The sequence below is a fragment of the Agrobacterium burrii genome, from assembly GCF_017313405.1.
GTDB lineage: Bacteria > Pseudomonadota > Alphaproteobacteria > Rhizobiales > Rhizobiaceae > Agrobacterium > Agrobacterium burrii.
On sequence record NZ_JAFLNA010000010.1, the window covers coordinates 57,672 to 113,727 of the forward strand.

Annotated in this window: 56 protein-coding genes and 1 riboswitch (2 of these 57 only partly in view); of the genes, 44 read left to right on the forward strand and 12 right to left on the reverse strand. The window is 58.7% G+C overall.

Annotated elements, in window-relative coordinates:
- The 8 genes from hemE to JZX89_RS18380 form a co-directional block, all read left to right on the forward strand.
- Positions 1–369, forward strand: partial view of a uroporphyrinogen decarboxylase gene (gene hemE, locus JZX89_RS18345; RefSeq protein ID WP_207134956.1) — the final stretch only. The gene continues 666 nt to the left of window position 1, outside the view; 369 of the gene's 1,035 nt are visible here — the last part of the coding sequence; the start codon falls outside the window, past its left edge; it ends in the stop codon at positions 367–369.
- Positions 366–911: a protoporphyrinogen oxidase HemJ gene (gene hemJ / locus JZX89_RS18350; RefSeq protein ID WP_207134957.1), complete on the forward strand. Its 546-nt coding sequence runs from the start codon at positions 366–368 to the stop codon at positions 909–911. Before hemE ends, hemJ begins: the two co-directional genes overlap by 4 nt.
- A 186-nt stretch (positions 912–1,097) precedes the next feature.
- On the forward strand, positions 1,098–2,363 hold the full coding sequence (gene rho, locus JZX89_RS18355) for a transcription termination factor Rho (protein WP_149900356.1): 1,266 nt from the start codon (positions 1,098–1,100) through the stop codon (positions 2,361–2,363).
- A gap of 88 nt (positions 2,364–2,451) precedes the next feature.
- A complete protein-coding gene (gene mnmE / locus JZX89_RS18360; protein ID WP_207134958.1) occupies positions 2,452–3,777 on the forward strand; it encodes a tRNA uridine-5-carboxymethylaminomethyl(34) synthesis GTPase MnmE in 1,326 nt (441 codons plus the stop codon).
- Between the two features lie 62 nt (positions 3,778–3,839).
- The gene (mnmG, locus tag JZX89_RS18365; protein ID WP_207134959.1) at positions 3,840–5,723 is read left to right on the forward strand and encodes a tRNA uridine-5-carboxymethylaminomethyl(34) synthesis enzyme MnmG; all 1,884 of its coding nucleotides are present in this window, start codon (positions 3,840–3,842) and stop codon (positions 5,721–5,723) included.
- A gap of 11 nt (positions 5,724–5,734) precedes the next feature.
- A complete protein-coding gene (gene rsmG, locus JZX89_RS18370) occupies positions 5,735–6,352 on the forward strand; it encodes a 16S rRNA (guanine(527)-N(7))-methyltransferase RsmG (protein ID WP_153515413.1) in 618 nt (205 codons plus the stop codon).
- A gap of 19 nt (positions 6,353–6,371) precedes the next feature.
- Positions 6,372–7,163 carry a ParA family protein gene (locus tag JZX89_RS18375; RefSeq protein WP_153515414.1) on the forward strand — a complete coding sequence of 264 codons (792 nt, stop codon included), beginning with the start codon at positions 6,372–6,374 and terminating at the stop codon, positions 7,161–7,163.
- Between the two features lie 30 nt (positions 7,164–7,193).
- Positions 7,194–8,075 (forward strand): ParB/RepB/Spo0J family partition protein, encoded by an 882-nt coding sequence (locus tag JZX89_RS18380; protein ID WP_207134960.1) that lies wholly within the window; start codon positions 7,194–7,196, stop codon positions 8,073–8,075.
- 62 nt (positions 8,076–8,137) lie between these two features.
- On the opposite strand, the gene JZX89_RS18385 is transcribed toward JZX89_RS18380, so the two are convergent.
- Positions 8,138–8,338: a DUF1674 domain-containing protein gene (locus tag JZX89_RS18385; RefSeq protein ID WP_207134961.1), complete on the reverse strand. Its 201-nt coding sequence runs from the start codon at positions 8,336–8,338 to the stop codon at positions 8,138–8,140.
- Between the two features lie 118 nt (positions 8,339–8,456).
- Between JZX89_RS18385 and htpX the strand changes: the two genes are divergently transcribed.
- From htpX to purH, 4 genes are all read left to right on the forward strand, one after another.
- Entirely contained in the window at positions 8,457–9,416 is a 960-nt protein-coding gene (gene htpX / locus JZX89_RS18390; RefSeq protein ID WP_149900362.1) for a zinc metalloprotease HtpX, read from the forward strand.
- Positions 9,413–10,798, forward strand: a complete 1,386-nt coding sequence (locus tag JZX89_RS18395; protein WP_207134962.1) for an RsmB/NOP family class I SAM-dependent RNA methyltransferase — start codon at positions 9,413–9,415, stop codon at positions 10,796–10,798. The genes htpX and JZX89_RS18395 overlap by 4 nt, the downstream gene beginning before the upstream one ends.
- Positions 10,799–10,922: 124 nt before the next feature.
- Complete coding sequence (locus JZX89_RS18400; protein WP_207135045.1) at positions 10,923–12,590, forward strand: heparinase II/III family protein; 1,668 nt, start codon at positions 10,923–10,925, stop codon at positions 12,588–12,590.
- A 168-nt stretch (positions 12,591–12,758) separates the two neighbouring features.
- Positions 12,759–14,375 carry a bifunctional phosphoribosylaminoimidazolecarboxamide formyltransferase/IMP cyclohydrolase gene (gene purH, locus JZX89_RS18405; protein WP_207134963.1) on the forward strand — a complete coding sequence of 539 codons (1,617 nt, stop codon included), beginning with the start codon at positions 12,759–12,761 and terminating at the stop codon, positions 14,373–14,375.
- An 86-nt stretch (positions 14,376–14,461) separates the two neighbouring features.
- On the opposite strand, the gene JZX89_RS18410 is transcribed toward purH, so the two are convergent.
- Positions 14,462–15,994 (reverse strand): UxaA family hydrolase, encoded by a 1,533-nt coding sequence (locus JZX89_RS18410; RefSeq protein ID WP_149900365.1) that lies wholly within the window; start codon positions 15,992–15,994, stop codon positions 14,462–14,464.
- 42 nt (positions 15,995–16,036) lie between these two features.
- Positions 16,037–16,729: a FadR/GntR family transcriptional regulator gene (locus tag JZX89_RS18415; RefSeq protein ID WP_153515419.1), complete on the reverse strand. Its 693-nt coding sequence runs from the start codon at positions 16,727–16,729 to the stop codon at positions 16,037–16,039.
- Positions 16,730–16,986: 257 nt separating this feature from the next.
- Here JZX89_RS18415 and JZX89_RS18420 point away from each other — a divergent pair, with 257 nt between their 5' ends.
- From JZX89_RS18420 to JZX89_RS18460, 9 genes are all read left to right on the forward strand, one after another.
- A complete protein-coding gene (locus JZX89_RS18420) occupies positions 16,987–18,549 on the forward strand; it encodes a sugar ABC transporter ATP-binding protein (RefSeq protein WP_207134964.1) in 1,563 nt (520 codons plus the stop codon).
- Positions 18,550–18,557: 8 nt separating this feature from the next.
- Positions 18,558–19,580: an ABC transporter permease gene (locus JZX89_RS18425; RefSeq protein WP_149900368.1), complete on the forward strand. Its 1,023-nt coding sequence runs from the start codon at positions 18,558–18,560 to the stop codon at positions 19,578–19,580.
- A 76-nt stretch (positions 19,581–19,656) separates the two neighbouring features.
- A complete protein-coding gene (locus tag JZX89_RS18430) occupies positions 19,657–20,598 on the forward strand; it encodes an ABC transporter substrate-binding protein (protein WP_153515421.1) in 942 nt (313 codons plus the stop codon).
- 65 nt (positions 20,599–20,663) lie between these two features.
- Entirely contained in the window at positions 20,664–21,677 is a 1,014-nt protein-coding gene (locus JZX89_RS18435) for an aldo/keto reductase (RefSeq protein WP_153515422.1), read from the forward strand.
- A gap of 4 nt (positions 21,678–21,681) precedes the next feature.
- Positions 21,682–22,503 carry an amidohydrolase family protein gene (locus tag JZX89_RS18440; protein ID WP_207134965.1) on the forward strand — a complete coding sequence of 274 codons (822 nt, stop codon included), beginning with the start codon at positions 21,682–21,684 and terminating at the stop codon, positions 22,501–22,503.
- Between the two features lie 3 nt (positions 22,504–22,506).
- Positions 22,507–23,517 (forward strand): zinc-binding alcohol dehydrogenase family protein, encoded by a 1,011-nt coding sequence (locus JZX89_RS18445; RefSeq protein ID WP_207134966.1) that lies wholly within the window; start codon positions 22,507–22,509, stop codon positions 23,515–23,517.
- A complete protein-coding gene (locus tag JZX89_RS18450) occupies positions 23,514–24,647 on the forward strand; it encodes a mannitol dehydrogenase family protein (protein WP_207134967.1) in 1,134 nt (377 codons plus the stop codon). Before JZX89_RS18445 ends, JZX89_RS18450 begins: the two co-directional genes overlap by 4 nt.
- An 11-nt stretch (positions 24,648–24,658) precedes the next feature.
- Positions 24,659–24,988: an L-rhamnose mutarotase gene (locus JZX89_RS18455; RefSeq protein WP_149900374.1), complete on the forward strand. Its 330-nt coding sequence runs from the start codon at positions 24,659–24,661 to the stop codon at positions 24,986–24,988.
- A 36-nt stretch (positions 24,989–25,024) separates the two neighbouring features.
- On the forward strand, positions 25,025–26,302 hold the full coding sequence (locus tag JZX89_RS18460) for an L-fuconate dehydratase (RefSeq protein ID WP_207134968.1): 1,278 nt from the start codon (positions 25,025–25,027) through the stop codon (positions 26,300–26,302).
- On the opposite strand, the gene cobD is transcribed toward JZX89_RS18460, so the two are convergent.
- Complete coding sequence (gene cobD, locus JZX89_RS18465) at positions 26,284–27,330, reverse strand: threonine-phosphate decarboxylase CobD (RefSeq protein WP_207134969.1); 1,047 nt, start codon at positions 27,328–27,330, stop codon at positions 26,284–26,286. The genes JZX89_RS18460 and cobD overlap by 19 nt on opposite strands.
- Here cobD and cbiB point away from each other — a divergent pair.
- Positions 27,329–28,294 (forward strand): adenosylcobinamide-phosphate synthase CbiB, encoded by a 966-nt coding sequence (gene cbiB / locus JZX89_RS18470; RefSeq protein WP_207134970.1) that lies wholly within the window; start codon positions 27,329–27,331, stop codon positions 28,292–28,294. The genes cobD and cbiB overlap by 2 nt on opposite strands.
- Here the strand turns inward: cbiB and JZX89_RS18475 are convergent.
- The gene (locus JZX89_RS18475) at positions 28,281–29,738 is read right to left on the reverse strand and encodes a cobyric acid synthase (RefSeq protein WP_207134971.1); all 1,458 of its coding nucleotides are present in this window, start codon (positions 29,736–29,738) and stop codon (positions 28,281–28,283) included. The two genes, cbiB and JZX89_RS18475, sit on opposite strands and share 14 nt — an antisense overlap.
- Before the next feature lies 1 nt (position 29,739).
- Positions 29,740–30,357, reverse strand: a complete 618-nt coding sequence (gene cobO / locus JZX89_RS18480) for a cob(I)yrinic acid a,c-diamide adenosyltransferase (protein WP_207134972.1) — start codon at positions 30,355–30,357, stop codon at positions 29,740–29,742.
- Between the two features lie 131 nt (positions 30,358–30,488).
- A riboswitch (cobalamin riboswitch) is annotated at positions 30,489–30,706 on the forward strand.
- 120 nt (positions 30,707–30,826) lie between these two features.
- On the opposite strand from cobO, the gene JZX89_RS18485 reads away from it, so the two are divergent.
- Genes JZX89_RS18485 through JZX89_RS18515 form a run of 7 tightly spaced genes read left to right on the forward strand, consistent with a single transcriptional unit; the run spans position 30,827 to position 39,181 of the window.
- Entirely contained in the window at positions 30,827–31,252 is a 426-nt protein-coding gene (locus JZX89_RS18485; RefSeq protein ID WP_149900380.1) for a DUF1636 family protein, read from the forward strand.
- Complete coding sequence (gene cobW / locus JZX89_RS18490; protein ID WP_149900381.1) at positions 31,249–32,286, forward strand: cobalamin biosynthesis protein CobW; 1,038 nt, start codon at positions 31,249–31,251, stop codon at positions 32,284–32,286. Before JZX89_RS18485 ends, cobW begins: the two co-directional genes overlap by 4 nt.
- A 32-nt stretch (positions 32,287–32,318) precedes the next feature.
- Positions 32,319–35,669, forward strand: a complete 3,351-nt coding sequence (cobN, locus tag JZX89_RS18495) for a cobaltochelatase subunit CobN (RefSeq protein WP_207134973.1) — start codon at positions 32,319–32,321, stop codon at positions 35,667–35,669.
- Positions 35,669–37,027: a precorrin-3B synthase gene (gene cobG / locus JZX89_RS18500; protein ID WP_207135046.1), complete on the forward strand. Its 1,359-nt coding sequence runs from the start codon at positions 35,669–35,671 to the stop codon at positions 37,025–37,027. Before cobN ends, cobG begins: the two co-directional genes overlap by 1 nt.
- Complete coding sequence (locus tag JZX89_RS18505) at positions 37,024–37,656, forward strand: precorrin-8X methylmutase (protein WP_149900383.1); 633 nt, start codon at positions 37,024–37,026, stop codon at positions 37,654–37,656. The genes cobG and JZX89_RS18505 overlap by 4 nt, the downstream gene beginning before the upstream one ends.
- A complete protein-coding gene (locus JZX89_RS18510; protein WP_207134974.1) occupies positions 37,653–38,423 on the forward strand; it encodes a precorrin-2 C(20)-methyltransferase in 771 nt (256 codons plus the stop codon). The genes JZX89_RS18505 and JZX89_RS18510 overlap by 4 nt, the downstream gene beginning before the upstream one ends.
- Positions 38,420–39,181: a precorrin-3B C(17)-methyltransferase gene (locus JZX89_RS18515; RefSeq protein ID WP_207134975.1), complete on the forward strand. Its 762-nt coding sequence runs from the start codon at positions 38,420–38,422 to the stop codon at positions 39,179–39,181. The genes JZX89_RS18510 and JZX89_RS18515 overlap by 4 nt, the downstream gene beginning before the upstream one ends.
- On the opposite strand, the gene JZX89_RS18520 is transcribed toward JZX89_RS18515, so the two are convergent.
- Positions 39,148–39,930: a cobalt-precorrin-6A reductase gene (locus tag JZX89_RS18520; RefSeq protein ID WP_207134976.1), complete on the reverse strand. Its 783-nt coding sequence runs from the start codon at positions 39,928–39,930 to the stop codon at positions 39,148–39,150. The genes JZX89_RS18515 and JZX89_RS18520 overlap by 34 nt on opposite strands.
- Here JZX89_RS18520 and cbiE point away from each other — a divergent pair.
- From cbiE to cobM, 3 genes are read left to right on the forward strand one after another with little or no spacing between them, the layout of a single operon-like run.
- Positions 39,929–41,206, forward strand: coding sequence for a precorrin-6y C5,15-methyltransferase (decarboxylating) subunit CbiE (cbiE, locus tag JZX89_RS18525; protein ID WP_207134977.1), 1,278 nt, complete (start codon positions 39,929–39,931; stop codon positions 41,204–41,206). The two genes, JZX89_RS18520 and cbiE, sit on opposite strands and share 2 nt — an antisense overlap.
- Positions 41,200–41,619 carry a cobalamin biosynthesis protein gene (locus JZX89_RS18530; protein ID WP_207135047.1) on the forward strand — a complete coding sequence of 140 codons (420 nt, stop codon included), beginning with the start codon at positions 41,200–41,202 and terminating at the stop codon, positions 41,617–41,619. The genes cbiE and JZX89_RS18530 overlap by 7 nt, the downstream gene beginning before the upstream one ends.
- Complete coding sequence (gene cobM / locus JZX89_RS18535) at positions 41,616–42,389, forward strand: precorrin-4 C(11)-methyltransferase (RefSeq protein ID WP_207134978.1); 774 nt, start codon at positions 41,616–41,618, stop codon at positions 42,387–42,389. The genes JZX89_RS18530 and cobM overlap by 4 nt, the downstream gene beginning before the upstream one ends.
- Here cobM and JZX89_RS18540 read toward each other — a convergent pair.
- Entirely contained in the window at positions 42,344–43,474 is a 1,131-nt protein-coding gene (locus tag JZX89_RS18540) for a cobalt-precorrin-5B (C(1))-methyltransferase (RefSeq protein WP_207134979.1), read from the reverse strand. The two genes, cobM and JZX89_RS18540, sit on opposite strands and share 46 nt — an antisense overlap.
- Positions 43,475–43,530: 56 nt before the next feature.
- Between JZX89_RS18540 and cobA the strand changes: the two genes are divergently transcribed.
- The 3 genes from cobA (at position 43,531) to JZX89_RS18555 (ending at position 47,099) form a co-directional block, all read left to right on the forward strand.
- Positions 43,531–44,319 carry a uroporphyrinogen-III C-methyltransferase gene (gene cobA / locus JZX89_RS18545; protein ID WP_207134980.1) on the forward strand — a complete coding sequence of 263 codons (789 nt, stop codon included), beginning with the start codon at positions 43,531–43,533 and terminating at the stop codon, positions 44,317–44,319.
- Complete coding sequence (locus JZX89_RS18550; protein ID WP_207134981.1) at positions 44,316–45,632, forward strand: cobyrinic acid a,c-diamide synthase CobB; 1,317 nt, start codon at positions 44,316–44,318, stop codon at positions 45,630–45,632. Before cobA ends, JZX89_RS18550 begins: the two co-directional genes overlap by 4 nt.
- A gap of 216 nt (positions 45,633–45,848) precedes the next feature.
- A complete protein-coding gene (locus JZX89_RS18555; protein WP_207134982.1) occupies positions 45,849–47,099 on the forward strand; it encodes a cytochrome-c peroxidase in 1,251 nt (416 codons plus the stop codon).
- Here the strand turns inward: JZX89_RS18555 and leuB are convergent.
- From leuB to JZX89_RS18570, 3 genes are all read right to left on the reverse strand, one after another.
- Complete coding sequence (leuB, locus tag JZX89_RS18560) at positions 47,080–48,192, reverse strand: 3-isopropylmalate dehydrogenase (RefSeq protein ID WP_207134983.1); 1,113 nt, start codon at positions 48,190–48,192, stop codon at positions 47,080–47,082. The genes JZX89_RS18555 and leuB overlap by 20 nt on opposite strands.
- Positions 48,193–48,410: 218 nt before the next feature.
- Positions 48,411–49,016, reverse strand: coding sequence for a 3-isopropylmalate dehydratase small subunit (gene leuD, locus JZX89_RS18565; RefSeq protein WP_207134984.1), 606 nt, complete (start codon positions 49,014–49,016; stop codon positions 48,411–48,413).
- A gap of 163 nt (positions 49,017–49,179) precedes the next feature.
- Complete coding sequence (locus JZX89_RS18570; protein ID WP_065114389.1) at positions 49,180–49,410, reverse strand: hypothetical protein; 231 nt, start codon at positions 49,408–49,410, stop codon at positions 49,180–49,182.
- Positions 49,411–49,519: 109 nt separating this feature from the next.
- Between JZX89_RS18570 and JZX89_RS18575 the strand changes: the two genes are divergently transcribed.
- The gene (locus JZX89_RS18575; RefSeq protein WP_153515445.1) at positions 49,520–50,431 is read left to right on the forward strand and encodes an HpcH/HpaI aldolase/citrate lyase family protein; all 912 of its coding nucleotides are present in this window, start codon (positions 49,520–49,522) and stop codon (positions 50,429–50,431) included.
- Positions 50,428–50,634, forward strand: a complete 207-nt coding sequence (locus JZX89_RS18580; RefSeq protein WP_149900395.1) for a DUF1737 domain-containing protein — start codon at positions 50,428–50,430, stop codon at positions 50,632–50,634. Before JZX89_RS18575 ends, JZX89_RS18580 begins: the two co-directional genes overlap by 4 nt.
- A 30-nt stretch (positions 50,635–50,664) precedes the next feature.
- Here the strand turns inward: JZX89_RS18580 and JZX89_RS18585 are convergent, their stop codons facing one another.
- On the reverse strand, positions 50,665–51,105 hold the full coding sequence (locus JZX89_RS18585) for a metallopeptidase family protein (protein WP_046799659.1): 441 nt from the start codon (positions 51,103–51,105) through the stop codon (positions 50,665–50,667).
- A 331-nt stretch (positions 51,106–51,436) separates the two neighbouring features.
- On the opposite strand from JZX89_RS18585, the gene rplU reads away from it, so the two are divergent.
- The 7 genes from rplU to JZX89_RS18620 form a co-directional block, all read left to right on the forward strand.
- Positions 51,437–51,751: a 50S ribosomal protein L21 gene (gene rplU, locus JZX89_RS18590; protein ID WP_149900396.1), complete on the forward strand. Its 315-nt coding sequence runs from the start codon at positions 51,437–51,439 to the stop codon at positions 51,749–51,751.
- Between the two features lie 40 nt (positions 51,752–51,791).
- On the forward strand, positions 51,792–52,061 hold the full coding sequence (gene rpmA, locus JZX89_RS18595) for a 50S ribosomal protein L27 (RefSeq protein WP_149900397.1): 270 nt from the start codon (positions 51,792–51,794) through the stop codon (positions 52,059–52,061).
- 131 nt (positions 52,062–52,192) lie between these two features.
- Positions 52,193–52,825, forward strand: a complete 633-nt coding sequence (locus JZX89_RS18600) for a GNAT family N-acetyltransferase (RefSeq protein WP_149900398.1) — start codon at positions 52,193–52,195, stop codon at positions 52,823–52,825.
- Positions 52,822–53,412, forward strand: coding sequence for a GNAT family N-acetyltransferase (locus tag JZX89_RS18605; RefSeq protein ID WP_149900399.1), 591 nt, complete (start codon positions 52,822–52,824; stop codon positions 53,410–53,412). The genes JZX89_RS18600 and JZX89_RS18605 overlap by 4 nt, the downstream gene beginning before the upstream one ends.
- 201 nt (positions 53,413–53,613) lie before the next feature.
- Entirely contained in the window at positions 53,614–54,684 is a 1,071-nt protein-coding gene (gene obgE / locus JZX89_RS18610; protein WP_149900400.1) for a GTPase ObgE, read from the forward strand.
- On the forward strand, positions 54,681–55,850 hold the full coding sequence (gene proB / locus JZX89_RS18615; protein WP_207134985.1) for a glutamate 5-kinase: 1,170 nt from the start codon (positions 54,681–54,683) through the stop codon (positions 55,848–55,850). Before obgE ends, proB begins: the two co-directional genes overlap by 4 nt.
- Positions 55,843–56,056 carry the beginning of a glutamate-5-semialdehyde dehydrogenase gene (locus JZX89_RS18620; RefSeq protein WP_207134986.1) on the forward strand. Its footprint extends 1,073 nt past the window's final position, so 214 of the gene's 1,287 nt are visible here — the first part of the coding sequence; its start codon is at positions 55,843–55,845; its stop codon lies beyond the right edge, outside the window. Before proB ends, JZX89_RS18620 begins: the two co-directional genes overlap by 8 nt.

Below are 56,056 nucleotides of genomic sequence, written 5' to 3' on the forward strand. Positions count from 1 at the left end.
ACCCGCATTATCGCATCGGTGCGTGCTCGTCGCCCCTCAGCAAAGATCATCGCTTTCGCCAAGGGTGCCGGTTATCTTCTCAAGGATTATCGCCGTAAAACGGGTGCAGACGCCATCGGACTCGACTGGTCGGTGCCGTTGACCTTCGCACGGGACTTGCAGAAGGAAGGCCCTGTGCAGGGCAATCTGGACCCGATGCTGATGGTGGCGGGCGGCAGGGCTTTGCAGGATGGTATCGATGCGGTGCTGCAGGCGCTTGGACAGGGTCCGCTTATCTTCAATCTAGGCCATGGCATTACCCCTCAGGCCGATCCGGAAAACGTTACCAGACTGGTGCAGCGGGTGCGTGCTGGCGGAGCCGGGGCATGAGCGAGGAGAAACAGACCTCTGCCCGTTCCGGAAACAGGGCAGCCTTGCGGGCCGGTATCGCACTCGGTGTCTTTGCGGTTTTCGTTGCCCTGTTGTTTTACGCCGACCCGGCCGATCTCTATCTCTGGATCAAGGCGCTGCATATCATCGCGGTGATCTCATGGATGGCGGCGATTTTTTATCTGCCGCGGCTCTTCATCTATCATACCGATGCGACTGCCGGTTCGCAGCAATCCGAAACCTTCAAGGTGATGGAGCAGCGATTGATCAAGGTGATCATGAACCCGGCAATGATGATAAGCTGGATATTGGGGCTTTATCTGGCATGGTCGGTTTACGGTTTTTCCGGTGGCTGGCTGCATGCGAAGATCGCGCTGGTCGTGCTTCTAACAGCCACCCATGTTTATTTCACCCGCAGCGCCAAGCGTTTCGCTAGGGATGAAAATACCAGGCCTGCCCGTCACTGGCGGTTGATGAACGAGGTTCCAACGGTTCTGATGATCCTCATTGTCATACTTGTGGTTGTGAAACCCTTTGGTTAAGGGGCTTTGACGATAAATTTCGCGGAATTCGTGCTTTCCTCTTGCAGCGGCCGTATTCAGTCGCTATTTTCAGGCCACTCATCTTCGTGGCATGTGAATTATTCAGTCATCTGCGGCATTTCCCACAGCATCTGATTCGCGAACACGCCCTCCCCCGACATTACATTATTAGACGGTCTTCCCTTCATGGCTGAAATGAAGCTTCAGGAACTTAAGAGCAAATCGCCTACCGACTTGCTGACTTTTGCCGAATCCCTGGAAGTTGAAAATGCGAGCACCATGCGCAAGCAGGAGCTTATGTTCGCAATCCTCAAGGTTCTCGCGAGCCAGGATATCGAAATTCTCGGCGAAGGCGTCGTGGAAGTCCTCCAGGACGGTTTCGGTTTTCTGCGGTCTGCAAACGCAAACTATCTGCCGGGTCCGGACGATATTTATATTTCGCCCTCGCAGATCCGCCGCTTCTCGTTAAAGACAGGCGATACCGTCGAAGGCCCGATCCGTGGTCCCAAGGAAGGCGAACGTTATTTCGCGCTTCTGAAGGTCAACACGATCAACTTCGACGACCCAGAAAAAATCCGTCACAAGGTTCACTTCGACAATTTGACGCCGCTTTATCCGAACGAGCGGTTCAAGATGGAGCTGGAAATTCCGACGTCGAAGGATTTGTCGTCGCGGGTGATTGATCTTGTCGCACCGCTCGGCAAGGGCCAGCGTGGATTGATCGTTGCGCCGCCGCGCACCGGTAAAACGGTTCTGCTGCAGAATATTGCCCATTCTATCACGGCGAACCATCCGGAATGTTATCTGATCGTTCTTCTGATTGACGAACGGCCGGAAGAAGTCACCGACATGCAGCGTTCGGTCAAGGGTGAGGTTGTTTCCTCCACCTTCGACGAACCGGCTGTTCGCCACGTCCAGGTCGCCGAAATCGTCATCGAAAAGGCGAAGCGCCTTGTCGAACACGGTCGTGACGTCGTCATCCTGCTGGATTCCATCACCCGCCTCGGCCGCGCCTACAACACAGTCGTTCCCTCTTCCGGTAAGGTTCTGACCGGTGGTGTGGACGCCAACGCGCTGCAGCGGCCGAAACGTTTCTTCGGTGCCGCACGTAACATCGAAGAGGGTGGCTCGCTGACGATCATCGCAACGGCGTTGATCGATACGGGCAGCCGTATGGACGAAGTGATCTTCGAAGAATTCAAGGGTACGGGCAATTCGGAAATCGTGCTCGACCGCAAGGTCGCCGACAAGCGCATCTTCCCGTCGCTCGACATTCTGAAGTCCGGCACGCGCAAGGAAGACCTGCTGGTGCCGCGTCAGGATCTGCAGAAGATCTTCGTACTTCGTCGAATTCTGGCCCCGATGGGAACGATGGATGCCATCGAATTCCTGATCGACAAGCTGAAGCAGACCAAGTCCAATTCGGACTTCTTCGAATCCATGAATACCTGATCCGGACCTTAGCCGGATTCATCTGAAAACCTTGAAGCCGCGTCCGTTTATTCGGATGCGGCTTGACTGTTTTAAACCGAGGTGAGTGATGCCTGCTTCCGCCGATACGATCTATGCGCTTTCAAGCGGTGCCTTGCCGGCAGGTGTCGCCGTAATCAGGATCAGTGGAGCAAAGGCTTTTATGGCCCTAACGATGCTGACAGGTCAGGAACCCCCTCCACCAAGACGGGCTGTGCTGCGTTCGATTCGGAATCGAAACAATGAGATTATCGATCAAGCGCTGATCCTCGTTTTTCCGACGCCAAATTCGTTTACGGGTGAGAACTGTGTCGAGATGCACAGCCATGGCAGCCGGGCAGTTCTGGCCTCGATTTTCGCCGAGCTGGAAAATCTGGAGGGGTTCCGCCCTGCCGATGCTGGTGAATTTTCCCGTCGTGCTTTTGAAAATGGCAAGATGGACCTTCTCGAAGTTGAAGGGCTGGCCGACCTGCTGCAGGCGGAAACGGAAATGCAGCGCCGCCTGGCGGTCGAACAGAGCACAGGTAAGCTGTCCGCACTCTATGATGGCTGGGCAGCTAGATTAACGCGGGCCCGCGCATTGATCGAGGCGGAGCTGGACTTCGCCGATGAAGAAGACGTACCGGACTCGGTTGCAACACAGGTCTGGGAGGCAATGTCGCAGTTGCGCCAGGAGATATCTGATCATCTTCGCCAGGGCGACGGTGAAATCATCCGTGATGGGTTTAAGGTCGCTCTGGTTGGCGAGCCTAACGCCGGCAAATCTACTCTTCTTAATGCTCTGAGTGGCCGGGATGTTGCGATCGTCACCAATATAGCTGGCACGACGCGGGACGTTCTGAGCGTTGATATCAATCTGGATGGCTATCTTGTTCGGATATTCGATACCGCAGGCATTCGGGATACTGAGGACGCGGTCGAACAGGAGGGTGTTCGACGGGCCAAGTTGACAGCCGAAAATGCCGATCTCATTCTGTTGCTTCAGGACAATGATTCGTTTCCGAAACAATCCCCGATTTCGTTCGCTAACACACGGCGTCTTCATCTACGTACGAAGTCAGCTCTTTCTTCAGATTCTCCCGAAGCCGTATTTGATCTCTCCATCTCTGCCAAGGAGGGACACGGCCTGGACGAATTGCGATCGATGATCATTCAGGAGATCAATAACCGGGTTGGAGCCGGCCAGACGTTGGTTCCCGCCCGTGCCCGTCACAAAAAACGGCTTGAAGAGACGCTGAACTATGTTAGTGATGCGCTGGAATCCGAAGCCATGGACCTCGCGATCAGGTCAGAATATTTACGGCTCGCGGCGACATCGCTTGGACGCATCACCGGTCGCGTCGATGTGGAAGATTTGCTCGGCGTAATCTTCTCGGAATTCTGCATAGGAAAATGATTCACGTGAAACATTGGCTACTGCGGTGGCTATGTGGGTGATTTAGGATAAGGCGCAGGGATATGCACCAGTCATTTGATGTCATTATTATCGGAGGCGGGCACGCCGGCAGCGAAGCCGCCGCTGCCGCCGCGCGACATGGTGCAAAAACCGCCCTCATCACTCATAAGCGCGAAACGATCGGGGTGATGTCCTGCAACCCCGCAATCGGCGGACTTGGCAAAGGGCATCTGGTTCGTGAGATTGATGCGCTGGACGGGTTGATGGGCAGGGTCGCTGATGCTGCTGGTATTCAGTTCCGTATGCTCAATCGCAAAAAGGGTCCCGCCGTTCGCGGACCTCGGACGCAGGCGGACAGGCGGCTTTATCGCGAAGCGATGCAGCGCGAAATCGACGCGATTGAAAATTTGACGATTATTGAGGGTGACGCCTTTGATATCGAAATGGTTGGTGATCGTGTTGCAGCTGTCATTATGGCGGATGGTAGCCGGATTCCGTGTGGGGCCGTTGTTCTGACAAGCGGGACTTTCTTGCGGGGCCTTATTCATATCGGTTCCGAAAAGATTCCTGCCGGCCGTGTCGGCGAAAAGCCGTCATTGGGTCTTTCCGAGACACTTTCTCGTCTTGGCCTAGTTATGGGGCGGTTGAAAACGGGCACGCCTGCGCGGCTCGACGGTCGTACCGTTGACTGGGGTGCCGTAGATCGGCAGGGAGCGGATGAAGAACCGGTACCCTTCTCCTTTATGACAGATCACATTCTCAACCCGCAGATCGAATGCGGCGTAACCCGCACGACGCCGGCCGGGCATAAGATTATCCAGGACAATATTCATCTGTCGGCGATGTATTCCGGTCAAATTGAAGGTGTTGGCCCACGTTATTGTCCTTCGATCGAGGATAAGATCACCCGTTTTGGGGAGCGGGACGGCCACCAGATATTTCTGGAACCAGAAGGTCTCGACGACCACACCATCTATCCGAATGGTATCTCGACCTCCCTTCCCGCCTTCGTGCAGGAGCAATTTATCCGTACCATACCTGGGCTCGAACAGGTCACTATTCTTCAACCCGGTTATGCCATCGAATATGATTATGTCGATCCACGAGAGCTCAAGCCTTCGCTGGAATGCCGTAAAATTCCAGGCCTGTTCCTGGCCGGACAGATCAATGGCACTACGGGTTATGAAGAAGCGGGTGCGCAGGGTCTCGTCGCAGGATTGAACGCTTCGCTATATGCGAGCAATACCGATCCACTCTATTTCAGCCGAACGGAATCCTATATCGGCGTCATGATCGATGATCTGACGTCTAAGGGCGTGAGCGAACCCTATCGCATGTTTACGTCGCGGGCCGAATATCGGCTTTCCCTAAGGGTAGATAATGCCGATTTGCGGCTTACGCCAACTGGCCAAAGGGCTGGCATTATCGGTTCTGAGCGCGAAAAGCGCTTTGAAGCATTTATTGCTGACCTGGAATCGGCTCGTGAACTGATGAAGGCACTTTCCATAAGCCCTTCGCAGGCGGCTAAGCAGGGATTAAAACTCAATCAGGATGGGCAGCGCCGTTCCGTTTATGAACTACTCGCCTATCCCGATATAACACTGGATGTTTTGACGCCGCATTGGCCGGAACTGGAATCGCTTCGGGGCAAGGTTGCAGAAGTTCTGGAAATCGAAGCGAGCTATGCGGTTTATATGCAGCGGCAGAGCGCGGACATTGTTGATATCAAGCGCGATGAAGATAGAAAGATTCCGGATGATTTCGATTTCCAAAGTCTCTCAGGCCTTTCCAATGAACTGAAACAAAAGTTGGAAAAGGCCCGTCCCGAGAACATTGCGCAGGCTGCGCGTGTTGACGGTATGACACCGGCTGCGATATCGCTGCTGCTTGCGCTTCTGCGGAAAAATTCTGCGGGGCAAGGCGAAAAATTGCGCATGCACCAATAGCGAGTCGGATTATGAAGATAAACGGCCAGAGTGTTTCACGTGAAACACATGAGAGGCTCGAGCACTTTGTCGAGCTTTTTAAGAAGTGGAATAGAACCACAAATCTGGTCGCGCCCTCCACTCTCACGGAGCTCTGGAGTAGGCATGTGGCCGACAGCGCCCAGATATTCCAGATGTCTCCCACCCCACAGAAATGGGTCGATTTAGGCAGCGGCGGCGGCTTTCCCGGCGTTATTACGGCTATTTTTCTGGCCGAACTCGGTGACGGTTGGGTTGATCTGGTTGAAAGCAACAATAAAAAAGCCGCGTTTTTGCGGATTGCGCTGAAGGAAACCGGAGCAAGAGGCGCAGTTCATCCGGTGAGGATCGAAAGAGCGCCTGAAATCATAAACACTTGCGATGCGGTTTCTGCGCGGGCGCTTGCCGAGCTTGATCTGCTTTTCGATTATATACATCCCTGGGCGCAGAATAATCCAAATCTCAAGGCCTATTTTAATAAAGGCCGGGATTATGATTCCGAAGTGCAGAAAGCGCATGGTCGCTGGCAGTTTGATCTGGTAAAACATCAGAGTGCCATTGAGGCAGATTCTGTTGTTCTTGAAATCAGCAGCCTCGCTTTGAGGCGCTGACAAGCTGGCCAGGTGCGGTATGACTGAAAAAAACCGGATTATCGCAGTTGCAAACCAGAAGGGCGGCGTTGGAAAAACAACGACTGCCATTAATCTCGCAACGGCACTGGCGGCTATTGGTGAGCGCGTATTGATCATTGATCTGGATCCGCAGGGCAATGCCAGCACAGGACTTGGGATTGACCGCAAGGAGCGCAAGCTTTCCTCCTACGATCTTCTGGTGGGCGATCATACCATCGGTGAAGTTGCTGTTCCGACGGCAGTTCCAAATCTTGACATCGTGCCGTCGACCATGGATTTGCTCGGTTTCGAGATGCAGGTTGCCAATGTTTCCAACCGGGTGTTTCTGTTGCGCGCGGCCATGGAAACGCAAGAGGCAAGAGATTATTCCTATATTCTCGTCGATTGCCCGCCCTCGTTCAATCTTCTGACCATGAATGCCATGACGGCCGCCCACTCGGTGCTGGTGCCACTGCAGTGCGAGTTCTTTGCTCTCGAAGGTCTTAGCCAGCTGCTGGATACCGTCAGTCAAATCCGCGGTTCGGTTAATCCGCAGCTTGATATACAGGGTATCGTTCTGACGATGTTCGACGCGCGGAACAATCTTGCGCAGCAGGTTGTCACTGACGTGCGTACCCATTTGGGAGAAAAGGTTTACCACACGCTCATTCCGCGTAATGTTCGTGTCTCCGAAGCGCCGTCTTATGGTAAACCGGCAATTCTTTATGATCTGAAATGCGCCGGCAGCCAGGCCTATCTGCAGCTGGCGTCGGAAGTGATTCAGAGAGAGCGGCTGCGCAAAGCCGCCTGACGTCTGCCGGAATGTATGGAGTAATATCTTATGAGTGATGATCTTTCCAAGCGTCGACTCGGGCGTGGTCTTGCTGCATTGATCGGCGAAATGGATCAGCCGATGCCAGTGGGCGAGCCGCAGCGCGCCGTCAATGCCGACCGTACCATTCCGATTGAATTCATCGCTCGCAGTCAAAGAAACCCAAGACGCCATTTCGATGAGAACGAGCTGCAGGATCTGGCCGCATCCATTCGCCAGCATGGAATTGTTCAGCCTGTGGTCGTGCGGACGGTTGGTGTCAACCGTTACGAGATTATCGCCGGTGAACGACGTTGGCGCGCGGCGCAGCTGGCTGGCTTTACCGATGTGCCTGCTATCGTCCGCGATGTGGATGACCGCACTGCACTTGAGCTGGCCATCGTCGAAAACGTGCAGCGTTCAGACCTGAACCCGCTTGAAGAGGCGATGGGTTATGAACAGCTAATCGCCGAGCACGGCTATACCCAGAATGATCTCGGTGAGATTATTGGCAAGAGCCGCAGCCATGTTGCAAACAGCCTCCGGCTTTTAAAGCTTCCCGATCCGGTGCGTGATATGCTCGCGGATGGCTCGCTCTCCGCAGGTCATGCGCGGGCGCTTGTTTCTACATCCGATCCGGCAAATCTGGCGCGGACGATCGTTTCCAAGGGATTGTCGGTGCGTGACGCCGAGCGTCTGGCGCAAAACGATATTAAATCACAGGGTGACGTTGCGGAGAAGCGACCAGCGGCTGAGAAGGATTCTGATACTGTCGCGTTGGAACGCAGCCTGTCTGATGCTCTGGGGCTGGATGTAAAGATCAACCACAAGGGCGGTTCGGGGCAAATCCGTATCGGATACCGCACACTCGAACAGCTGGAAGCGGTCTGCCGACTTCTGGAGCAGAAATAGTCAAGTATTTGTTTTTGTTGATAAATACCCGCTTTCGGCGGGTATTTTCATTTTGGGACGGTTCAAAAGTCGATAGCCCGGCCCTTTATTTCATAATCACCGAAACGAACAGGTTCGGCACCACCGCGGCCGCCCGTTTCCGGCGGCAATTGAAGGTCCGCCTGTTGCCCGCGTCGCTTTTCCGCCTCTTTCAAGGCACGTTCCGCTGCCGGCGATAGCCGCCTCGGCGTTTCCGCGCCGTTGTCATTATCCGCATCTTGCATCAGAAATCCTCCCTATAACGGGATATTGAAATATGTTTGGCGTTTACCAGATTATATAATCGAGCGGGGTTTATAAACCCTGCAATAGTCCTGATGAGCGACAAGGAGAATATAACGGATGAACATGATGCGCACGGCAATGCTTCTGGCCTTCATGACGGCATTGTTCATGGGTGTCGGTTTTCTGATCGGCGGCAAGGGCGGCATGATGATTGCCCTTCTCATTGCCGCGGGTATGAACCTCTTCTCCTATTGGAATTCGGATAAAATGGTCCTCTCCGCCTATCGCGCGCGGGAGATCGATCAGGCGAATGCGCCCGAATTTTTCCACATGATCCGCGATCTTTCGCACAATGCCGGCCTGCCGATGCCGAAGGTCTATATTTACGACAGTCCGCAGCCTAACGCTTTTGCGACGGGAAGAAACCCGCAGAATGCCGCCGTGGCAGCCTCTACTGGCCTGCTGGAGCGTCTTACCCCGGAAGAAGTGGCCGGTGTCATGGCGCATGAGCTGGCGCATGTGCAAAACCGCGATACATTGACCATGACGATCACCGCCACGATCGCGGGTGCCATTTCCATGCTTGGTAATTTCGCCTTCTTCTTCGGCGGGAACCGGGAGAACAATAATAATCCGCTCGGTTTTATCGGCGTGCTGGTTGCGATGATCGTTGCGCCGCTTGCCGCGATGCTGGTGCAGATGGCGATCAGCCGAACGCGGGAATATTCTGCGGACCGGCGCGGCGCGGAAATCTGCGGCAATCCGCTGTGGCTTGCCTCGGCGTTGCAGAAAATCTCCGGCATGGCGCAGCAGATTCACAATGACGATGCCGAGCGAAACCCGGCAACGGCGCATATGTTCATCATCAATCCCCTCTCTGGCGAACGTATGGACAATCTCTTTTCCACACATCCGAATACGGAAAACCGCGTAGCAGCGCTGCATGCAATGGCGCAGGAGTTTTCCCCGCGAGCATCGACGCCGCCGCCATCGGGTGATAGACCTCTGCGCAAATCAGGCTCCGTTCCCAATACGGGACGAAGCAACGAAAACGAGCGCAAGGGACCGTGGTCTTGACATCCGATATTCAGAATAAGCCGGCACGGTCTAAAAAACCGAGGTCCGCACAAGGCGGGGGCCGTGAAGACGGCCCTTCTTCTTTCGAGGATAAGCCCGGTCTTGCCACGCGCATCGCCGCGACCCGTATTCTCGCTGCCGTTCTGGAAAAGAAGACTTCGCTTGATGGCATGCTGGATAGTGAAAACGGCAATCCTGTCTATCGGGCGCTTTCCATTGCGGACCGGGCGCTGGTGAGAGCCATCGTCAATAGTGCGCTTCGCCACCTTCCCCGCATTGAAGCGGCATTGTCGATGCTGCTTGACGGGCCGTTGCCGCAGGGTGCGCGATCTCTGCACCATGTGCTTGTCGTCGGCGCGGCGCAAATGCTTTATCTCGATGTCCCCGATCATTCCGCCGTCGATCTAGCTGTTGAACAGGCACATCGTGACCCACGTAACAAGCGTTTCGTGAAACTGGTCAATGCCGTTCTCAGACGACTTGGCCGGGAGAAAGCAGAAATCGAACAGGCTATCGCTGCTGTGCCGGTGTTGCCGGACTGGTTCTATGCCCGTCTCGTGTCGGCTTACGGCGATGAAGTTGCAAAGCGGATTTCCGAAGCGCAGCTGACACCGGCCTCCATCGATCTCACAGTCAAGGCCGATCCGGCCCTGTGGGCGGAGAAGCTGGGAGGTACGGTTTTGCCGAATGGCAGCGTGCGTCTTGGAGACTTCGAAGGTCAGATACCCTCGCTTGAAGGCTTTACCGAGGGCGCCTGGTGGGTGCAGGATCTTGCCGCCAGCATGCCGGTGCGACTGCTGGGAGACATCTCCGGCAAACGTGTCGCCGATCTCTGCGCGGCTCCGGGCGGAAAGACGGCGCAGCTTGCGCTGGCGGGTGCAAAAGTGACAGCGCTGGACCAGTCCGGCAATCGTCTGCGACGTCTCAGGGAAAATCTCGACCGGCTTGGCCTCCATGCCGAAACGGTGGAGGTGAACATGTTGAAGTACCAGCCGGAGCAGCTCTTTGACGCTGTTCTCCTGGATGCGCCCTGTTCGTCAACCGGTACGCTGCGCAAACATCCCGATGTCTGCTGGACCAAGGATGAAACGGACATTGCCAAACTTGCGGCTCTTCAGGGCCAGATGTTGCGGCATGCGCTGACATTGGTGGGTTCTGGCGGTGTGGTGGTGTTCTCCAACTGCTCGCTCGATCCTTCGGAAGGCGAAGAGATGATTGCGCAGGTTCTGGCGGAAAATCCATGTGTGGAGCGTATTGCCGTTCGCAAGGAAGATTGGCCGGGAATGGAAACGGCAGTCAGTCCCGAGGGTGATCTGCGCACGACGCCGGATATGTTCGGCGGTGTCGACGGGTTTTTTAGCAGTGTCTTGCGTAAGAAGTAGAAAAAAGCGAAGCTTTCGCGAATCATTGATATTTATCGATAATGTTCCGGTCATCACGGTTCACTGATAAAAACAAAACATGTGAAGCGGGAAACACAGCTTGTCAGGGTCCTTTGCAGGCAGCATGAATGCGGCCGGTCTTCTTTCACGGATGGCGTATCGTCATCTGTGTGTCGGCCTTACACCTTTGCGCCTGCATGTCTCGCGGTTTGCCAATCGTGTTCCCGATGGTCTGGTAGCGGCGCCGACGGATCTGAGGGCAATCGATCCCTATTTTGCCGAGGAATTGCTGCGTGGGCGCATCGCGCTTGCCGGTCGTGTCGTGGAAACCGGCGGCCTGTCGCCTTTTCAGGTGGATTATCCCTCGCTGGTTTTTGAGGAGCGGCTGCACGCCTTCGGCTGGTTGCGGCATATCCGTTCCGACAGGTCGAGCGAAGCCTGCAAGCGGGCGCGTCGCATTGTTGCCGAATGGATTGCCCTGAACGGCAGACGCGTTACCGGGATAGGCTGGTCTCCGGAGATCGCGGCGCAGCGGCTGATTGCCTGGCTGTCCCATTCCCCCGTCGTTTTATTCGAGGCCGATGCTGGTTTTTATCGCCGGTTCCTCAAAAGCCTCGCCTTTCATGTGCGTTATCTCGACAGGATTGTTAAACACGCACCGGATGGCGAGACGCGGCTGCGGATCAGGATCGCGCTTGCCATGGCCTCCATCGCCATGCCGACACGCCTTTCGCGTATCACTCGGCATGGAATAAAGCTGGCTCAGGAAATGGAACGCCAGATTCTGCCCGATGGCGGGCATGTGTCCCGCAACCCGCGGGTCATGCTTGATCTGCTGCTCGATCTTCTGCCGCTTCGGCAAAGTTATATCAATCTTGGCCACGATCTGCCCTCCGGGCTGGTGCCGGCGATAGATCGGATGTTTCCGGCAATCCGCTTTTTCAGGCATCAGGGTGGCGACCTCGCACTGTTCAACGGCGCGACGGCGACGCTTGCCAACGAGCTTGTCTCCGTGCTGCGTTATGATGAAACCGCTGGTCGGCCTTCGAAAATGCTGCCGGATGTGAATTACCATCGGCTTGCGACAGATGAGACCGTCATCATTGTGGATACGGGGTATCCCGGTTCGGCGGAGCTTTCGCGTAGTGCCCATTCGGGTTGCCTGTCCTTTGAGATGTCCTGCGGCAAGAACCGGTTCATCATCAATTCTGGCTTTCCGAAAAATGCAGCACCGGAATATCAGCGGGCCAGCCGGTCAACGGCCGCCCATTCCACCGTCACGCTTGCCGATACCTCCTCGTGCAGATTGTCACGCTCCAGGCTGCTTGGCCCGATCATGATCTCCGGCGTCAGCCAGGTGGATAGTGAGCGTGGAACGGACGGAAATGGCAGCGATGTTCTCTGGGCATCACATGATGGATATTTGCAGAACTTCGGCTGCTATCACGAGCGAGAAATCGAACTGAATGCGGCCGGCACGAAGATAAAAGGGCGTGACCTGTTACGAGCTGACGAGAATGTGGCGAAGACGCCATTGCAATCGATCTCGGCGGTTTCACGCTTCCACATCCATCCCCATATTCAGCTGCATCGGCGGGATGAGGAATCGGTTTATCTGGAAGCGACGGATGGGACCACCTGGCTGTTTTCAGCGCCGGGGCTGGAGGTTTTCGTGACCGAAGATGTGTTCATGGCTGATGCCTCCGGCATGCGGCCTTCGCAACAAATCGAGTTGCCTTTCAATCTCGCCAATACGCGGGAAATCCGCTGGATCATCGAACGCAAGGCCTGAGCCGCATCTCGCCCCCGCAATCCGGGCGATTTCGGGCGAAAACTGCCCATAGTTTTCACCCTCCGTCATCCGTGCTGTTTATTAATCCGGTAAGCTGTGTTAACGCGGCGGCAATTGCTGGATCAATTCCATTTCAGCCTGTCCTCCCCGTTAAACGGAGTATGCCCGATGGCCGTCGTGTCCAAAAAAATTCCCGCCCCCGATAAAGTCAAAATCCGCACGGCGCTTCTTTCCGTGTCCGACAAGACTGACATCATCGAGCTGGCGACGGTCCTCTCCAAGCTTGGTGTCCGGCTGCTTTCCACCGGTGGAACGGCGAAGGCCATTGCCGATGCGGGGCTGCCGGTGACGGATGTTTCCGAAGTGACCAATTTTCCCGAGATCATGGACGGTCGGGTCAAGACCCTGCATCCGAATGTGCATGGTGGGCTTCTGGCGATCCGGGATGATGCAGACCATGTAGAGGCGATGAAGGCACATGGCATTGAGGCGATCGATCTCTCGGTGATCAATCTTTATCCTTTTGAGGAAGTTCGCGCCAAGGGCGGCGATTATCCTACGACGGTCGAAAACATCGATATTGGCGGGCCGGCGATGATCCGCGCTTCCGCCAAGAACCATGCCTATGTCACCGTCGTTACCGATCCCTCCGACTATCCTTCCCTGGTCGAAGCCCTGCAGGCGGATGACGGGCAGACTTCCTATGGGCTGCGCCAGCGCTTTGCCGCCAAGGCCTATGCCCGCACGGCCGCCTATGACGCCGTGATTTCCAACTGGTTCGCTGAAGCGCTTTCGATAGAGACGCCGGATTACCGCGCCATCGGCGGAATGCTGAAGGAAAAGATGCGTTATGGCGAGAACCCGCATCAGAGCGCCGGTTTTTACCTGACCGGCGAAAAGCGTCCCGGCGTCGCAACCGCAACGTTGCTTCAGGGCAAGCAGCTTTCCTACAATAATATCAATGATACGGATGCGGCTTACGAGCTGGTGGCGGAATTCCTGCCGGAAAATGCACCAGCAGTCGCCATTATCAAGCATGCCAACCCCTGTGGCGTTGCGACCGGCCCGACACTTGCCGAAGCTTACCGGCGGGCGTTGGCCTGCGATTCCGTTTCGGCTTTTGGCGGCGTCATTGCCTTGAACCAAACGCTTGATGCGGAGACGGCGGAAGAGATCGTCAAGCTCTTCACCGAAGTCATCATTGCGCCTGACGTCACCGAAGAAGCCAAGTCCATCATTGCCCGCAAGCCGAACCTGCGTCTGCTGACCGCTGGCGGTCTACCGGACCCGCGCGCAGCCGGCATTACCGCGAAGACTGTTTCCGGCGGTCTGCTGGTGCAGAGCCGTGACAATGGCATGGTTGAGGATCTGGACCTCAAGGTTGTCACCAAGCGTGCGCCGACGGCGCAGGAGCTTGAGGACATGAAGTTCGCCTTCAAGATCGCCAAGCATGTGAAATCAAATGCCGTGATCTATGCCAAGGATGGACAGACGGTTGGTATCGGTGCCGGCCAGATGAGCCGGGTGGATTCCGCCCGCATCGCCGCCCAGAAGGCGGAAGATGCGGCCGAGGCGCTCGGCCTTACTGAGCCGCTGACGCGCGGCTCTGCCGTTGCTTCTGAAGCCTTTTACCCCTTCGCCGATGGTTTGCTTGCTGCGATTGCTGCGGGCGCTACCGCTGTCATCCAGCCGGGCGGCTCCATGCGTGATCAGGAAGTGATCGACGCTGCAAACGAGCATAATGTGACGATGGTGTTCACGGGCATGCGTCACTTCCGCCATTAAGGCGCGGACCTATAATCATGAATAGTTAAGGCCCGGAAAGTGATTTCCGGGCCTTTTGTTTCACGTGGGACAATTTTGGCCTTTGTTCAGGTCACCGCCCCGACCTGCCACGGCACGAATTCGTTGTCGCCGTAGTCGTAAATTTCGCTCACCGTCTTGTCGCCGGAAGCCACGGCCAGAATATGTTCGAAAATTCGTTTGCCGGATTCTTCGATAGTTTCTGTACCGGTAACAATCTCACCGCAGTTGATATCCATGTCTTCCTTCATGTGTTCATACATTTCGGAATTGGTGGCGATCTTGATGCAGGGTGACGGCTTGAAACCGGAAACCGAGCCGCGGCCGGTGGTGAAACAGATGACGTTGCAGCCGCCGGCGACCTGGCCAGTGACGGCAACGGGATCGTAGCCGGGCGTATCCATGAAAACGAAACCTTGCTCTGTGACGGTCTCGGCGAATTCGTAAACGGCCTTCAGCGGCATGGAGCCGCCCTTGGCGACTGCACCCAGTGATTTCTCCAGAATAGTGGTCAGCCCACCGAGCTTGTTGCCATGGGAGGGGTTGTTGTTGAGTTCATCGCCATTGCGGGCGGTGTAATCCCGCCACCAGTCGATGCGCTGCAACAGCTTTTCGGCGACCGCCGGGGTAACGGCACGCTTCGTCAGCAGGTGCTCCGCGCCGTAAATCTCCGGTGTTTCGGAAAGAACCGTCGTGCCGCCATTGCGGACGATGAGGTCGGATGCATAACCCAAGGCTGGGTTCGCGGAGATGCCGGAGTAGCCATCCGAACCGCCGCATTCCAGCGCCACCTTCAGCTTCGAAAGCGGTTGCTCGGTGCGGCGGGCGGCATTGACCATTGGTAGCATAGCCTTGATTTCGGCAATCGCCGCATCGATTGTCTTGCGCGTGCCGCCGTGCTGCTGGATCGTCATGGTGCGCAGCCGCTCGCCCTCTTCCATCTTGTAATGTTCGAGGATAGGGGCGATCTGGTTGGTTTCGCAGCCGAGGCCGATCAGCAGAATACCGCCGAAATTGGGATGGCGGGCATAACCCTGAATGGTGCGGATCAGAAGGCGATAGCCTTCAGATTTGGTATTCAGAGCGCAGCCCCCGCCGTGCGTCAGCGCTACGACACCATCGACATTGTCGAAACCGTCAAGTCCGCCCTGCTTGTTGAAGTAGTCGGCGATATAACGCGACACCGTGGCGGAACAGTTCACCGATGCGATGACGCCGATATAGTTGCGTGTTCCCACGCCGCCGAGACCACGATCATAACCCATGAAGGTGCGGCGCTCGGTTTCCGGCACCATGCCCTTTTCTTCGATATCGACACTGAACTGATGTGTATGTTCGGAGGGCACCATTGCGAGATTGTGCAGATGCACGTGTCGACCCGGTTCGATATCCTGAGTGGCGATACCGATCACCTGGCCGTATTTCAGTACCTCGTCTCCGGATTTGATGTATTTCAGGGCCACTTTGTGCCCGCGCCCGATCAGCTCACGAGCCGTCAGATCGCCCCTGCCCGTCGCACCACCGGCCGGAATGGACCGGCGCGCCACCGCAACATTGTCGTTGGCGTTCAGCAAAATGGTTGCCTCGGAATTCTCACTCACGGGTTTTCCTCCTCCCGGTATATTGCCTGCTATGTTTTTAACTCAGCTTTCGACCCAGCGCCGCTTGGAGCCTTCCAGATGGATATGAATGGCCGCCTGCGCCAATAGCGGATCCTTGAGTTCGAGAGCTGCCAGAATGGCTTCGTGCTCCTGAAGCGCATGGGTCCAGGTATCCCGATCCTCGAATTTGACCCGCAACTGGGCTGAAATGGGGCTGTGTCGTTCGTCGAAAAGATTTGCCACCAGCCGTGTGAGGACGCTGTTGCCGGATTGTTCGGCAATGGTGACGTGAAACAGCCGATCCTGATCCAGCGGTTTGCGTCCGGCCTCGATTTCCTTCTGCATGGTATTCAGGATTTGGCGAAGGCTTGAGATCGTTTCATCTGTCATGCGGCTTGCCGCCAGCACGATGGTTGCGCCTTCCAGGGCGGCGCGCGCCTGCATCAGTTCAGAGGGGCTGTCGCCCAGCGATTTGGTGTGATGGGTAGTCTGGAGAGCCTCTGTCGATACATAGACACCGGAACCCATACGAATTTCGACAGTGTTGTCGATTTCAAGCGCAATCAGCGCCTCTCGCAACGAGGGTCTCGATACACCGAGCTTCTGCGCCAGCTCCCTTTCGGCCGGAAGCCGTGTTCCGGGCAGAAATTCACCGAGATCAATGAGTTCACGTATCTGGTCCGCTATCTGCTGATAGAGCCGGCGTGGTTCCGCTATTTTGGCCTGACCATTCATGTGTTTTTCGATAAGCCCTGTCTGCAATCTCTATTTGGCCTTACCGTAACGCCAAGCGTATCAATACGCAAGAAATTACTTAAATATAAGAATTTACAGCATTATATCTGTTTTCTATAGGTTGTCATTGCGTTCCTCTCAAAACCGTATTTCAAATTTTGGCCTAATTGGCTTGACCATTCAAAAAAACCGGCCTAACCATTTGGCCTGTTGAAGGCACCCCGGTGGAGCGGGGAACACGGGTGGGAGGTTTCCAGATGCCGCAGGGCGCATCGACAATTCGGGGCGATTTTTCGCCTGAGGAGACGGGCGCGGAGCGTTCGGCCCTCCTGCGTCTTGAAAACATCAGCAAGGAATTTCCGGGCGTCAAGGCGCTGTCGAATGTGCATTTCGATCTGCGCAGCGGTGAAGTGCATGCTGTCTGCGGCGAGAATGGCGCAGGAAAATCGACACTGATGAAAATCATCAGCGGCGTCTACCAGCCGAGTGATGGCACGATCCTGCACAAGGGCGTGAAGGTGCAATATGCATCGCCGCTGGAGTCCGAAGCTGCAGGCATCGCTATTATCCATCAGGAACTCAACCTCGTTCCTCATCTCTCCGTTGCCGAAAACATCTATCTTGCCCGCGAGCCGCGCCGTGGCTTTCTCGTAGACCGCAAAAAGCTGCGCCTCGATGCCAAACGCTGTCTTGATCGGCTGGGAGTCGATATCGACCCCGATCAGATTGTGCGTGGCCTCTCGGTCGCCCAATGTCAGATGGTGGAGATCGCCAAGGCGCTCTCTCTTGACGCTGAAGTGCTCATCATGGACGAGCCAACCTCCTCGCTGACCGAGCAGGAAACGCGGCTGCTGTTTAAGGTCATTCGCGATCTCAAGGCATCCGGTGTCGGCATTGTCTATATTTCTCATCGTCTTGATGAAATGGCCGAGATCGTCGATCGCGTGACGGTTCTGCGCGACGGGCGTTATATTTCTACCGACGATTTCGCTTCGATCACCGTTGACGATATCGTCACGCGCATGGTCGGGCGCTCACTGGAAGACAAGTTCCCGGAGCGCACATCGAATCCCTCCGAAGATATCATCTTCTCTGCCGAGGGATTGACGCGCGCGGGCGTGTTTCAGGATGTCTCCTTCTCACTGCGGCGCGGCGAAATTCTCGGTTTTGCCGGGCTGATGGGGGCTGGGCGCACCGAGGTGGCGCGTGCGATCTTCGGAGCCGATGCCCTCGATAGCGGAAAAATCATCTTTGAGAGCCGCGAGCTTTCCATTCGCTCACCGCAGGACGCCATCAGGGAAGGCATTGCCTATCTGTCGGAAGATAGAAAGAGCGATGGTCTGGCCATCAAGATGTCCGTTGCTGCAAACACAACTCTTGCCAATATCGGCGAGGTTTCCAATCGTTTCGGGCTGATCGATTTCAAGAAGCACGACGATGTCGCCAGACGTTACGTCGACCTTCTGAATATTCGCACACCTTCCATCCAGCAGACGGTGCGGCTGCTCTCGGGTGGTAATCAGCAGAAAATCATCATCGGCAAATGGTTGTTCCGGCAGTCGCGTGTGCTGTTCTTCGATGAGCCGACGCGCGGCATCGATGTCGGTGCGAAATTCGCGATCTACAAGATCATGGACGAACTGGCTGCGAAGGGCATCGGCGTTGTTCTCATCAGTTCAGAGCTGCCGGAAATTCTCGGGCTGACGGATCGCATCGCCGTTTTCCACCAGGGCCGGATCACGGGCGTGCTTGAGACCGCCAAGACCAATCAGGAAGAAATCATGCGGTATGCGTCCGGTTACGGCCGGGCCGCGCAGTGAGGAACGACATGGCCAATATTGCAGAACCAAAGAAGAGCTTCGCTTTCAGCGACCGCCAAAAGGACATCATCCAGAAATTTGCGGCGCTTGGCAGCCTCGTTGCGCTTGTAGCGGTCTTCTCCGCAACCAGCAGCGCTTTCTTCACCGTTAATAATGGCATGACGATCGCATTGCAGGTCACGTCCATCGCGCTGCTGGGTATCGGCGCAACCTGCGTCATCATCACCGGCGGTATCGATCTTTCCGTTGGCTCAGTGCTTGCGCTCGCCGGCGTCGTTGCAGCCCTTGCGGTGAAAGAACTTGGCATGCCGGTGCCGATCGGCATGTTTCTCGGCATTCTGACGGGGTCGCTTTGCGGCTTCATCAACGGCCTGCTTGTCACACGCTTTAAGCTGCCGCCCTTTATCGCCACACTTGGCATGATGCTGATCGCCCGCGGCGTGGCCCTGCAGATCACCGGTGCGCGTGCTGTTTCTGGCCTCGGCGAATCCTTCGGCGAACTCGGCAATGGCGCTCTCTTCCGCATCGTCAATATCGGTGACGACGGCTTCCCGAACGTGGTGTTTCCGGGCATCCCCTACCCTGTCATCCTGATGGTGGTGATTGCGCTTGCGGTTTCCTTCATGCTCAACCGCTCGATCCTCGGCCGTCATATCTATGCCGTCGGTTCCAATGCGGATGCGGCGCGCCTGTCTGGCGTGAACGTCGCCCGCGTTACCAATTTCACCTACATTCTGTCCGGCACGCTCGCTGGACTGACGGGCTGCGTGCTGATGTCGCGCCTCGTCACCGCCCAGCCGAATGAAGGCGTGATGTATGAGCTGGATGCGATTGCCAGTGCCGTCATTGGCGGCACATCGCTGATCGGGGGCGTTGGTACCATTTCCGGCACAGCCATCGGCGCCTTCGTCATCGGTATCCTGCGCAACGGTCTCAATATGAACGGCGTCTCCGCCTTCACGCAACAGATCATCATCGGCCTCGTCATTCTGGTCACCGTCTGGATCGACCAGTTGCGCAACCGCCGCTGATCAAGGGCCTGCGGACCCTTTCCGCAAAAAAGATCGGCAAGGGGAGGCCCGGTATGCCGACATCACGGAGGAAGAAATGAACAAACTTGCGACCGCCCTTCTGACATCCGCAATCGCGCTGTGGAGCGTTTCCACCGTGCAGGCCGGCGAAATCGCCGTCATTGTCAAGACCGTCAACTCCACTTTCTGGCAGAACGTCCAGAAGGGCGCCGATGCGGCGATGAAGAACTCTTCCGGCAACACCATGACTTTCCAGGGTCCGGCTGCCGAATCCGCGATCGCCGACCAGGTCAACATGGTTGAAAACGCCATCAACCGTAAGGTCGCAGGCATTGTTCTTGCCCCTTCCGATCCGGATGCACTGGTTCCGGCCGTCAAGAAGGCCTGGGAAGCCCGTATTCCCGTGGTTCTGATCGACTCGCAGCTGGCCAGCGGCTCGGAGCAATATTACCAGTCGTTCCTCGCGACCGATAACAAGAAAGCCGGCGAACTGGCAGCGCAGGCGCTGATCGACAAGGTGGGCAAGGAAGGCAAGATTGCCGTCATGTCATACGTCGCCGGCGCCGGTTCGGAAATCGGCCGCGTTGGCGGTTTCACCGATTACATCCAGATGAATTCCAACCTTAAGATTGTCGGTCCTTTCTATTCGCAGTCGCAGATGGCGACCGCGCTGAACCAGACCACCGACGTTCTGGCCGCGAATTCCGATCTGAAGGGCATCTTCGGCGCCAATGAGCCGACGGCAATCGGCGTTGGCCGTGCGCTCGCCCAGACCGGTAAGGCCGGCAAGGTCATCGGCATCGGCTTCGACGGCAATCAGGACCTTCAGGGCTTCGTCAAGGACGGCACGCTGGCCGGCATCGTCGTTCAGGGTTCCTACCAGATGGGTGAAAAGGGTGTGGAAACCATCACCAAGCTCATCAACAAGGAAAAGGTTGAGAAGTTCGTCGACACTGGCGTCGTTGTCGTCACTAAGGACAACGTTGAAAAGCCGGAAGCCAAGAACGTTCTGTACTAATGCATGACGGCGCGCCGCTTTACGGCGGCGCGCCTTTTCAAAGAAAAACCCGGAAAGTCCCTGCGATGAAAGTCTCCGATACACGCAAATTGCCGCGCCGCGCCGTTGACGTCACGGTCATGGGCCTCGGCTGCGCCCAGATGGGCAATCTCTACCGCGTTACGCCCTATGAAGAGTCCAAAGGTGCGTTCGATACGGCATGGGAAAGCGGCATGCGTTATTTCGATACCGCGCCCTTTTACGGTTACACGCGATCGGAGCGTCGTCTCGGCACCATGGTAACGGAGCATGAGCGGAGCGATTATACACTCAGCACCAAGGTCGGTCGTGTGATGGTTCCGGATGAAACCGTCGGCCCGGAAGAGGACGCCTATATCGCGCCGTTGCCGTTCCGCCCGACTTATGATTATTCCTATGACGGTATCCTGCGTTCCTTCGAGGCTAGCCAGCAGCGGCTGGGTGTTCTGAAGCCGGATATTCTTTATGTGCATGATATCGGCTCCTTCACCCATGGCGAAAAGCACCAGCATTACTGGGAGCAGCTGACCACTGGCGGCGGCTTCCGGGCGCTTGGCAAACTGCGTGAAGAAGGGTCGACCGGAGCTGTTGGCCTTGGCGTCAACGAATGGCAGATCGTCAGCGACGCCATGGATGTCTTCGATATCGACGTCGCCATGCTTGCCGGTCGTTATACGCTCCTGGAACAGCAGAGCCTTGCCTTCATGAACCGCTGTGCTGAAAGCGGCGTGGGCATCGTCGTCGCCGGTGCGTTCAATTCGGGCATTCTGGCCGGCAACCGCAAGTTCAACTACGCCGATGCGCCTGCCGATATCCTCACGCGCGTCGATGCGCTGCAGGGCGTGTGCGAGGAACTGGGCGTGTCGTTGCAGGCGGCCGCGCTGCAATTTCCGCTCTCCCATCCGGCTTCGGTCACGGTCGTGTCAGGCGCGCGCAATGCGCAACAGCTTGCCTCCAATATCGAATGGTTCGAACAGCCTATCCCGGATGAATTCTGGTCTGAGCTGCACAGGCGCGGCCTGATTGCCGAAGGTTCGCCCGTACCCGGCGGAAAGGCCTGAGGCCATGTTCATCGACGCCCACCAGCATTTCTGGTTGATGAAGGACCGCGCCGGGCAATGGCCGCCGCCGTCGCTCGCCGCCATCTACCGGGATTTTCTTCCGGCCGATCTGTCGCCGTTATTGGCCGAAGCCGGTGTCTCCGGCACGGTGCTGGTGCAGACGATGGAGACTGCGGCCGACACGGATTTCATGCTGGAGCTGGCGGAAAAGACCGACTTCATCAAGGGCGTGGTCGGCTGGGTGGACATGAAGTCTCCCGATGCGGTGACGGAAATTGCCCGCCGGGCAAAACATCCGGCCTTCAAGGGCGTTCGCCCCATGCTGCAGGGCATGGAAGATATTGCCTGGATCGACGATCAGGCGCTGGATGCCGCCGTGGAAGCGTTGGTGAAACACGGGCTGGTCTTTGATGCGCTGGTGTTGCCGCCCAATCTGCCGCATCTCCTTTCCTTTGCCCGCCGTTATCCGCAATTGCCTGTTGTCATCGATCATGGTGCGAAGCCATTGATCGCCACCGGTCATTATAGCGACTGGCGGAGCGACATTGTGGCTCTGGCCGCTCTTGCCAATGTTCATTGCAAGCTTTCCGGTCTGCTGACCGAGCGCGGCGAGCAGCGGCCGGAAGCGGTGCGGCCTTACGCCGAAACCATTCTGGAGCTGTTCGGTGCCGAACGCGTGATATTCGGCAGCGACTGGCCGGTGTTGCGGCTGGCGGGAGATTATCAGGCCTGGCTGGATTTCTGCCGCGATATCGTGCCGGCAGAGGACCATGCGGCAGTTTTTGGCGGCAACGCCATCCGTTTTTATTCCCTTTCTGACAGGTGATGCATGCTGGCGATTTTCTGTGACACTCCCGGTCAACTTACCGCCAAGGATCTGCCGAAGCCTCGCCGTGGTGAAGGTGAAGTGCTGGTGCGCATTCGCCGCATCGGCGTCTGCGGTACGGATCTGCATATTTTCACCGGCAACCAGCCTTATCTTTCCTACCCGCGCATCATGGGCCACGAGCTTTCCGGCACGGTGGAAGAAGCGCCTGATGGCAGCCCTCTTTCCGCTGGCGACGTGGTCACCGTCATCCCCTATATCTCCTGCGGAAAATGCAGTGCCTGCCTGAAGGGCAAGAGCAATTGCTGCCGCAATATCGGCGTGCTCGGCGTTCATCGCGATGGCGGCATGGTTGAATATCTGAGCGTGCCGCAGCAATTCGTGCTGAAGGCGGAGGGGCTGAGTCTCGATCAGGCGGCCATGACTGAATTTCTGGCGATTGGCGCGCATGCCGTGCGCCGTGGCGCGGTCGAGAAAGGGCAGAAGGTCCTGATCGTCGGCGCCGGCCCTATCGGCATGGCGGTTGCGGTTTTTGCGGTTCTCGATGGCGGCGAGGTGACCATGATCGACGGGCGCACCGACCGGCTGGATTTCTGCAAGCAACATCTCGGTGTCGCCCATACGGTGGCGCTTGGTGAAGGCGACAGGGAGCACCTTTCCGAAATCACCAGTGACGATTTCTTCGATGCGGTTTTTGATGCGACGGGCAATCCGAAAGCCATGGAGCGCGGGTTTTCCTTCGTCGGGCATGGCGGTTCTTATGTGCTGGTATCGATTGTCGCCAGCGATATCAGCTTCAACGATCCGGAGTTTCACAAGCGCGAGACGACGCTGCTCGGCAGCCGCAATGCGACGCCTGACGATTTCGAGCGGGTGTTGCAGGCGCTGCGGGACGGCAAGGTACCGGAAGCTCTGATTACCCATCGTATGACGCTTGCCGATGTACCTTCTAAATTCGCCGGTCTGACCGATCCGAAAGCCGGAGTGATCAAAGGCATGGTGGAGGTCGCATGACGTCTGATACCCCCATTCTGCAATTTGGCACCAGCCGCTTTCTTCTGGCGCATGCGGATCTGTTCGTTTCACAGGCGCTGGATAAAGGCGAGGCTCTTGGACATATCGCTATTGTCCAGACGACCGGCAATGCGGAAAGCCTGAAGCGTGTTGCGGCACTGAACAGCGGAGCGCCCTACCCTGTGCGCATTCGCGGTATCGGCGATGGGCAGGAAGTGGACGAGGAAATTCCGGGTAAGGCTGTCGCACGCGCGCTGACCGCCGCGACCGACTGGGCCGAAGTGCGGCGTCTTGCCAGCGTGGCCGAGGTTATCCTGTCCAATACGGGCGATCGCGGTTATGAGCTGGATTCCGCTGACGGGCCTGGCCTTGCGGCCGATTTCACGGTGGTGCCGAAAAGCTTTCCGGCGAAGCTCTGCACGTTGCTGCTGGAGCGTTTTCAGAGCAATCCGGAAGCGCCTTTGTCGATCTTCCCCTGCGAACTTGTGCCGCGCAATGGCGAAAGGCTGCAGCAAGTCATTCGCCAGCTTGCCGACGAATGGCAATTGCCGGCGGGGTTTGCTTTTTATCTCAATGAGAAATGCCGTTTCGCCAATAGTCTGGTCGACCGCATCGTCTCCGAGCCTATCGATCCAGTTGGTGCGGTGGCGGAGCCCTATGCGCTCTGGGCAATCGAGAGGCAGGAAGGGCTCGTTTTGCCATGCGCTCACCCTGCGATCGTGTTGACGGATGATCTCGACCACTACGAAAAACTGAAGCTCTTTCTGCTCAATCTCGGCCATTCCTATCTGGCCGAGCGCTGGATGCAGGATGCCCGGGCCAAGGACGAGACGGTGCGGCAGGCAATGGCCGACGACGCTCTCGTTACGAATCTGGAAACGCTGTGGCGCGACGAAGTTCTGCCGGTCTTTGCCGCCGAAGGCATGGGAGATGAGGCTGAGGCCTATATCGGTGTGTTGCGCGAACGTTTGCGCAATCCTTTTCTCGCGCATCGGCTGGCCGATATCGCCGGTAACCACGATGAAAAGAAGCGTCGTCGATTCATCCCGATCATCGCTGCTGCAGAACGGCTGGGATTGAACCTGCCGCAACACGGGCTGCGCGCGGCGCTTGCCACCATCAAGCAATAACGGAGTTTTTCATGCAGCGTATGGGCATGGTCATAGGCGTCAAACCGGACATGATCGCGGAGTATAAAAGGCTGCACGCTGCCGTCTGGCCGGAAGTTCTGGCGCTCATCAGCGACAGCAACATCCGTAACTATACGATCTTCCTGCGTGAACCGGAAAATCTGCTGTTCGGTTATTGGGAATATCACGGCACGGATTTCAGCGCTGACATGGCGAAGATAGCCGCAAGCCCCAAGAACCAGGAATGGTGGTCTTTCACCATTCCCTGCCAGCAACCGCTCGAAAGCCGCAAGCAAGACGAGTGGTGGGCGATGATGGAAGAAACCTTCCACCACGATTGAACGATTTCCTTTGACACTGACCGCGAGTAACCGGCCATGACCAAAATTACAGATCTGCGTGTTTTCGACCTGCGTTTCCCGACCTCCCAGAGCCTCGACGGTTCGGATGCGATGAACCCCGACCCGGATTATTCGGCGGCTTATGTCATTCTCGACACCGACGAGCCGGGCTTGAAGGGCCATGGCCTGACCTTCACCATCGGCCGTGGCAATGACATTTGCTGCATGGCGATCGAAGCGATGCGGCATCTGGTGGTCGGCACCGATCTTGCCGTGGTTACCGAGAACCCCGGCAAATATTGGCGGCATCTGACGAGCGACAGCCAGCTGCGCTGGATCGGCCCGGACAAGGGTGCGATGCATCTCGCCACCGGTGCCGTCGTCAATGCTGTCTGGGATCTGCTGGCGAAGAAGGCGGGCAAGCCGGTGTGGCAGCTTGTTGCCGATATGAGCGCGGAAGAAATCGCCGATATCGTCGATTACCGTTATCTGACCGATGTGCTGACCCGTGACGATGCGCTTGCGATCCTCAAAACGGCCGAAAGCGGCAAGAAGGAACGTATCGAAACGCTGAAGAACGAGGGTTATGCCTGCTACACGACGTCAGCCGGCTGGCTCGGTTATGACGACGCCAAGCTGCGCCGTCTTTGCCAGGAAGCCATCGATGCCGGATTCAACCATGTGAAGATGAAGGTCGGTCGCGATCTGGAAGACGATATTCGCCGTCTCACCATTGCCCGCGAGGTGATCGGCCCCGACCGTTACCTGATGATCGATGCCAATCAGGTGTGGGAAGTGGATCAGGCGATCGAGTGGGTGAATAAGCTCGCCTTTTCCAAGCCTTTCTTCATTGAAGAGCCGACCAGCCCGGATGATGTCGCCGGCCATCGCAAGATTCGCGCAGCCATCGGCTCCGTGAAGGTAGCAACTGGTGAAATGTGCCAGAACCGCATCATGTTCAAGCAGTTCATCGCCGAAGGCGCCATCGACGTGGTGCAGATCGACAGCTGCCGTATGGGTGGGCTGAACGAAGTGCTGGCGGTGCTGCTGATTGCCGCCAAATACAATCTACCGGTCTGGCCGCATGCCGGCGGCGTCGGCCTTTGCGAATATGTGCAGCACCTGTCGATGATCGACTATCTGGTGGTTTCAGGCACCAAGGAAGGTCGCGTCATCGAATATGTGGATCACTTGCACGAGCACTTCATCGAGCCTTGCGATATCCGCAACGCCGCTTACATGCCGCCGAAACTGCCGGGCTTCTCCATCGAAATGAAGCCGGATTCGATTGAGACCTACACCTTCGAGGGATGATCAAAGGACAGTAGCGCTGCCTCGAGGCGCTGCCACTCCGCTTCGCTGCCGGGAAGGCCGAAACGCATGTCGCTCGGCCTTTCATCGAAAATGCGGACCAGAATGCCGCGCCGGCCGAGATGGCCGAACAGTGCTGTGGCGCGCTTGTCCCGGACCAGCGTGAACAGGGACGTGCCGCCGGCGATTTCCAGTCGCGCTTTTTTCAGCAGGTCATTCATGCGCCGGGCTTCTTTCGCGAGCTGAAGGCGCATGGATGATCGCCAATCCTCGTCTGCCAAAGCTTCGGTCGCAATATGTAGTGCCGGGCCGGAAACTGCCCAGGGTCCGAGCCTTGCCTCGAGTGTAGCGGCGATATCAGGATGCGCAATTGCGAAACCGAGCCGCACGCCTGCCATGCCATAAAATTTACCGAAGGATCGCAGTACCACCAGCGCATCGTGATCTGCGACATCTGCAAGGCTTTCCGCACCTCCCGTTTCGATAAAAGCTTCATCCACGACGAGCAGGCCGCCATTAGGGCGCATCGAATCGGCTAGAGACAGCAGAGCCTGTCTATCAGTGGCGCGGCCATCGGGATTGTTGGGATTGACCACCACCGCATAGCCGGATGCTGACAGGTCGCCAAGGTTTTCCACTTCGGTAACGGTCAGTCCGGCCATGCGCGCGGTGCGGGAATGTTCCGCATAGGCGGGCGAAAGGACGCTGCCATTTTTTGCCCCACGGGAAAGAGCGATTTGAGCCAGTAAAGGCATCAGCATCTGCGTGCCGGGAGAAAGTGTGACATGCCGGGCAGAAGGTGCGCCAAAATGGGCTGCTGCCAGCTGTTTCAACTCTTCGGCAGCATCCGGTTCCGGCAGGCGGGCGAAGGCGCTGGCGGGAATGGGCGAATGCGGATAGGAGTGCGGATTGATCCCGGTCGAAAGGTCGATCCAAGGTTCAGGCGCTTCAGGGAACATCAGCCGCGCCTTGCCGAGATTGCCGCCGTGACGGATCGCTCCTTGAGCCTTTTCTGGTACTGTCTCGCCCATGTTCTTTGCTCTCGCTTTCCTGTCGCTCGTGATCGAACGCCTGACCGGTTATCCGGAATGGCTGTTCAATCGCATCGGCCACCCCGTCACCTGGATCGGTTCGCTTATCGCGCTGCTGGACAAAAAATGGAACCGGGAGAGTGCGTCATTTTCGCAGCGTAAGGCGGCGGGCGTGGCGGCTCTGGTGGTTTTTGCCGGTCTCACCGTCATTCTTGCATGGTCTGCGCAATCGCTTCTGCTTCTCCTGCCCTTCGGCCTGTTGGCTGTGGCGATCCTCGGTGCTTCGCTTCCGGCGCAGAAAAGTCTGGAACAGCATGTGGAAGCTGTCGCCATTGCTTTGGAGCGCGAAGGGGTGGAGGGTGGCCGTATGGCGGTTTCGATGATTGTCGGTCGTGATCCGCAAAAGCTGGATGAGGCGGCGATCTGCCGCGCGGCGATTGAAAGTCTGGCCGAGAATTTTTCCGACGGTATCGTTGCCCCTGCTCTTTGGCTCGGCCTGTTGGGCCTGCCGGGCGGCGCGGCCTATAAGGCGATCAATACGGCCGACAGCATGATCGGCCATCGTTCACCACGCCATGAAGCCTTTGGTTGGGCCTCGGCCCGGCTGGACGATCTGGTCAATTTGCCGGCGTCGAGGTTGAGCGGCGTTCTTTTCGTAGCGGCAGCTTTTTTTGTGAAGGGCGCGTCGCCCAAGGGTGCCATCGCTGCGATCCGTCGTGATGCGCACCACCATCGTTCCCCCAATGCCGGCTGGCCGGAGGCGGCGCTGGCTGGTGCTCTTGGCTTTGCACTTGCCGGCCCACGCTCCTATGGCGGGCAGATGATTGATGCGGGTTTCATGGGTGAGGGCGGAAGAGCGACGCTGGTTGCCGGCGATATTCGCACCGCGCTACGGCTGGCGCGGATCGCAGATGTCTTGCTGATCGGCTTGTTTGGGCTGCTGGCGATCCTTATCGCGCTATAGACAGCAGTCTGTCGAGATCGAGGTGCTCTTCCATATGCGCCGCCAGACGGTCAAGAACCGCGTCCACTTGCGCATCGTAATTCAGATGGGTGCCCTCACCGCCAAGTCGCTCCAGCCATGCGCTGCGCTGGCCGTTATCCGCAAAAAGCCCGTGAATATAGGTGCCGAAGATGCGGCCGTCGGGCGAGATGGCGCCATCGGCATGTCCGTCGATCATCGAGAACGGCTGGTTATCCGCAGCACCCTTCGTTTCGCCGACATGCATTTCATAGCCGGATAAATCAATTCCGTCGAAACTCCTGCCCCGCACGGAAACCAGCCGTTTGTCGCCGGTCAAAACCGTATCGACATCCAGCAAGCCAAGCCCGTCAATCTTCGCCAGCGGCCCTTCTATGCCGGCAGGATCAGCGACGGTTTTCCCCAGCATCTGGTATCCGCCGCAGAGGCCAAGAACATAGCCACCACGCCGGGCGTGGGCCTTGATATCGATATCGAGACCCGCATTTTTCAACATGGCCAAATCGGCGATGGTGGATTTCGAACCGCAAAGCAGCACCAGCCGGCAATCGGCAGGAATGGTTTCGCCCGGCCGCACGCGGATCAGTTCCACATCCGGTTCCATGTCCAGCGGATCCAGATCGTCGAAATTGGAAATATGCGGCAGGATTGGCACCGCGATGCGGATATTCGCACCCGGTTTCTGCTGGGCAGGGCCGGAAAGACCGAGAGCATCTTCCGCCGGCAGTTTCGTGGCATCGGAAAAATGTGGCAGAAGGCCGATGGAGGCCCAATCGGTCTTTTCCGCAATCATCCGCATGCCATCTGAAAACAGCGCCGGATCGCCGCGAAAGCGGTTGACGATGAAACCTTCGATCATTGCCGCATCGCCCGGCTCAAGCACTGCCTTGGTGCCGACGAGGCTGGCGATGACGCCGCCCCGATCGATATCGCCGATCAGGATTACGGGCGCATTTGCCGCACGGGCAAAACCCATATTGGCGATGTCATTGGCGCGTAGGTTGATTTCAGACGCGCTGCCCGCCCCTTCCACCAGCACCAGATCGGCCTGTAGTTTCAGGTGCTCAAAGCTTTCCAGCACAAGCGGCATCAGCCCGGCCTTCATGTGCTGATAATCGGCCGCTCTGGCATTACCGACGATCTTGCCCTGCACCACCACCTGTGCGCCGGTCTCGCTCTGTGGTTTCAGGAGTACCGGGTTCATGTGAACGGAGAGCGGCACCCCCGCCGCCCGCGCCTGCAGCGCCTGCGCACGGCCGATCTCGCCGCCGTCGGCGGTCACCGCCGCATTATTCGACATGTTCTGCGGTTTGAACGGCATGACCGACAGGCCGCGCCGGGTGAATGCCCGGGCAAGGCCGGCCACCATCAGCGATTTGCCGACGTCCGAGCCGGTTCCCTGAAACATCAGCACCCGCGCAGTCATGTCAGAATTCTATCCCGGCCTGCGCCTTCACGCCCGCCTTGAAGTGGTGTTTCACCAGCGTCATTTCCGTCACCATGTCGGCGGCGTCGATCAGCGGTTGCTTGGCATTGCGGCCGGTGACGATAACGTGCAGATCAGGCCTGCGACTGGACAGCGTTTCAACGACCTCTTCCAGCGGCAGATAGTCGTAACGCAGCGCGATGTTCAGTTCATCGAGGATCAGGAGGCCGATCGTTTCATCGGCCATCAGGACCTTGGCTTCTTCCCAGGCCTTTGTGGCTGCGGCAACATCGCGTTTCAGATCCTGTGTGTCCCACGTGAAACCCTCGCCCATGGTGCGCCAGACAACCTTGTCACCGAAAAGCGTCAGAGCCTGTTGTTCGCCCGTTGACCATGCGCCCTTGATGAACTGCACCACGCCGACTCGCCGCCCGGTGCCGAGCATGCGCAAAGCAAGGCCGAAGGCCGCCGTGGACTTGCCTTTGCCGGGGCCGGTATTGATCATCAGCAGACCTTTTTCGATGGTCTTTGCCGCAACTTCGGCATCCTGAGCCGTCTTGCGGTTGACCATTTTCTGCCGGTGGCGTTCGGCTTCGTTGTCGCTGATGTCGCGCGTCATCACGTTTTCCTTCTCATCCTGCTGTGCGGGGCCATGCCCCCGCCATTCGGAGCGGCGACTATACCCAATTTGCCGCACCCGGCAATGTGTGAGGGACAGGCCGCGGCATTGACCCTCACCCCCGTTCAGCCTAATGGTAGCGGACTGACGGTCTTTTCCCGGCAACGGGAAAAGCTAAGAGGGAACACGGTTCCACCCGGACAATGGGTCATTCCGTGGCTGCCCCCGCAACTGTAAGCGGTAAGCCCGCACCGTAAAGCCACTGGGCCTTCAATATGGGTTCGGGAAGGCGGTGCCCGGGTGTTTTGAAGCCGCAAGCCAGGAGACCTGCCGTTTCAGAAAAAACGTCTGCCGGGCGGGGTGCTCCGGTCAGTCGGTCAGATCGAACATTGGGGTTGCGCATCTGCGCATGCCGTTTTCGATATCCGCACCCCGACGATTTTTTTAAAGGCGCGGGAAGCGAAACGGTTTGGATATTTCAGCGACATCTTCATGTGCAGGCGGAAACACGCAGGCTGACACGGCGTCCGGTGTGGTCGTCTTCGTTTGCCGAAGCTGTCGCGATGAAGCCGATCCCAATGCTGAACCGCGCGCCGGTTCGCGCCTCGCCGATGCCGTCATCGCAAAGGCGGAAGAATCTGGCGTCGTCGTTCGTTCCGTCAATTGCCTTGCCAATTGCAAGCGCGGCCTCAGCGCCGTGCTGCGTGGCGGCGACGGCTGGTCCTATGTATTTGGCGGACTGACGCCGGATGATGCAGGTGACCTGTTGACGGGCGCGCATATGCTGGCCGCCTCCGCAGATGGCCTGATGCCCTGGCGTGGCCGGCCCGACACATTAAAGCGCGGCATGGTGGCGCGCATTCCCCCATTCGATTTTACCGAGGAGAGATCATGAGCACCCTTCTGGACCGCGTTCCCTGCACCATCGTCACCGGCTTTCTGGGGGCCGGAAAAACCACGCTGCTGCGCGGTCTTCTGGAAAAGCTGGACGGCAAGCGGCTCGCCATCATCGTCAATGAATTCGGCGATATCGGCATCGATGGCGAAATTCTGAAAGGCTGCGGCATTGAAAGCTGCCCGGAAGAAAACATCGTCGAATTGGCCAATGGCTGCATCTGCTGCACGGTGGCGGATGATTTCCAGCCCGCCATCGAGCAGATTTTGAGCCGCCAGCCGAAGGTGGAGCATATCCTCATCGAAACGTCCGGCCTCGCCCTGCCGAAGCCGCTGGTGCAGGCCTTCCAATGGCCGGCGATCAAGAGCCGCGTGACGGTGGATGCCGTGGTGGCCGTAGTGGATGGTGCCGCCCTTGCCGAGGGACAGGTTGCCCACGACATGGAAGCACTCGCCGCCCAGCGGGCGAATGACGAGGCGCTTGATCACGATGACCCGGTTGAAGAGGTTTTCGAGGATCAGATCGCCTGCGCCGACCTCATCGTTATGACCAAGGCTGATCTTCTCGATAGCGCTGGTCTCGACAAGGCAAAGGCCCACATTCTTGAGCACCTGCCAAAGGCCGCGAAGATCGTCGTGGCATCCAATGGCGCAATCGATCCTGCGGTGCTGATCGGTCTCGGTCTTGCGGTGGAAGAGGACATCGAAAACCGCCGTACCCACCATGATGGCGAACTGGATCATGAACACGACGATTTCGACAGCTTCGTCATCGATCTGCCTGCCGTGAGCGATCCGGAAGCGCTGGCGATCCGCATTGCAGAGACGGCGGCTGCCGAAAATGTTTTGCGCATAAAGGGCTTCATTGAAGTTTCCGCCAAGCCGATGCGCCTGCAGGTGCAGGCTGTCGGCAGCCGGGTCAACCACTATTACGATCGCCCATGGGCGGCGGGTGAGGAGCGCCGCAGCCGGCTCGTTATCATCGGTGAAAAGGGCATCAACCGCGAAAAGATAGAACAGATGCTGGCCGCCTGACCGGCCACGGACTTTTACTGGAAATGCTTTAGATGCATATTCTCGCCACCACATCCTCGTCTCTGGACGACCTGATCGAGCCGGTTGATCTCAACCAGCCCCGTTCAGATGTGGTGATGTTGTCTTTTTCGGCAAGCGATCTTGCCGGGCTTGAGCAGGCCTGGCGGCAGGCGGGGCGCGCTATGCCATCCCTGTCCGTCGCCAATCTGTCCGAGCTTCGGCATCCGATGTCGGTTGATCTGTGGATCGAAAAGACGGCGGAACATGCCCGCGTTATTCTTATCCGGATTCTCGGCGGCGCGGAGCGCTGGCGTTACGGCGTCGACCAGCTTGTGATTTTGGCACGCAGGCACGGCATCAAGCTTCTGCTTTTGCCGGGAGAATGCAGCGAAAGGGACGAAAAGCTCGAAGCGGCTTCGACCGTCGATCGGCAGATGTTGGCCTCCGTCCTTTCCTTTTTCCGTGAAGGCGGAGGGGAAAATATGGGCCGCCTTGCAGCTGGTCTGGCGGTTCTGGCAAAGGATGGCATCTGGCCGGATATCGAGGCCGAACCATTGCCGAAGGCCGGATTCTACCGGCCCGGGCAGGGCGTCGTCAGTCAGACGGAAGCCCGCGCCGCCTTTCCAGCCGATGCAGCCATCCTGCCCATTCTCTTTTACCGCTCCATGCTGCTTGCGGAGGATGTGGCGCCCGTGGATGCGCTTTTCCACGCGCTCTGCGAGCGCGGTTTTGCGCCCTTGCCGATTTTCGTCAGCGGCCTGAAGGATGGGGAGGCGATCCGTTTTCTCGAAACCGTGCTGCCCGATCTTCAGCCTGTCGCCATCATCGCCGCCACGGCTTTTGCCAGCCAGACGGATGAAGTCGGGAAAACACTGTTCGACCGCCTTGGCGTGCCAGTGTTTCAGGTGGTCATGGCGACGACCCGGCGGGATGGCTGGGCGGAAAATGCCCGCGGCCTCAACCCGTCCGATCTTGCCATGCATGTGGTTCTGCCGGAACTGGATGGCCGGATTCTCGCCGGTGCGATTTCGTTCAAACAGGCGCGGGCGGATGGTGGTGTCAGCCTCCTAAATGTGCCGGAGGCGGATCGCGTCGAGCAGGTGGCGAACCGCATCGCGGCCTTTCTGCGATTGAAACAGGCATCGAAACAGGATCGCCGTATCGTTATTCTGATGCCCGATTATCCCGGTGCCGCGCCGGGGCGCACGGGTTATGCCGTTGGTCTGGATGTGCCGCAAAGCGTGCTTGAAATGTTGCGCGATCTTGCCGATGCGGGATATGCGGTGTCGAATATTCCTGAAACCGCTCGGGCTTTACTGGATTGTGTCGAGCATCAGGAAGCGGCGATTGATCTTTCCGCCTATCTAGATTTTCTTGAGGTTTTGCCGGAAACGGCGGCCGTATCCGTGAATGCCACGTGGGGAACTGCGGAAAGTGACGATGCGCTTGCCGATGGCGCATTCCGCTTTCGCGTCGCCCGTTTTGGCAATGTGTTCGTGGCGCTCGCACCGGACCGGGGGCGAAACGAGGATAAGCGGGTGGATTACCACGACCCTGCCCTGCCGCCGCGTCACGCACTTGTTGCTTTCGGTGCGTGGATGCAACGGGTCGCGGCGGCACATGCCATCGTACATGTCGGTGCTCACGGCACGCTCGAGTGGCTGCCGGGCAAGACGGTCGCGCTTTCGCGCAATTGTTTTCCGGAAATCGTCACCGGCCCACTGCCGGTGGTCTATCCTTTCATCGTTTCCAATCCCGGCGAGGCGGCGGTGGCCAAACGGCGGATTGCTGCCGTGACTATCGGCCATATTCCGCCGGTGCTGGTCAATGCCGGGCTTTCACAGGGCCAATCGGCGTTGGAACAGCTGGTCGATGAATATGCGCAGGCGGATGGGCTGGATCGCCGCCGCCGTGACCGGCTGGCGAAACTGATCGTTGAAAAGGCGCTGGAAACCGGGCTTGCGGCGGAGGCGGGCGTGGGCGCGAAGGATGACGCCGACGCGGCCCTGTCGCGTATCGACGCCTTTCTCTGCGACCTGAAAGATTTCGCCATCAAGGATGGCCAGCATGTCTTCGGCCGCTACCCGGAAGGGGAAACCGATCCGCTGAGACTTGAAAGCGCCAGGGCGGAAAAAGCGGCGCTACTCGCCGCGCTTGATGGACGACATGTGGTTCCCGGCCCTTCCGGGGCACCCGCTCGCGGACGGCTCGACGTGCTGCCCACCGGCCGTAATCTTTATGCAGCCGACCCGCGCACCATGCCGACGCCGACGGCTTTCGAGCTAGGCCGCATGGCGGGGGAAGAAGTGCTTCGGCACCACCTGCAAAGTCATGGCGACTGGCCGAAACATCTGGTTTTCGACCTCTGGGGAAGTGCGAGCCTGCGCAATGGCGGTGAGGATGTGGCGCAGGCGCTGCATCTGATGGGGGCGAGACCGATCCATGACCTGACCACCGGCCGCGTCACCGGCATCGAAGTTATGCCACCGGCGAGCCTTGGGCGGCCGCGGGTTGATGTCACCTTTCGCATTTCTGGCCTGTTCCGCGACATGTTTCCGGCGCTGATTGCGCTGCTTGATGCCGCCGCCAAGGCCGTGGCGCGGCGGGATGAGGCGCCGGGAGACAATCCGCTGGCGGAAGAGGCGGCAGCGCTCGGGCATATTCCGGCGCGTATCTTCGGTTCCGCGCCCGGAACCTATGGCGCGGGTATCGAAGAAAAACTCGCCAGCGGAAAATGGGACGAACGCGAGGAGTTGGGACAGGCCTATCTTGATGCTGCAAGCCATGCTTTCGGCGGTGCCGATGGGCTGGAGATGTTCGAGAATGCCGGTTTTGTGGAACTTGTGCGCCGGGCCGATCTTCTGGTTCATACTGGCGACGATCCCGGCCGCGATCTTCTTGACGGTTCTTCCGATGTCGCCTTCATCGGCGGCTTCTCCGCGGCGAAGGCAGCATTGGGTGGTGTAGCCGATATCGTGGCGCTGGATACGACCGACCCGGCACGTCCGCGTGCAAGGTCGATGGCGCAGGCGCTGACGCGGGTGGTGCGGGCACGCGCCGTCAACCCGCGCTTCATTGCCGGCCAGATGCGGCATGGCCCACGCGGAGCGGCGGAATTTGCCGAGACTGTGGACCGGCTGGTCGGTTTTGCCGAAACCACTCATGTGGTTTCCTCTTCGCTGATCGAGGCGCTTTATGATGCCTATTTCGGCAACGAGGCGGTGCGCGATTTCATCCTGCGGGAAAATCCGAAGGCAGGACAGGTGATGGCCGAGCGCTTCCTGTCCGCCCGCCGTCGCGGCCTGTGGCATAGCCGGCGAAATGCGGTGGATGCGGAGCTGGAAATACTGATCCTGCCCCGTTCCGAAAGGGTTGGCGCATGATGGCTACCGCTGCCGATACCGTTCAGCCATTCGGTCGCCGTGGTCTTTGCCCGGCGCTCTCAGCACCTATGCGGACCGGCGACGGTTTTCTGTCCCGAGTAGCTTTCGACGCGGATATCTCGCCCCGTGCGATGGTGGCACTTTGCGACCTTGCCGAGCGGCACGGCAATGGGCTGCTCGACATCACCGCACGCGGCAGCCTCCAGTTCCGCGGCCTGACGCCGGAAAGCGCATGCGCCCTGGAAAAGGATGTTCTGGCACTTGGTCTGCCGCTGCGCGAAGGGCTGGCAGTCGAGACTTCGCCTCTTGCCGGCCGGGATGACACGGAAATCGCCGACGGGCGTTTTCTCGCCGAACAGATAAGGAAAGAGGCTGACCGGCTCGCTCTTCATGAAAAGCTCGCCGCCAAGATTTCTGTCGTCGTTGATGGTGGCGGATATCTCTCCACGGGGGAATTGCTGGCAGATATTCGCCTCAAAGCGATCCGGCTGGACAGCCAGACTTTCTGGCAACTGCTTGTCGGCGGGCCGGAAAGCAAAGCACTGAACGCGGGGTTAGTCGAAACGGCTGCGGCGGCGGATGTGGTCCTTTCGCTTCTCCTTTATCTCGCCGGCAAGGGGCCATTTGCACGTGGCCGCGATCTGGACCGATCGGCCATCCAAGCGGTTTGTGGTGACCGGCTGCTGGATCGGCTGCTAAAGAGCGAGGCCGTTCGGGCACCTTCTTCGCCGCTTGGATTGACGGCAGCGGGCACGGGCCTTTTTGCTGCCGGTACCGCGCCTGCCTTCGGGCAGGTTCGAGGCTCTGATTTATCGCGCCTCTGCCAGGACGCCGATGTGCTCGGCATCAGGGCTTTGCGGCCATCACCAAACCATAGCATGCTATTTTTCGGATCGAAATCCGCTTGCGATGCATTGCTTGAGGCTGCGGGGGCATGTGGTTTCGTTACCGAAGCTGGTGATGCGCGCTCTTCCATCGCTGTCTGTCCCGGCGCGCCGGGCTGTGCATCGGCTTTTCTTCCAACGCATGAACTGGCCGCTTTTGCTTCCCGGGAATGCGTCTCATTGCTCGACGGTTCTTTCACGTTGCATATTTCCGGCTGTGGCAAAGGCTGCGCGCACCCTGCCCCGTCGCTTCTGGCCTTTTGCGGCACGGCCGATGGGCTGGTCTTTTCCGTTTCCGGCCGCGCCGGCGACCCGCCCGACGGGATTTTACCTTTCGCACAGCAGAGGACGGCGCTTTCGCGGCTTGCCCGTCTTTACGAAAAAGAACATAAGCCCGGGGAAAACGGCGCCACCCTGCTTGCCCGTGTTGGCAGGCAAGCGATTGGTGCGGCGCTTCGACAGGATGACCGATGACCGACTATGACTATATTCGCGACGGCAACGCGATCTATGAGCGCTCCTTCGCCATTATCCGTGAAGAAGCGGATTTATCCGGCTTCACCGAAGAGCAGGCGGATATCGCCATTCGCATGATCCATGCCTGCGGGCAGGTGGAGGCGGCCAGCCATTTCCGTTTCTCGCCCGATTTCGTTGCCGCTGCGCGGGGTGCGTTGCTGGCCGGAAAGCCCATCCTCTGTGATGCGCAAATGGTTGCCCATGGCGTAACCCACGCCCGGCTTCCGAATGACAATGCCGTGATCTGCACATTGCGTGATCCACGCACACCAGAGCTTGCGAAAAAGATCGGCAATACGCGTTCGGCCGCCGCACTCGATCTCTGGGCGGAAAAACTGGACGGCGCTCTTGTTGCGATCGGCAATGCGCCGACGGCGCTGTTCTATCTTCTCGAGATGTTGGAAAAGGGTGCGCCGCGTCCCGCCGCCATCATCGGCATGCCCGTCGGCTTCGTCGGTGCGGCGGAATCGAAGGATGCGCTGGAGGCAAGCGCGCTCGGCATTCCCTATGCCATCGTCAAGGGACGTATGGGCGGTTCGGCCATGACGGCCGCTGCCATCAATGCGGTTGCGAGGGCAGGCCTGTGAGTGCGGCTCTTTTTGAACAAGCCAAGGGTAAACTGGTTGGTGTCGGCACCGGGCCGGGCGATCCCGAGCTTCTGACACTGAAAGCGGTGCGCGCCATCGAAAATGCCGATGTGCTTGCTTTCTTCTGCAAGAAGGGCGGCAGCGGTAATGGTCGCGGCATTGTCGAAGCCTTCATCCGCCCCGGCACGCTGGAAATGCCGCTGGTCTATCCGGTGACCGTCGAAAGCGACAAGAACGGCGAGGATTATCGCGGCGCGATTGCCGCATTCTTCGATCAGTCGGCGAAGGACATTGCCGCCCATCTTGAGGCCGGGCGCAATGTGGCCGTGCTTTCGGAAGGCGATCCGCTGTTTTACGGCTCCTATATGCACCTTCATCTGCGGCTGTCTCCGTCCTACGATGCAGAGGTGGTTGCGGGTATCACGGCCATGTCCGGCTGCTGGTCCATGGCCGGGCTGCCGTTGGTACAGGGTGACGACATATTGAGCGTGCTCCCCGGAACGCTTGCGGAAGATATTCTCGCGGAACGACTTTCCGGTACCGATGGAGCCGTGATCATGAAGGTTGGGCGCAACCTGCCGAAAATCCGCCGGGCGCTGGAAAAGGCCGGCAAGCTCAGCGAGGCGCTCTATGTTGAGCGCGGCACCATGGCAAACAGCCATGCGGTGCCGCTTATCGAGCGTGACGCATCGCCGGCACCCTATTTTTCGCTGGTTCTGGTGCCCGGCTGGAAAACCAGACCCCTCTCTTCAGGTGAAAAGCCATGACCGGCAGGCTCGTCGTCGTCGGCCTCGGCCCCGGCAATATGGCGCAGGTAACGCCGGAAGCGCTGGCTGCCGCCGAGGCTTCGGAAGATTTCTTCGGTTATATTCCTTATCTCGACCGCCTGTCGCTTGGACCTCACCAGCGCCGCCACGCCTCCGACAATCGCGAAGAAATCTCCCGCGCCGAACAGGCGCTGCGGCTTGCGGCCGAAGGCGGCAAGGTTTGTGTGGTCTCCGGCGGCGATCCCGGCGTTTTCGCCATGGCGGCGGCCATCTGCGAGGCGATTGAAAATGGTCCGTCCGAATGGCGCGAGATCGATTTTTCGGTCGTGCCTGGTGTGACCGCCATGCTGGCCGTTGCCGCAAAGGCCGGCGCTCCGCTAGGTCATGATTTCTGCGCCATTTCGCTGTCTGACAATCTCAAGCCCTGGGGTATCATTGAAAAGCGGCTGATCGCGGCGGCGCAAGCCGGATTCGTGATGGCTTTTTATAACCCCGTCAGCAAGGCGCGGCCGCACCAGCTCGGCACCGCTTTTGATCTTTTGCGCGCGCATCTGCCCGGCTCGGTGCCGGTGATCTTCGGTCGCGCCGCAGGCCGCTCGGATGAGCGCATTCGGGTCGTGCCGCTCTCGGAAGCATCGAGCGACATGGCTGACATGGCCACCTGCATCATCGTCGGTTCGGTGGAAACCCGTCTGATCGAGCGTTCCGGCAAGGAACCGATCGTTTATTCGCCGCGGTTTTCGAAAAGGGAGAGCTGATGGCGGATGGCGGTGAGCGCAGACGCTATGTCCGGCACCGTCGTGCCCTTCAGGGGCGCGTCGCCGAGAGATCGCGGCCGCTCGATCATGATGACCGGCAGGTCAAGCCGTCTCGCCGCTTCGATTTTGCCGTAACTGGCGCTGCCGCCGGAATTCTTGGAAACCACCGCCTCGATGCGGTTTTCCGCCAGCATGTGGATTTCGTCATCAAGAGCGAAGGGGCCGCGCGCGGTGATGTAGCGCGCATCCGGTACTTTCAGCGGTGGCTCCACGGGGTCGACACTGCGGATGAGATAATTGTGCTGGGGGGCGGCTTCGAAGGGAAGAAGCTCCTGGCGGCCGAGAGCCAGAAATACACGCCTGCTTTCATCTCCAAGCGCGGCAACAGCCTGTTCGGCAGTGTCGGCGCTCTGCCATCGGTCACCTGGCTGTCGCTGCCAGGCGGGACGCGAAAGCGCCACAAGTGGAACGTCGGCCAGTCTTGCTGCTTCAACCGCATTGGCGGAAATTTTTGCCGCATAGGGATGGGTGGCATCGACCAGAATATCGAAACCCTTGGTGCGAATGAAATCCGCCAGCCCTGCTGCGCCGCCAAACCCGCCGCTGCGCATCGGTACCGGCTGTTCGACCGGCGAGAGCGTGCGGCCCGCCATGGACAGCAGAATTCGGTAGCTGGAGTCCTCTGCCAGCCTGCCGGCCAGAATGCGGGCATCCGCCGTGCCGCCAAGGATGAGTATGGAGCGTGTCATGACGTCTGAATATTCCGGAACGGGTAAGGCTTCTACTGAAAAGAGTGCTTCCACCGAAAAGAAAGAAAAGCCATGGCTCTCGATCGTCGGTATCGGCGAAGACGGGCTTCAGGGGCTGGGCCGCAACGCGGTCGCGGCAATAGAGACGGCGGAGGTGGTTTTCGGCGGAAAACGTCATCTGGAACTGGCGGAAGCAGCCATTCAGGGGGAGGCACGCCCGTGGCCGGTGCCCTTTGATGTGGGCATGAGCGATGTTCTGGCGTTGCGCGGCAGGCGGGTTTGTGTGCTGGCCTCCGGCGATCCATTTTTCTACGGCGTCGGCGTTACGCTTCTGCGGCGGATCCCTTCCGGGGAGACTGTCTGCTATCCCTCGCCTTCCGCCTTTTCTCTGGCCGCGGCACGGCTTGGCTGGGCGCTGCAGTCGGCCGAATGCGTTTCGCTGCATGGGCGTTCCATCGATCTTTTGCGGTCGCATCTGCATCCCGGCGCGCGGATCATCGCGCTGACTTCGGATGAGCGCGACCCGGCTTCGATTGCGCGGTTATTATCCGAGTCCGGTTTTGGTCGGTCGGAATTCATCCTGCTTGAGGCGTTGGGGGGAGCGCGTGAAAGGCGGCGGCAAGCCAGGGCGGCTGATTTTGCCTTTGAAGATATTGACCCGCTGAATGTGGTGGCGATTGATGTCGTGGCGGATGAGGATGCGCGTGTCCTGCCGTTTACGCAGGGGCTCGATGACAGCCTGTTCGAACATGACGGGCAGATAACCAAACGGGAAATCCGGGCTGTGACGCTCTCCTCACTGGCGCCCCGGCGTGGAGAACTGCTGTGGGACATTGGCGCGGGCTCCGGCTCGATCGGTATCGAATGGATGCTGTCGCATCCCTCGCTGCGCGCCATTGCCATAGAGCAGCATCCGGAAAGGGCGGAGCGGATCACCCGCAATGCCGATGCTTTTGGCGTTCCGGGGCTGGAGGTCATGATCGGTGTGGCCCCGGCAGCTTTTGAAGGCTTGCCCACGCCGGATGCTATTTTTATTGGCGGTGGCGGCAGTGAAGCAGGTGTGCTCGAGGCTGCCATGGAGGTTTTGAAACCCGGCGGGCGGCTGGTCGCCAATGCGGTGACGCTGGAAATGGAAGCGGTGCTGCTGGCCGCCTATGCGCAGCTTGGCGGTTCGATGATCCGGCTGGAGGTTTCTCGCGTAGCGGCTGTCGGCTCCATGTCAGGCTGGCGGCCGGCCATGCCGGTGACGCAATGGAGCTGGGTCAAGCCATGGTGATCGTGGCCGGTATAGGCTGCCGTAAAGGTGCTGCTTCGGATGCGATCATCACGGCCATACGCACCGCCGAGCTGACCCTTGGCATGACGGTTGACTCTCTGGCGACTGCGTCGCTCAAGGCCGGGGAAGCTGGCCTCGCGGAAGCGGCAAAAGCCCTGTCGCTGTCGCTTGAAATCGTAACGCAGAAGCGGCTCGAGGCAGTTGCCGCTGAGACGATGACATTTTCACAGGCCAGCCTTGATCATGCCGGAACGCCAAGCGTCAGTGAAGCTTCGGCGCTTGCGGCGGCGGGAGAAAATGCACGGTTGGTTTCGCCACGCCTCGTCGTCGGTGATGTAACTGTGGCTATCGCAACGACGGGCAACGTGCCACGTGGTAACGACTGCGCCATTGAATACGGAGAAGAAGAATGACGGTTCATTTCATCGGCGCCGGTCCGGGTGCCGCAGATCTCATTACGGTGCGCGGGCGCGATCTGATCGCTGCCTGCCCGGTTTGCCTCTATGCCGGCTCGCTGGTTCCGAAGGCGCTGATCGATTATTGCCCGCCGGGGGCGCGCATCGTCGATACGGCGGCACTTTCGCTGGATGAGATCGAGGCGGAATTCGCGGCGGCGGCAAAGGCAGGCAAGGATGTCGCGCGGCTGCACTCCGGCGATCTTTCCGTCTGGAGCGCCATGGGCGAACAGATTCGCCGACTGGAGCGGCTGGGTCTGGATTATACCGTCACGCCTGGTGTGCCCTCCTTCGCCGCGGCTGCCGCCACCTTGCAGCGGGAGCTGACGGTGCCGGAAGTGGCGCAGAGCCTTGTGCTGACCCGCATTTCCGGTCGTGCATCGAAGATGCCTGACGGTGAGACGCTGAAGGCTTTCGGTGCGACTGGCACGACACTCGCCATCCACCTCGCCATCCATGCCATCGGCAAGGTGGTGGAGGAGCTGACGCCGCTTTATGGGTCCGATTGCCCCGTTGCCATCGTGGTGCGCGCCTCCTGGCCGGATGAGCGGGTCATTCGCGGCACGCTGTTCGATATTGAGGCCAAGCTTACGGCGGAACCGGTGGAGCGCACGGCGCTGATCTTCGTCGGTCGCGGGCTTGCCTCCACGGATTTTCGCGAGAGCGCGCTTTATAGTACCGACTATGTACGCCGGTTCCGTTCTCCGAAAGAAGATGCGGCGGGTTGATGCGACGGCGTGAAGGCGGTGCGCCCCTTGAGCGCGCCCTGGCGATCGAAAACAACAATATCGAGCGCGATGGCCGACGTGTTCAGCGCCGCCGCTGCGGTTACCCAGGCTTTTTCCGCAACGATTGCCCCGAGGTCTATCCCCGCGTCTTCGGCCAGCTGAAAGGCGTGCGCGACCATGTTGGCCTGACGGATGGCAATGGCGAGATCATCATCGCCTCCCGCCTCCGTGGCCAAAGCCGCCAATGCTTCAAGATCGGCAAGGCCCTTTTTGGAATGCACGTCGAGCATGCCCTGGGCGAGCTTGGTCATTTTGGCGACGCCGCCGGCGATCGTCACACGCTCGACGGGGTGGCTGCGCAGATATTTCAGCATGCCGCCGATGAAATCACCCATGTCGATCAGGGCAGTTTCCGGCAACTCATACAGCGCCTGACCGGCCTTTTCGGAGGTGTTTCCGGTCGCGCCAAGCACGTGTGTGCAGCCGGTTGCCCGCGCCACATCGATGCCGCGCCAGATGGAGTGAATCCAGGCCGAGCAGGAAAAGGGAATGACGACGCCGGTGGTGCCGAGAATGGAAATGCCGCCGAGAATGCCGAGCCTGCCATTCAGGGTTTTTTCGGCCAGTTTCTCGCCGTCTCGAACCGAGATTTCCACTTCGAAATCGGCATTCGCTCCCGCCACTTCGCGAATGGCGGTCTCGATCATCTTGCGCGGCACGGGGTTGATGGCGGGTTCTCCCGGCGGCAGTGGCAGGCCCGGCCGGGTAACGGTGCCGACGCCCTTGCCGGCCTTGAAAGTGATGCCGCTTCCTGGCTCACCCCGTCTGACCGTGCTTTCGATCAGCGCGCCATGGGTGACGTCAGGATCGTCGCCGGCATCCTTGACGACGCCGGCGCGGGCGAAGTTTTCACCTTTTTCTTCTGTTGCAAGGGAAAATGCCGGCCTCGCACCGCTTGGAAGTTCGACCTCGACGGGGTAAGGAAATTCGCCGGTCAGAAGGGCGGCGCAGGCCGCCTTCGTGGCGGCTGCCGCGCAGGTGCCCGTGGTCCAGCCGCGGCGAAGGGTCTTTCCATCCGTTTCCATATCAATTCCTATAGCCGGGACGGCTTTTTCCGTCATCGTTAAAAAGCAGCCAAGAAATGTCGATACCGCAGATTTTGAACAGCATTGCCGCAAAAGGCCCGGTCTTTGAGGCCGGTCACGTCTGGCTCGCGGGCGCAGGGCCGGGCGATGTGCGTTATCTGACGCTGGAAGTGGCGCTGGCGCTTTCTCAGGCCGATATTATCGTGCGCGATGCACTGGTAAGCGATGACGTTGTGTCTCTTGGCCCACAGGCCGAAATCGTCTTTGCCGGGAAGCGGGGCGGCAAGCCCTCGACGACGCAGGACGATATTACCGCCTCCCTGATCGATTTTGCACGGCAGGGTAAGAAGGTGCTGCGGCTGAAAGGTGGCGATCCCTTCATTTTCGGGCGCGGTGGCGAAGAGGCGGAGGCGCTTGTCGGAGCCGGCATTCCCTTCCGGATCCTGCCGGGCATGACCTCTTCGCTCGCCGCGCTTGCTTCGGCTCGCATTCCCGCCACCATGCGCGGCATCAGCCGCGCTGTGACGCTTGCCACCGGCCATGCGGCGGGCACCGAAGAGGATCTCGACTGGCTGGCGCTGGCGAAAACACAGGAACCCATTGTCGTCTATATGGGGTTAAAGAATATTGGCGCGATTGCAGCACTTCTGGTGCAGGGCGGACGTTCGGGCACGACGCCGGTTGCGGTCATCATGTCGGCGACGACGGAGCAAGAGCGCATTTTCATTGGTACGCTGGAAAGCATAGCTGACGATGCAAAGCGGGAAAATTTTGAAGCACCGGCGTTGATCGTCATCGGGGAGATCGTTTCGATGCGAAGCCGTCTCGGTGGGGTCGGTTCATGACGGTTCGGGCGATCATCATCGGTGCGCCGCGTTCGGGGTCGGGCAAGACCAGCGTGACCATCGGCCTGCTCAGGGCCTTTGCCCGGCGTGGCATCAAGGTGCGGGGGATCAAGACCGGGCCGGATTATATCGATCCCGGTTTCCACGCCTTCGCCACCGGCACGCCCGGTCTCAATCTGGATAGCTGGGCCATGCAGCCGGATTTGCTGCGGCATCTGTTTTCACAGCAAACCGAGGATGCGGAACTCGTTCTGATCGAAAGCGCCATGGGTCTGTTCGACGGCATTCCGGTGGCGGAAAACCGCACCGGTTCGGCGGCGGATCTGGCGCGGCTGTTCGGCATTCCCGTGCTGCTGGTGCTGGATGTGTCAGGCCAGTCGCAGACGGCGGCCGCTGTCGCCCATGGTTTTGCTCATTACGATCCTGATGTCACCATGGCGGCAGTGGTGCTGAACCGAGCTGGTAGCGAAAGGCACCGGACCCTGTGCACGGAAGCCATCGAAAAAATCGGCCTTCCCGTTGCGGGCTGTGTCCTGCGCGATCCGTCGCTCATCTTGCCGGAGCGGCATCTGGGGCTGGTTCAGGCCAGCGAACATCCGGAAATCGATGCCCATATAGAACGGCTGGCGGATGCAATGGAAAAATCCATAGATCTCGACGCCTTGCTTTCACTCGCCGCGCCGGTGAATGTGCCTTCGGGTTCGGTGTCGGCGGCGATTGCACCACCCGGCCAGCGTATCGCGCTGGCTGAGGATGCGGCTTTCACCTTCCTTTATCCGCATCTCAGGAAACATTGGCATGCGGCCGGGGCCGAAATCGTGCCATTTTCGCCGCTGGCTGATCAGGCGCCTGACGAGAGCTGTGATATTTGCTGGTTGCCGGGCGGGTATCCCGAGCTTTTTGCCGGAAAACTCGCCGATGCGGGTGATTTCAAGGCCGGTCTTACCCGTTTTGCCGCGACGAAGCCGGTGCATGGTGAGTGTGGCGGTTACATGGTGCTCGGCGAGGCGCTTGAAGATGCTGATGGGGCAACCCACGCCATGACCGGGCTTCTATCGCATGCCACCAGTTTTGCAACGCGTAAGATGAACCTCGGTTACCGGCAGGCAACGATCGCGGCAAGTGGTCCGCTCGGCTCGGCGGGCGATGTTCTGCGCGGCCATGAGTTTCATTATGCACGGGTCACCGATCCCGGCCGTGATGAGCCTTTTGCCCAGATCGCCGACGGGCAGGGCCGTCCGCTCGGGCCATCGGGTGGGAGAAGGGGTTTCGTCTCTGGCACCTTCTTCCATGCCATCGCGAGAGGCGGTTGACCGGGGTTTTCGTCGTGGTGCGGCAAAGTGGAGCAAGCTGCGAAAGTTTGTAGGCTCTGGCCATGGGAAAGTGCTATAGATCGCGTCAGGGAACACGGAAAAGCGGAAATAGCTCCTGCGATCCATGTTCCGTGAAGTGTGGTCGGCTTGAAAGCTGTTTCATATTTTCCGGCCCGAGCCTGCTATCGCGCATTTTTGTCCCGAGCGTGCCTACCGATGATAAAGCCCCGAATTTTTCTCTCTGCCGCTCTTGCTGCATCCATTCTGCTGGCTCCCTTCGGTGGGGGAATCAACGGCATGTCCGCCCATGGCGGCGAAGACTATGCGACGCTGGAAAAGCTGGGCGCAGCGCTATTCGATGATCCCAATCTTTCGATGAACCGCACCATGGCCTGTTCCACCTGCCATATGCAGGCTTCAGGTTTTTCCGATGCACGCGAGAGCGAGAAGGTTGGGCGGGATGTGTCGCTGGGTGATGACGGCATTTCGCTCGGTGACCGCAATGCGCCGACGGCAGCCTATGCCCGGTTCACGCCGCCTTTCGGCAAAAATGCGGCGGGTGAGTATGTCGGCGGGCAGTTCTGGGATGGCCGGGCCTCGCTGCTGGAAGATCAGGCGGGCGGCCCGCCGCTCAATCCGCTTGAAATGGGCATGCCGGACAAAGCCTCTGTCGTAAAACGGCTCAGGGAAAACCCGGATTATGTCGCAGCCTTCGGCACACAGTTCGGCAATGATGTCTTCCAGAGCGATGAGACCGCCTATGCCGCGATGACCAAGGCGCTGGCGAGCTTCGAGCGCTCGGATGAATTCTCAACCTTCGATTCCAAGTACGACCGCTTTCTGCGGGGCAAGGAAAAGCTGACCGATCAGGAGGAGCTGGGCCGAGTTCTCATCTCCTCGACGCAATTCACCAATTGCAATACCTGCCATGAAATCCGTGGTGCCAAGGGTCTGGAAGACGGCCTCTTCACCAACCACAAATATTTCAATATCGGTGTTCCCGCTAATATGGCGGTCAGGGCCGTAAATGGTTCGAGGCCGGATGCGGTCGATCTGGGTTTGGCGCAAAATCCTGAAGTGGCCGGTGATCCGGCTCAGCGGGGAAAATTCAAGGTGCCGACGCTGCGCAACGTCGCGGTTACCGGTCCTTATATGCACAATGGCGTGTTTCGGGATCTACGCACGGTGGTGCTGTTTTACGTGAAATATAAGAGCAAGAAGCCCAGCCGTCAGATCAACCCGGAAACTGGCAAGACATGGGATGCGCCGGAAGTGCCTGAGAACATCGCCATGACGGAACTGACATCTGCGCCGGCGCTGGATGACAAGCGGGTGGATGCCATCGTCGCATTTCTGAAGACGCTGACCGACAGGCGCTACGAGCATCTTCTCCCGAAGGAAGAAGGGCAGACGGCGGTGCCGCCTGCCCAGCCGGTTTCGGTGAGCGTTACGCCGAAAGCGCCTTGAATTCAGCGAGAACCGCGTCACCCATTTCGGAGGTGCTGACCTGGCGGCTGCCTTCGGCCATGATGTCGGCGGTGCGGATGCCCTTGTCGAGCACGTTGGCGATTGCCGTTTCGAGCTTCGTCGCCTCATCCACCATGTTGAACGAATAGCGCAGGCACATGGCGAAGGAGGCGATCATGGCGATGGGGTTGGCGATGCCCTTGCCGGCGATGTCCGGGGCCGAGCCGTGAACCGGCTCATACATGGCCTTGCGCTTGCCGGTCTTGGCGTCCGGTGCGCCGAGCGAGGCCGATGGCAGCATGCCGAGCGAGCCGGTGAGCATCGCAGCAACGTCGGAGAGCATGTCGCCAAAGAGGTTGTCGGTCACGATCACGTCGAACTGTTTGGGCTTGCGCACCAGCTGCATGCCGCCGGCATCGGCCAGCATATGTTCCAGCTGAACGTCCCTGTATTTGGCGGCGTGGGTTTCGGTGACGACCTGGTTCCACAAAACGCCTGATTTCATGACGTTGCGCTTTTCCATCGAGCAGACGCGGTTGTCGCGGGTGCGGGCCAGTTCGAAAGCGACGCCGGCGATGCGTTCGATCTCGAAAGTGTCATAGATCTGCGTGTCGATGCCACGCTTCTGGCCGTTGCCGAGATCGATGATCTGCTTCGGTTCGCCGAAATAGACGCCGCCGGTCAGTTCGCGAACAATGAGGATATCGAGACCTTCAACCAGCTCCGGCTTCAGCGAGGAAGCGGCGGCGAGCGCGGGGTAGCAGATGGCGGGGCGCAGGTTCGCGAAGAGTTCGAGGTCCTTGCGCAGGCGTAAGAGGCCGGCTTCCGGGCGATGCTCGTAGGGAACGCCATCCCACTTCGGGCCGCCGACGGCGCCGAACAGGATCGCATCCGCGGCAAGCGCCTTTTCCATATCCGCGTCGGAAATCGCTACGCCATGGGCGTCGTAAGCCGAACCGCCGACAAGGCCTTCCGAAACGGTGAAGCCGGCATTTTGCGCGCTGTTCATATAATCGATCAGCTTGCGGACCTCAGTCATGGCTTCAGGGCCGATACCGTCACCGGGCAGCAGGAAAAGCGAACGGACTGTCATGAGAACCCTCCTTGGGCGGCGCGCCGGAAAACATCATGAAGGGTTTTCGATTGCGGCGAGCGCGGCGTCAAACTCGTTTCCGTCCCAGTCAGGTCGTATCGCCAGCTGGACAGGATCGAGGGCTTCTTATCTCCGCCTCAAGGGCTTTTCAAGCAAAGCAAAAGCCGATCCGGTACGGTTTTGTACGGGATCGGCTTTTTTGAAGGGCGGAAATGTGGTCAGGCCCAGGGGCGGACCGAGGCGTTTGCCTTCTCGAAAGTGTCGATGGCGCCGGCATGCTCCATGGTCAGGCCAATGTCGTCGAGGCCGTTCAGCATGCAATGGCGTTTGAATTCATCGATTTCGAAGGTGATCGTGCCGCCATCGGGGCCGCTGATTTCCTGGCGTTCCAGATCGATGGACAGAACGGCATTCGATCCGCGCGAGGCGTCATCAAGCAGCTTTTCGAGGTTCTCGGTGCTGACGAGAACAGGCAGGATGCCGTTCTTGAAACAGTTATTGTAAAAAATGTCGGCGAAGCTGGTGGAGATCACGCAGCGGATGCCGAAATCGAGAAGCGCCCATGGCGCGTGTTCGCGCGAGGAGCCGCAGCCGAAATTGTCGCCGGCGACCAGAATCTGAGCGTTCTGGTAAGCGGGCTTGTTCAGCACAAAATCGGGGTTGGGCGAGCCGTCCTCAAGATAACGCGACTCGGCGAAAAGGCCTTTGCCAAGGCCCGTGCGCTTGATGGTCTTCAGATAGTCTTTCGGAATGATCATATCGGTGTCGATATTGACCACCGGCATGGGCGCTGCAACGCCCGTCAGCTTGGTGAATTTTTCCATCTGTCGCTTCCCGTGTTTCCCTTGAACAAATCCGGCGCGGGCAGAGCCTGCCGGATGTTCTTTCTCGGGAAATACTGCAAAACTTAGCGCTTTAGAAGCGCAAACCCGCGTTCTTCGGTACGCCGTGTGTGTCGCAATGGCATTTTGACCGGATCAAACGACCTTAGAGATCGATAATCGTGCCTTTGCCATCGTTCCAGACGCGCATGTCGCGCTGGTTGCGGGGCTTGACCGGAATGGGAGCCGGTTTCAGGCGCGCGGAAAGCATACGGGCAGCACTGAGAACGGCGAGCACGCCGATAAAAGCGACTGTGAGCGACGCCGTGAAAAGAGCGGCCATCGCCAGAATTGCGATGCCGGATGCGGCGATGAAAAATGAACGGATGCCTTGCATGATTCAACCTTTCTTTCCAGACGAATGTGGGCCTTCTTCTTCCGGCTTGCAAGAGGATTCAGTGGATTGTCAGCTTGCAGATGTCACAAAAGCTTGACACAAGTGCGGCATGGTCAATTTTTCCGAAAATATTCTTGTGAGACCGCGCCGTTCGCTGCTGTCGGTTCCGGCCATCAATGTCAGGGCGCTTGAAAAAATCCGCGATCTCGATTGCGACGGCGTGATCCTTGATCTTGAGGATTCAGTCGCGCCCGACATGAAGGGCAAGGCGCGGGAAAATCTCGAAAAACTGTTTTTAGAGGCACCCTTTGCCGGGCGCGAGGTGATTATCCGCATCAACCCGCTCTCCACTCCGGACGGGAAGGCAGATTTGCAGCTCGTGCTGTCCTGCCGGCCGGATGCGGTTCTTCTGCCGAAGGTGGAGCAGCCCGCCGATATCAATGACGTGGCCGACCTTCTGGCGGAGGCGGACGCGCCGCAGGCTATGAAAATCTGGGCTATGATCGAAACGCCGCTCGGTGTCCTCAATGCTGCGTCGATTGCCGATGCCGCCCACACACCGGATGCCCGGCTTGCCGCTTTCGTCATCGGCCTCAACGATCTCCGCAAGGAAACCCGTGTTCCGGCTTTGCCCGGGCGCGCCTATCTCGTGCCCTGGATGATGCAGGTGGTGCTCGCCGCCCGGGCCTACGGGCTGGATGTCATTGACAGCGTCTCCAATGATTTTCGCGATATTGCGGCTTTTCAGGTCGAATGCGAACAGGGTCGCGCCATGGGTTTTGACGGCAAGATGCTGATCCACCCGGCCCAGATCGAGCCGGCCAACCGGCATTTCGGCCCGGATGAGGCGGCGGTTGCGGAAGCCCGCGAGATTATTGCCGCTTTCGCAAAACCGGAATCTGTGGAATTGAACGTCATCAACATGAACGGGCGGATGATCGAACGGCTGCATGTGGTTGAGGCCGAAAGGCTGGTCGCCATGGCCGATATCATCGCCCAAAGAAAGGCAGAAAAGACGTGAAGGTCTATCGTTTCATAACCGGCCCCGATGACTCAAAATTCTGTCACCGGGTCACGGAAGCGCTGAACAAGGGCTGGGAACTTGCCGGCTCTCCGAGCTATGCCTTTAACGCCGCAAGCGGCGTCATGCATTGCGGCCAGGCCGTGACCAAGTCGGTCGAGGGCAAGGAGTACCATCCGGATATGAAGCTCGGCGAGCAATAAGAGCGTTGCCGCCCGGCAGAGTCTGCGGGGCTATCGCTCCGCAGCGGCCTCGTCGGCGCTTTCCTCGATCCGCTCCATGTCGTCATCCGACAGGCCGAAATGATGGCCGATTTCGTGGATGAGAACATGGGTGATGATGTCGCCAAGCGTTTCCTCATTCTCGGCCCAGTAGTCGAGAATGGGGCGGCGATAAAGCGTGATGCGGTTTACCATCTCGCCGGTTTCCATGGTGAAACGCTCGGAGATGCCGCGCCCCTCGAACAATCCGAGAAGATCGAACGGGGTTTCGAGCGCCATGTCCTCGAATACTTCGTCGGTCGGAAAATCCGCGATCTCGATGATGAGATCCTTCGTTAAGGCGCGGAATTCTTCTGGCAGGTGGCCATATGCCTCGATCGCAAGCGACTCGAAGGCGGAAATTGTCGGCGCATGGCGGTCCCGCCAATCGTCGGTCTGGTCTATGCGGGCCATTTCTGCTCCTTGTTGGTAGGCCCATATAAACACTTGCTGCGCAAATTTCGAGACCTGACTGCTGCACCCGCCAAAAAAGCATGAAATTCTTGGCGTTACAGTTACTTTTCAAGCCGTCGTCATCTTGACATAAACTGGCGTCTCGCGTAATCGGCACCCAAATTGATGGCGTAGTCCGCCTTCGATTTATTCCGCCCCTCAAAGGCGGCTTCACCGGCAGACATTCATAGGGACATTCAGTCCCGACGGGTTTCTACCAAATTCCGACTGATAAAAAGACGGCGAGCTTGCTTTGGCGGGCAGAGCCGGAACGAACATGAAAGGATAAAAAATGTTCGCAGTCATCAAGACCGGCGGTAAGCAGTACCGCGTAGCGGCCGACTCCGTGCTGACCATCGAAAAGCTGGAAGCAGAAGCAGGCGCAACTGTAGAATTCACCGAAGTTCTCGTGATCGGCGAAGGTGCCGACGCCGCGTTCGGTGCTCCCTTTGTCAAGGGCGCTATCGTCAAGGCTGAAGTTGTCGAGCACAATCGCGGCAAGAAGGTCATCGCCTTCAAGAAGCGTCGTCGTCAGAACTCCAAGCGTTCGCGCGGCCATCGTCAGCATCACACTGTCGTCCGCATCACGGACATCGTTGCTGCCTGATCGGCGCGACACGGGAAACAAGGTTTAAAGGAGAACTCCAATGGCACACAAAAAAGCTGGCGGTTCCTCGCGTAACGGTCGCGATTCCGAATCCAAGCGCCTTGGCGTGAAGAAGTTCGGCGGCGAAGCCGTCATTCCAGGCAATATTATTCTGCGTCAGCGCGGCACGCAGTGGCATCCGGGCGCCAATGTCGGCATCGGCAAGGACCACACGATTTTTGCGCTGACCGCAGGTAACGTGAACTTCCGCGCGAAGGCCAATGGCCGCGTGTTCGTATCCGTGGCTCCGAAAGCGGAAGCCGCAGAATAAGCCGGTAAGCGTCATATGCAGCCGGTGTCCCATCGACCCGGCTGAGACGTATCAGGTTCAGTCAAGAAAACAGGGGAGATGGGGCACCACCCAACTCCCCTTTTTCTTTTACCTCATGGAGGGACTGAACCATGCAAGCTGAATTGTTAAGGGTAGACCAATCACGGTCACCCGAAGAGCGGCCGAGGCCCGATCGGTCGAGGAGCGATTGCCCCGTTTTACTGTCGCAAAGGCTGGTTTTACGCACGCCTCACGAAGAAGACATCGACGCCCTTGCCCATCTTGCCAACAATGCCAATATCGCGACCATGGTGTCGCGTATGCCGCACCCTTACACGGCCAAAGACGCCGCGGATTTTGTGCGACGCTCCAAAGCTGGCGAGATTGGCAAGTGCGTCTATGCAATTACCCGCATGGACAATGGCGAGTTCCTGGGCTGCTGCGCGCTTGAACCGCAGGAAGATGAAAAGACGCTGGAGATCGGTTACTGGCTGGGGGAACCCTACTGGAACCGGGGCTATATGACGGAAGCGGCGCATGCGCTGATCGACATGGCCTTCCGCACGCGCGAAATCGACCATATCGATGCCCGCTGCCGGGTCACCAACATCCCGTCGCGGCGCGTCATCCAGAAGTGCGGCTTCCAGTTTCAGGGTTCCGGCATGGTCGGCTCGCTGGCGCTGGGCGGCATGGTGCCGGTCGAATGGTACAGGCTGGATCGCAAGACCTGGGTTTCGCTGAAGAGCTGGGGTGACATGGGATGAGCACGCTCGACCTTACCCGCCGCCGGACTGGCGCGACGGCCGCGCCGCCCGGCCCCTGCCCGACCATCGAGACCTCGCGTCTGGTGCTGCGTCCGCAGCGGCTTTCCGATGCCGGCAGCATCGCGGAATCGCTTGGCGATTTTGCCGTGACCAGGATGCTGGCCCGTGTTCCTGCGCCCTATCACAGGCAGGACGCGCTGGAATGGCTGGTGTTGCGCACATCAGGCACCCTGCCCGATTGGGATTTCGCCATCACCAGTGGTGACGATACGCTCATCGGCGTCGTCTCCGTCGAATTGCGGCACGGCGAGTGGCATCTCGGCTACTGGCTGAACCGCTTTTACTGGGGCAAGGGTTACATGACCGAGGCGGTGGCCGCCGTGGTCGAACGGTTTTTCCGCCGCATGCCCGGAGTGGTTGTTCATTCCGGCGTGTTTGCGGATAATCCCGCTTCGCTGCGTGTGCAGGAGAAACTCGGCTTCCGGGTGACCGGCTGCCACCAGATCTACGCCACGGCGCGCGCCGCCATGGTGGCGCATATCGATACGGTGATCACGGCAGAAGATTTCATTCCGCCGCGCCGCTGACAATCAATACAAGGCCGGTTTCATCGTAAACCGGCCTTGTCCCGCTTTGGTGCTTGCTTCACGATAGTCTTTGACGTTGTGGGAAAGCACTTGTATTCGAAACGACAGAACTTTTTACCGCAATGCGTAACGCGATATCGCAAGGCACTTTTGGCCGGCATCGCTTCAGGTTGCGCCACAAGCTGACAGAACGGCAATCCGATGAAATTTCTCGATGAAGCAAAAATCTATATCAAGTCCGGTGACGGCGGCGCAGGCGCCGTGTCCTTCAGGCGCGAAAAATTCATCGAATTCGGCGGACCTGACGGTGGCGATGGCGGCCGCGGCGGCGATGTCTGGGTGGAGGTCGTCAACGGCCTCAACACCCTGATCGACTTTCGTTTCCAGCAGCATTTCAAGGCCTCGATTGGGCAGCATGGCATGGGCAAGACCCGCACGGGTGCCAAGGGTTCCGATGTGGTGCTGAAAGTGCCTGTCGGTACCCAGATTTTCGAGGAAGACAATGAAACGCTGATCATGGACCTCACCAAGGAGGGTCAGCGTTTTCGTCTTGCCGCCGGCGGCAATGGCGGTTTCGGCAATGCCTATTTCAAGTCGTCCACCAATCAGGCGCCAACCCATGCCAATCCGGGCCTTGCCGGTGAAGAAAAGACCCTCTGGTTGCGGCTTAAGCTGATTGCCGATGCCGGTCTTGTCGGTCTGCCGAATGCGGGTAAATCCACGTTCCTCGCGACGGTCACCCGTGCGCGGCCGAAGATCGCCAACTATCCCTTCACCACCCTGCATCCGAACCTCGGCGTCGCCACCATCGATGACCGCGAATACGTGCTGGCCGATATTCCCGGCCTGATCGAAGGCGCGCATGAGGGCGTCGGCATCGGCGACCGGTTCCTCGGCCATGTGGAGCGCACCCGTGTGCTGCTGCATCTCGTCTCAGCACAGGAAGAAAAGGTCGGCAAGGCCTATAAGACTGTCAAGGCCGAACTTGACGCCTATGGCGGCGGGTTGACCGAGAAGCCGGAAATCGTGGCGCTGTCGCAGATCGACGTGCTCGATGAAAAAGAGTTGAAGAAAAAGGCCAAGGAACTGGAAAAGGCCTGTGGCCGTCCGCCGCTGCTGTTATCCGCTGCCGCGCATATCGGCATGACGGAAGCCCTGCGTGCGCTTCGCGACATCATCGTTTCGGCAAGCAATGGCGGAGAAACCGCCCTTCCCGACCGGTCGATGCTGCATGAGGATAGCGAGGCCGAGGAAGAGGACGACCGCCTATGAGCCTGACGCGCAAGCCGCTGGCAAGCCACCACCGGATCGTCATCAAGATCGGGTCGGCGCTGCTGGTGGATCGGAAAACCGGTCTGAAGAAAGACTGGCTGGATGCCATCTGTGAGGATATCGCTGCGCTTAAGAAAAACGGCGCGGATGTCCAGGTCGTGTCTTCGGGCGCTATCGCGCTTGGCCGCACCGTGCTTGGCCTGCCCTCCGGTGCGTTGAAGCTGGAAGAGAGCCAGGCGGCTGCGGCTGTCGGCCAGATCGCGCTGGCGCGGGCATGGTCTGAAAGCCTGTCGCGGCATGAGATCGTCGCCGGTCAGATTCTGCTGACGCTCTCCGATACCGAAGAGCGTCGCCGTTATCTCAATGCGCGCGCCACCATCAATCAGTTGCTGAAGATCGGCGCCATTCCGATCATCAACGAAAATGACACGGTGGCGACCACCGAAATCCGCTATGGCGACAATGACCGTCTGGCCGCACGTGTGGCGACCATGACGGGCGCAGACCTTCTGGTGCTGCTGTCGGACATTGACGGGCTTTATACCGCTCCGCCGCATCTCGATCCGGATGCGAAATTCCTTGAGATGATTGCCGATATTACCCCCGAGATTGAGGCCATGGCAGGCGGTGCAGCTTCCGAGCTTTCGCGCGGCGGCATGCGAACCAAGATCGATGCGGGCAAGATCGCGACTGCTGCCGGTTGCGGCATGATCATCGCCTCCGGCAAGACGCTCAATCCGCTGAAGGCGATCGAAAACGGCGCTCGTTCCTCATGGTTTGCGCCATCGGGCACGCCGGTGACGGCGCGCAAGACCTGGATTGCCGGGCAATTGCAGCCGGCCGGCGAAATCCATGTGGATGCGGGTGCGGAAAAAGCTCTTTATGCCGGAAAAAGCCTGCTTCCCGCCGGTGTGAGGGTGGTGAAGGGCAATTTTGGGCGCGGCGATGCAATCGCCATTATCGGTGTCGAAGGGCGGGAGGTCGCGCGCGGTCTTGCGGGCTACGATGCGGAAGAGGCGCGTCTCATTATCGGCCACAAGTCCAATGAGATCGAGGCTATCCTCGGTTATGTCGGCCGTGCGGCGATGATCCATCGTGACGATCTCGTCATGACCGGCGCTGCCGTCAAAGTGAAACATGCAAAAAAGGATGAGGTCCATGCCTGAACAGGCCGTGAAGCAGAGCCATGATATTGACGCGCTGATGATGACCATCGGCGCTCAGGCAAAAGCTGCTTCGCGACCGTTGTCCATCGCAGGGACGGACCAGAAGAACCGTGCTCTTCTTGCCATGGCCTCCGCTATCGAGGCATCGAGGGATGTGATCCTTGCCGCCAATAAGAAAGATCTGGCGGCGGCGGATACTGCCGGGC

Excerpts from the sequence above, each read along its gene's own strand:
- hemJ (WP_207134957.1), top strand. The coding sequence starts at position 366 with ATGAGCGAGGAGAAACAGACCTCTGCCCGTTCCGGAAACAGGGCAGCC.
- rho (WP_149900356.1), top strand. The coding sequence starts at position 1,098 with ATGGCTGAAATGAAGCTTCAGGAACTTAAGAGCAAATCGCCTACCGAC.
- mnmE (WP_207134958.1), top strand. The coding sequence starts at position 2,452 with ATGCCTGCTTCCGCCGATACGATCTATGCGCTTTCAAGCGGTGCCTTG.
- mnmG (WP_207134959.1), top strand. The coding sequence starts at position 3,840 with ATGCACCAGTCATTTGATGTCATTATTATCGGAGGCGGGCACGCCGGC.
- rsmG (WP_153515413.1), top strand. The coding sequence starts at position 5,735 with ATGAAGATAAACGGCCAGAGTGTTTCACGTGAAACACATGAGAGGCTC.
- JZX89_RS18375 (WP_153515414.1), top strand. The coding sequence starts at position 6,372 with ATGACTGAAAAAAACCGGATTATCGCAGTTGCAAACCAGAAGGGCGGC.
- JZX89_RS18380 (WP_207134960.1), top strand. The coding sequence starts at position 7,194 with ATGAGTGATGATCTTTCCAAGCGTCGACTCGGGCGTGGTCTTGCTGCA.
- JZX89_RS18385 (WP_207134961.1), bottom strand. The coding sequence starts at position 8,338 with ATGCAAGATGCGGATAATGACAACGGCGCGGAAACGCCGAGGCGGCTA.
- htpX (WP_149900362.1), top strand. The coding sequence starts at position 8,457 with ATGAACATGATGCGCACGGCAATGCTTCTGGCCTTCATGACGGCATTG.
- JZX89_RS18400 (WP_207135045.1), top strand. The coding sequence starts at position 10,923 with ATGAATGCGGCCGGTCTTCTTTCACGGATGGCGTATCGTCATCTGTGT.
- purH (WP_207134963.1), top strand. The coding sequence starts at position 12,759 with ATGGCCGTCGTGTCCAAAAAAATTCCCGCCCCCGATAAAGTCAAAATC.
- JZX89_RS18415 (WP_153515419.1), bottom strand. The coding sequence starts at position 16,729 with ATGAATGGTCAGGCCAAAATAGCGGAACCACGCCGGCTCTATCAGCAG.
- JZX89_RS18420 (WP_207134964.1), top strand. The coding sequence starts at position 16,987 with ATGCCGCAGGGCGCATCGACAATTCGGGGCGATTTTTCGCCTGAGGAG.
- JZX89_RS18425 (WP_149900368.1), top strand. The coding sequence starts at position 18,558 with ATGGCCAATATTGCAGAACCAAAGAAGAGCTTCGCTTTCAGCGACCGC.
- JZX89_RS18430 (WP_153515421.1), top strand. The coding sequence starts at position 19,657 with ATGAACAAACTTGCGACCGCCCTTCTGACATCCGCAATCGCGCTGTGG.
- JZX89_RS18435 (WP_153515422.1), top strand. The coding sequence starts at position 20,664 with ATGAAAGTCTCCGATACACGCAAATTGCCGCGCCGCGCCGTTGACGTC.
- JZX89_RS18440 (WP_207134965.1), top strand. The coding sequence starts at position 21,682 with ATGTTCATCGACGCCCACCAGCATTTCTGGTTGATGAAGGACCGCGCC.
- JZX89_RS18445 (WP_207134966.1), top strand. The coding sequence starts at position 22,507 with ATGCTGGCGATTTTCTGTGACACTCCCGGTCAACTTACCGCCAAGGAT.
- JZX89_RS18450 (WP_207134967.1), top strand. The coding sequence starts at position 23,514 with ATGACGTCTGATACCCCCATTCTGCAATTTGGCACCAGCCGCTTTCTT.
- JZX89_RS18455 (WP_149900374.1), top strand. The coding sequence starts at position 24,659 with ATGCAGCGTATGGGCATGGTCATAGGCGTCAAACCGGACATGATCGCG.
- JZX89_RS18460 (WP_207134968.1), top strand. The coding sequence starts at position 25,025 with ATGACCAAAATTACAGATCTGCGTGTTTTCGACCTGCGTTTCCCGACC.
- cbiB (WP_207134970.1), top strand. The coding sequence starts at position 27,329 with ATGTTCTTTGCTCTCGCTTTCCTGTCGCTCGTGATCGAACGCCTGACC.
- cobD (WP_207134969.1), bottom strand. The coding sequence starts at position 27,330 with ATGGGCGAGACAGTACCAGAAAAGGCTCAAGGAGCGATCCGTCACGGC.
- JZX89_RS18475 (WP_207134971.1), bottom strand. The coding sequence starts at position 29,738 with ATGACTGCGCGGGTGCTGATGTTTCAGGGAACCGGCTCGGACGTCGGC.
- cobO (WP_207134972.1), bottom strand. The coding sequence starts at position 30,357 with ATGACGCGCGACATCAGCGACAACGAAGCCGAACGCCACCGGCAGAAA.
- cobW (WP_149900381.1), top strand. The coding sequence starts at position 31,249 with ATGAGCACCCTTCTGGACCGCGTTCCCTGCACCATCGTCACCGGCTTT.
- cobN (WP_207134973.1), top strand. The coding sequence starts at position 32,319 with ATGCATATTCTCGCCACCACATCCTCGTCTCTGGACGACCTGATCGAG.
- cobG (WP_207135046.1), top strand. The coding sequence starts at position 35,669 with ATGGCTACCGCTGCCGATACCGTTCAGCCATTCGGTCGCCGTGGTCTT.
- JZX89_RS18505 (WP_149900383.1), top strand. The coding sequence starts at position 37,024 with ATGACCGACTATGACTATATTCGCGACGGCAACGCGATCTATGAGCGC.
- JZX89_RS18515 (WP_207134975.1), top strand. The coding sequence starts at position 38,420 with ATGACCGGCAGGCTCGTCGTCGTCGGCCTCGGCCCCGGCAATATGGCG.
- cbiE (WP_207134977.1), top strand. The coding sequence starts at position 39,929 with ATGACGTCTGAATATTCCGGAACGGGTAAGGCTTCTACTGAAAAGAGT.
- JZX89_RS18520 (WP_207134976.1), bottom strand. The coding sequence starts at position 39,930 with ATGACACGCTCCATACTCATCCTTGGCGGCACGGCGGATGCCCGCATT.
- JZX89_RS18530 (WP_207135047.1), top strand. The coding sequence starts at position 41,200 with ATGGTGATCGTGGCCGGTATAGGCTGCCGTAAAGGTGCTGCTTCGGAT.
- cobM (WP_207134978.1), top strand. The coding sequence starts at position 41,616 with ATGACGGTTCATTTCATCGGCGCCGGTCCGGGTGCCGCAGATCTCATT.
- JZX89_RS18540 (WP_207134979.1), bottom strand. The coding sequence starts at position 43,474 with ATGGAAACGGATGGAAAGACCCTTCGCCGCGGCTGGACCACGGGCACC.
- cobA (WP_207134980.1), top strand. The coding sequence starts at position 43,531 with ATGTCGATACCGCAGATTTTGAACAGCATTGCCGCAAAAGGCCCGGTC.
- JZX89_RS18550 (WP_207134981.1), top strand. The coding sequence starts at position 44,316 with ATGACGGTTCGGGCGATCATCATCGGTGCGCCGCGTTCGGGGTCGGGC.
- JZX89_RS18555 (WP_207134982.1), top strand. The coding sequence starts at position 45,849 with ATGATAAAGCCCCGAATTTTTCTCTCTGCCGCTCTTGCTGCATCCATT.
- leuB (WP_207134983.1), bottom strand. The coding sequence starts at position 48,192 with ATGACAGTCCGTTCGCTTTTCCTGCTGCCCGGTGACGGTATCGGCCCT.
- leuD (WP_207134984.1), bottom strand. The coding sequence starts at position 49,016 with ATGGAAAAATTCACCAAGCTGACGGGCGTTGCAGCGCCCATGCCGGTG.
- JZX89_RS18570 (WP_065114389.1), bottom strand. The coding sequence starts at position 49,410 with ATGCAAGGCATCCGTTCATTTTTCATCGCCGCATCCGGCATCGCAATT.
- JZX89_RS18575 (WP_153515445.1), top strand. The coding sequence starts at position 49,520 with ATGGTCAATTTTTCCGAAAATATTCTTGTGAGACCGCGCCGTTCGCTG.
- JZX89_RS18585 (WP_046799659.1), bottom strand. The coding sequence starts at position 51,105 with ATGGCCCGCATAGACCAGACCGACGATTGGCGGGACCGCCATGCGCCG.
- rplU (WP_149900396.1), top strand. The coding sequence starts at position 51,437 with ATGTTCGCAGTCATCAAGACCGGCGGTAAGCAGTACCGCGTAGCGGCC.
- rpmA (WP_149900397.1), top strand. The coding sequence starts at position 51,792 with ATGGCACACAAAAAAGCTGGCGGTTCCTCGCGTAACGGTCGCGATTCC.
- JZX89_RS18600 (WP_149900398.1), top strand. The coding sequence starts at position 52,193 with ATGCAAGCTGAATTGTTAAGGGTAGACCAATCACGGTCACCCGAAGAG.
- JZX89_RS18605 (WP_149900399.1), top strand. The coding sequence starts at position 52,822 with ATGAGCACGCTCGACCTTACCCGCCGCCGGACTGGCGCGACGGCCGCG.
- obgE (WP_149900400.1), top strand. The coding sequence starts at position 53,614 with ATGAAATTTCTCGATGAAGCAAAAATCTATATCAAGTCCGGTGACGGC.
- proB (WP_207134985.1), top strand. The coding sequence starts at position 54,681 with ATGAGCCTGACGCGCAAGCCGCTGGCAAGCCACCACCGGATCGTCATC.